Annotated in this window: 44 protein-coding genes (1 of these 44 running past the window's edge); 25 read left to right on the top strand and 19 right to left on the bottom strand. The window is 42.2% G+C overall.

Features of this window, described 5'->3' with window-relative positions:
* Together acnD and prpF are read left to right on the top strand one after the other, a co-directional pair.
* Positions 1-1,179, top strand: the 3' end of a protein-coding gene (gene acnD / locus ND16A_RS12065) for a Fe/S-dependent 2-methylisocitrate dehydratase AcnD (RefSeq protein ID WP_033077040.1). It extends 1,425 nt beyond the left edge of the window; the window shows 1,179 of its 2,604 coding nt (coding positions 1,426-2,604); its start codon lies beyond the left edge, outside the window; the stop codon is at positions 1,177-1,179.
* Between the two features lie 207 nt (positions 1,180-1,386).
* Positions 1,387-2,565 (top strand): 2-methylaconitate cis-trans isomerase PrpF, encoded by a 1,179-nt coding sequence (prpF, locus tag ND16A_RS12070; protein WP_033077038.1) that lies wholly within the window; start codon positions 1,387-1,389, stop codon positions 2,563-2,565.
* Positions 2,566-3,024: 459 nt separating this feature from the next.
* Here the strand turns inward: prpF and ND16A_RS12075 are convergent, their stop codons facing one another.
* Complete coding sequence (locus tag ND16A_RS12075) at positions 3,025-4,446, bottom strand: aminotransferase-like domain-containing protein (protein WP_033077037.1); 1,422 nt, start codon at positions 4,444-4,446, stop codon at positions 3,025-3,027.
* Between the two features lie 122 nt (positions 4,447-4,568).
* On the opposite strand from ND16A_RS12075, the gene ccoG reads away from it, so the two are divergent.
* From ccoG to pyrD, 15 genes are all read left to right on the top strand, one after another.
* On the top strand, positions 4,569-5,936 hold the full coding sequence (gene ccoG / locus ND16A_RS12080) for a cytochrome c oxidase accessory protein CcoG (protein WP_081945518.1): 1,368 nt from the start codon (positions 4,569-4,571) through the stop codon (positions 5,934-5,936).
* Between the two features lie 216 nt (positions 5,937-6,152).
* Positions 6,153-6,758: a YccT family protein gene (locus ND16A_RS12085; protein ID WP_033077036.1), complete on the top strand. Its 606-nt coding sequence runs from the start codon at positions 6,153-6,155 to the stop codon at positions 6,756-6,758.
* Between the two features lie 2 nt (positions 6,759-6,760).
* The gene (locus ND16A_RS12090; RefSeq protein ID WP_033077035.1) at positions 6,761-7,471 is read left to right on the top strand and encodes an SIMPL domain-containing protein; all 711 of its coding nucleotides are present in this window, start codon (positions 6,761-6,763) and stop codon (positions 7,469-7,471) included.
* Between the two features lie 146 nt (positions 7,472-7,617).
* Positions 7,618-8,082, top strand: a complete 465-nt coding sequence (locus tag ND16A_RS12095) for a GAF domain-containing protein (RefSeq protein WP_033077055.1) — start codon at positions 7,618-7,620, stop codon at positions 8,080-8,082.
* 52 nt (positions 8,083-8,134) lie between these two features.
* A complete protein-coding gene (locus ND16A_RS12100) occupies positions 8,135-8,422 on the top strand; it encodes a hypothetical protein (RefSeq protein WP_033077034.1) in 288 nt (95 codons plus the stop codon).
* A complete protein-coding gene (gene proQ, locus ND16A_RS12105; RefSeq protein ID WP_235282015.1) occupies positions 8,422-9,075 on the top strand; it encodes an RNA chaperone ProQ in 654 nt (217 codons plus the stop codon). The genes ND16A_RS12100 and proQ overlap by 1 nt, the downstream gene beginning before the upstream one ends.
* Positions 9,076-9,091: 16 nt before the next feature.
* On the top strand, positions 9,092-11,149 hold the full coding sequence (gene prc, locus ND16A_RS12110) for a carboxy terminal-processing peptidase (protein WP_033077033.1): 2,058 nt from the start codon (positions 9,092-9,094) through the stop codon (positions 11,147-11,149).
* A gap of 225 nt (positions 11,150-11,374) precedes the next feature.
* Positions 11,375-12,829: a Na+/H+ antiporter NhaC gene (gene nhaC, locus ND16A_RS12115; protein ID WP_033077032.1), complete on the top strand. Its 1,455-nt coding sequence runs from the start codon at positions 11,375-11,377 to the stop codon at positions 12,827-12,829.
* Between the two features lie 292 nt (positions 12,830-13,121).
* On the top strand, positions 13,122-15,692 hold the full coding sequence (gene pepN / locus ND16A_RS12120) for an aminopeptidase N (RefSeq protein ID WP_033077031.1): 2,571 nt from the start codon (positions 13,122-13,124) through the stop codon (positions 15,690-15,692).
* 398 nt (positions 15,693-16,090) lie between these two features.
* Complete coding sequence (locus ND16A_RS12125; protein WP_152593843.1) at positions 16,091-18,094, top strand: DUF1302 domain-containing protein; 2,004 nt, start codon at positions 16,091-16,093, stop codon at positions 18,092-18,094.
* Positions 18,095-18,104: 10 nt separating this feature from the next.
* Positions 18,105-19,469 (top strand): DUF1329 domain-containing protein, encoded by a 1,365-nt coding sequence (locus ND16A_RS12130; protein WP_033077030.1) that lies wholly within the window; start codon positions 18,105-18,107, stop codon positions 19,467-19,469.
* A gap of 255 nt (positions 19,470-19,724) precedes the next feature.
* On the top strand, positions 19,725-20,732 hold the full coding sequence (locus tag ND16A_RS12135) for a WD40/YVTN/BNR-like repeat-containing protein (protein WP_033077029.1): 1,008 nt from the start codon (positions 19,725-19,727) through the stop codon (positions 20,730-20,732).
* Positions 20,732-23,059, top strand: a complete 2,328-nt coding sequence (locus ND16A_RS12140; RefSeq protein ID WP_033077028.1) for an efflux RND transporter permease subunit — start codon at positions 20,732-20,734, stop codon at positions 23,057-23,059. Before ND16A_RS12135 ends, ND16A_RS12140 begins: the two co-directional genes overlap by 1 nt.
* Positions 23,060-23,368: 309 nt before the next feature.
* Positions 23,369-28,201 carry an NAD-glutamate dehydrogenase gene (locus ND16A_RS12145; protein WP_033077027.1) on the top strand — a complete coding sequence of 1,611 codons (4,833 nt, stop codon included), beginning with the start codon at positions 23,369-23,371 and terminating at the stop codon, positions 28,199-28,201.
* Between the two features lie 157 nt (positions 28,202-28,358).
* Complete coding sequence (gene pyrD / locus ND16A_RS12150) at positions 28,359-29,369, top strand: quinone-dependent dihydroorotate dehydrogenase (RefSeq protein ID WP_033077026.1); 1,011 nt, start codon at positions 28,359-28,361, stop codon at positions 29,367-29,369.
* Positions 29,370-29,696: 327 nt separating this feature from the next.
* On the opposite strand, the gene ND16A_RS12155 is transcribed toward pyrD, so the two are convergent.
* The 12 genes from ND16A_RS12155 to ND16A_RS12205 all read right to left on the bottom strand — a co-directional run bounded on the left by ND16A_RS12155 (position 29,697) and on the right by ND16A_RS12205 (position 39,860).
* On the bottom strand, positions 29,697-31,388 hold the full coding sequence (locus ND16A_RS12155) for a Na(+)/H(+) antiporter subunit D (protein WP_033077025.1): 1,692 nt from the start codon (positions 31,386-31,388) through the stop codon (positions 29,697-29,699).
* Positions 31,375-31,629, bottom strand: a complete 255-nt coding sequence (locus tag ND16A_RS12160; RefSeq protein WP_033077024.1) for a hypothetical protein — start codon at positions 31,627-31,629, stop codon at positions 31,375-31,377. The genes ND16A_RS12155 and ND16A_RS12160 overlap by 14 nt, the downstream gene beginning before the upstream one ends.
* The gene (locus ND16A_RS21255; RefSeq protein WP_160173494.1) at positions 31,626-31,787 is read right to left on the bottom strand and encodes a hypothetical protein; all 162 of its coding nucleotides are present in this window, start codon (positions 31,785-31,787) and stop codon (positions 31,626-31,628) included. The genes ND16A_RS12160 and ND16A_RS21255 overlap by 4 nt, the downstream gene beginning before the upstream one ends.
* A 3-nt stretch (positions 31,788-31,790) precedes the next feature.
* Positions 31,791-33,326, bottom strand: coding sequence for a monovalent cation/H+ antiporter subunit D family protein (locus ND16A_RS12165; RefSeq protein WP_033077023.1), 1,536 nt, complete (start codon positions 33,324-33,326; stop codon positions 31,791-31,793).
* Positions 33,323-34,801 carry a monovalent cation/H+ antiporter subunit D family protein gene (locus ND16A_RS12170; RefSeq protein ID WP_033077022.1) on the bottom strand — a complete coding sequence of 493 codons (1,479 nt, stop codon included), beginning with the start codon at positions 34,799-34,801 and terminating at the stop codon, positions 33,323-33,325. The genes ND16A_RS12165 and ND16A_RS12170 overlap by 4 nt, the downstream gene beginning before the upstream one ends.
* Positions 34,798-35,178: a cation:proton antiporter subunit C gene (locus tag ND16A_RS12175; protein ID WP_033077021.1), complete on the bottom strand. Its 381-nt coding sequence runs from the start codon at positions 35,176-35,178 to the stop codon at positions 34,798-34,800. The genes ND16A_RS12170 and ND16A_RS12175 overlap by 4 nt, the downstream gene beginning before the upstream one ends.
* A complete protein-coding gene (locus tag ND16A_RS12180; protein WP_327144163.1) occupies positions 35,178-36,191 on the bottom strand; it encodes a DUF4040 domain-containing protein in 1,014 nt (337 codons plus the stop codon). Before ND16A_RS12180 ends, ND16A_RS12175 begins: the two co-directional genes overlap by 1 nt.
* Complete coding sequence (gene mnhG / locus ND16A_RS12185) at positions 36,188-36,553, bottom strand: monovalent cation/H(+) antiporter subunit G (protein ID WP_052072975.1); 366 nt, start codon at positions 36,551-36,553, stop codon at positions 36,188-36,190. The genes ND16A_RS12180 and mnhG overlap by 4 nt, the downstream gene beginning before the upstream one ends.
* Positions 36,554-36,859 (bottom strand): monovalent cation/H+ antiporter complex subunit F, encoded by a 306-nt coding sequence (locus tag ND16A_RS12190; protein WP_052072974.1) that lies wholly within the window; start codon positions 36,857-36,859, stop codon positions 36,554-36,556. It abuts the gene before it with no gap.
* Positions 36,859-37,332, bottom strand: a complete 474-nt coding sequence (locus tag ND16A_RS12195) for a Na+/H+ antiporter subunit E (RefSeq protein WP_033077020.1) — start codon at positions 37,330-37,332, stop codon at positions 36,859-36,861. Before ND16A_RS12195 ends, ND16A_RS12190 begins: the two co-directional genes overlap by 1 nt.
* 137 nt (positions 37,333-37,469) lie before the next feature.
* Positions 37,470-38,330 carry a universal stress protein gene (locus ND16A_RS12200; protein WP_033077019.1) on the bottom strand — a complete coding sequence of 287 codons (861 nt, stop codon included), beginning with the start codon at positions 38,328-38,330 and terminating at the stop codon, positions 37,470-37,472.
* Between the two features lie 315 nt (positions 38,331-38,645).
* Positions 38,646-39,860, bottom strand: coding sequence for a dipeptidase (locus ND16A_RS12205; protein WP_033077049.1), 1,215 nt, complete (start codon positions 39,858-39,860; stop codon positions 38,646-38,648).
* A 172-nt stretch (positions 39,861-40,032) separates the two neighbouring features.
* Between ND16A_RS12205 and ND16A_RS12210 the strand changes: the two genes are divergently transcribed.
* The 3 genes from ND16A_RS12210 (at position 40,033) to fumC (ending at position 42,441) form a co-directional block, all read left to right on the top strand.
* Positions 40,033-40,350, top strand: a complete 318-nt coding sequence (locus ND16A_RS12210; RefSeq protein WP_033077018.1) for a carboxymuconolactone decarboxylase family protein — start codon at positions 40,033-40,035, stop codon at positions 40,348-40,350.
* A 122-nt stretch (positions 40,351-40,472) separates the two neighbouring features.
* On the top strand, positions 40,473-40,883 hold the full coding sequence (locus tag ND16A_RS12215) for a hypothetical protein (RefSeq protein ID WP_033077017.1): 411 nt from the start codon (positions 40,473-40,475) through the stop codon (positions 40,881-40,883).
* Between the two features lie 160 nt (positions 40,884-41,043).
* Positions 41,044-42,441 (top strand): class II fumarate hydratase, encoded by a 1,398-nt coding sequence (gene fumC, locus ND16A_RS12220; protein ID WP_033077016.1) that lies wholly within the window; start codon positions 41,044-41,046, stop codon positions 42,439-42,441.
* Between the two features lie 199 nt (positions 42,442-42,640).
* Here the strand turns inward: fumC and asnB are convergent, their stop codons facing one another.
* Positions 42,641-44,305, bottom strand: a complete 1,665-nt coding sequence (gene asnB / locus ND16A_RS12225) for an asparagine synthase B (RefSeq protein ID WP_033077015.1) — start codon at positions 44,303-44,305, stop codon at positions 42,641-42,643.
* 155 nt (positions 44,306-44,460) lie between these two features.
* Positions 44,461-46,089 carry a M28 family metallopeptidase gene (locus ND16A_RS12230; RefSeq protein ID WP_033077014.1) on the bottom strand — a complete coding sequence of 543 codons (1,629 nt, stop codon included), beginning with the start codon at positions 46,087-46,089 and terminating at the stop codon, positions 44,461-44,463.
* A 257-nt stretch (positions 46,090-46,346) separates the two neighbouring features.
* Here ND16A_RS12230 and ND16A_RS12235 point away from each other — a divergent pair, with 257 nt between their 5' ends.
* From ND16A_RS12235 to ihfA, 5 genes are all read left to right on the top strand, one after another.
* On the top strand, positions 46,347-47,129 hold the full coding sequence (locus tag ND16A_RS12235; RefSeq protein WP_033077013.1) for an ABC transporter ATP-binding protein: 783 nt from the start codon (positions 46,347-46,349) through the stop codon (positions 47,127-47,129).
* Position 47,130: 1 nt separating this feature from the next.
* On the top strand, positions 47,131-48,333 hold the full coding sequence (locus ND16A_RS12240) for an ABC transporter permease (protein WP_033077012.1): 1,203 nt from the start codon (positions 47,131-47,133) through the stop codon (positions 48,331-48,333).
* Positions 48,334-48,513: 180 nt separating this feature from the next.
* The gene (gene pheS / locus ND16A_RS12245) at positions 48,514-49,494 is read left to right on the top strand and encodes a phenylalanine--tRNA ligase subunit alpha (RefSeq protein ID WP_033077011.1); all 981 of its coding nucleotides are present in this window, start codon (positions 48,514-48,516) and stop codon (positions 49,492-49,494) included.
* Between the two features lie 11 nt (positions 49,495-49,505).
* Positions 49,506-51,890, top strand: coding sequence for a phenylalanine--tRNA ligase subunit beta (gene pheT / locus ND16A_RS12250; RefSeq protein ID WP_033077010.1), 2,385 nt, complete (start codon positions 49,506-49,508; stop codon positions 51,888-51,890).
* 4 nt (positions 51,891-51,894) lie between these two features.
* Positions 51,895-52,191 (top strand): integration host factor subunit alpha, encoded by a 297-nt coding sequence (gene ihfA / locus ND16A_RS12255; RefSeq protein WP_033077009.1) that lies wholly within the window; start codon positions 51,895-51,897, stop codon positions 52,189-52,191.
* An 85-nt stretch (positions 52,192-52,276) separates the two neighbouring features.
* On the opposite strand, the gene ND16A_RS12260 is transcribed toward ihfA, so the two are convergent.
* From ND16A_RS12260 to ND16A_RS12275, 4 genes are read right to left on the bottom strand one after another with little or no spacing between them, the layout of a single operon-like run.
* Entirely contained in the window at positions 52,277-53,329 is a 1,053-nt protein-coding gene (locus tag ND16A_RS12260; protein WP_033077008.1) for a 2-oxoacid:ferredoxin oxidoreductase subunit beta, read from the bottom strand.
* Positions 53,330-53,331: 2 nt separating this feature from the next.
* Entirely contained in the window at positions 53,332-55,203 is a 1,872-nt protein-coding gene (locus tag ND16A_RS12265; RefSeq protein ID WP_235282011.1) for a 2-oxoacid:acceptor oxidoreductase subunit alpha, read from the bottom strand.
* Complete coding sequence (locus tag ND16A_RS12270) at positions 55,200-56,990, bottom strand: FAD-dependent oxidoreductase (protein ID WP_033077007.1); 1,791 nt, start codon at positions 56,988-56,990, stop codon at positions 55,200-55,202. Before ND16A_RS12270 ends, ND16A_RS12265 begins: the two co-directional genes overlap by 4 nt.
* Positions 56,991-57,048: 58 nt before the next feature.
* A complete protein-coding gene (locus ND16A_RS12275) occupies positions 57,049-57,543 on the bottom strand; it encodes a DUF2937 family protein (protein ID WP_033077006.1) in 495 nt (164 codons plus the stop codon).
* Positions 57,544-57,671 lie beyond the last annotated feature (128 nt).

Below are 57,671 nucleotides of genomic sequence, written 5' to 3'. Positions count from 1 at the left end.
GCATGTACTACCTGTAACGGTATGAGTGGTGCGCTAGATCCGAAAATTCAGCAAGAAGTTATCGACCGTGATTTATACTCAACGGCAGTATTATCGGGTAACCGTAACTTTGATGGTCGTATTCACCCATACGCAAAACAAGCGTTCTTAGCATCTCCTCCATTAGTGGTAGCCTACGCTATTGCTGGTACGATGCGTTTTGATATTGAAAAAGACGTATTAGGGCAAGATCAAAACGGTAACGACATCATCTTGAAAGATATTTGGCCAAGCGATGAAGAAATCGATGCCATTGTCGCGGCAAGTGTTAAACCTGAGCAGTTCAAAAAAATCTACACGCCAATGTTCGATTTAGGTGCGTTTGAGCCAGCTGAAAGTCCATTATACGACTGGGATGAAAAAAGTACTTATATTCGTCGCCCTCCGTACTGGGAAGGTGCATTGGCGGGTGAACGTACAATGAAAGGTATGCGACCACTCGCCGTCCTTGGTGATAACATCACTACCGATCATTTATCGCCGTCTAACGCGATTCAATTAAACAGTGCTGCGGGTGCTTATTTAGATAAAATGGGCTTACCAGAAGCTGACTTTAATTCATACGCAACCCATCGTGGCGATCACTTAACTGCGCAACGTGCGACTTTTGCCAATCCGAAATTATTTAACGAAATGTGTAAAGATGATAACGGTGCAGTAAAACAAGGCTCTCTAGCTCGTATCGAGCCAGAAGGTACTGAATCACGTATGTGGGAAGCAATTGAAACCTATATGGAACGCAAGCAGCCATTGATCATTATCGCGGGTGCTGACTACGGTCAGGGCTCTTCACGTGACTGGGCGGCAAAAGGAGTCCGCCTAGCCGGTGTTGAAGTGATTGTTTCTGAAGGCTTTGAACGTATTCACCGTACTAACTTAGTAGGCATGGGGGTATTACCACTTGAATTTACTAACGATGAGACTCGTCATACTTACCACATTGATGGTACTGAAACTTACGATGTTACGGGTTCTACTGCACCAGGTGCAGCAATGACTGTGATAATGACTCGTCGTAATGGCGAAGTAATAGAAATTCCAGTGAAATGTCGTTTAGATACTGCTGAAGAAGTTTCTGTTTATGCCGCCGGCGGAGTTCTACAGAAATTCGCCAATGACTTCTTGGAATCCAACTCTTAAACGACTATTTGCGTCGATAGCGGCGTTGGGAGTGCTCATGTGTAAGTACACATTCCGCGCTCCCGCCTTGCTCTCAACGCAACTACCTCGTTTAATAATTGAATTCATGCGCATTGAATATAAGCAGCAAAAGAGCAATCTAATGCTGTTTTTTATTTTCGTAAGTGAAGCCTTTGTTTCACAAATAACTAATTTAAGGAGAGAGCAATGGCTCATGTTCCTCAAGTAAAGATCCCAGCTACGTACATTCGTGGTGGTACATCAAAAGGTGTATTTTTCAATTTAACCGATTTACCAGAGCGTTGTCAGGTTGCTGGTGAGCCTCGTGACAACATGTTATTGCGTGTTATTGGCAGTCCAGATCCGTATGGCAAACAAACCGATGGTATGGGCGGTGCAACATCAAGTACCAGTAAAACTGTTATTTTGGCCAAATCGGAACAAGCAGATCACGATGTTGACTATTTATTTGGTCAAGTCGCCATTGATAAAGCATTCGTAGATTGGTCGGGTAACTGCGGTAATTTAACGGCAGCAGTTGGCTCTTTTGCCATTATGTCGGGTTTAGTAAACCCTGAACGTATTCCTGATAATGGTGTATGTACGGTGCGCATTTGGCAGAAAAATATTTCTAAAACTATCATCGCGCAAGTTCCGATCACCAATGGTGAAGTACAAGAAACCGGTGTATTTGAATTGGATGGCGTAACGTTTCCAGCTGCCGAAGTGCCGGTTGAATTTATCGCCCCGGTAGATCCCTCAGAGGCAATGTTCCCTACCGGTAATGTGGTTGATGATTTAGAAGTACCTGGCATAGGTACGTTTAAAGCAACGATGATCACCGCTGGTATTCCAACCATTTTCTTAAATGCTGAAGACATAGGTTATCAAGGTACCGAACTACAAGAAGCGATTAATGGCAGTGATGAGATATTAAGCAGGTTTGAAACCATTCGTGCTCATGGCGCCATTAAAATGGGACTAATCACTAACATTGAAGAGGCAAAAGCTCGCCAACATACACCTAAAGTTGCCTTCGTATCACCAGCTAAAGCTTATACCTCATCAAGTGGTAAAAACATTACAGAAAATGACATCGACTTAAACGTTCGTGCCTTATCTATGGGTAAACTACATCATGCGATGATGGGCACTGCTGCCGTTGCTATTGGTACTGCCGTGGCGATACCTGGCACATTGGTGAATTTAGCTGCCGGTGGTGGTGATCGTAATTCGGTAACGTTTGGCCATCCTTCAGGTACTTTAAAAGTAGGTGCCGAGGCCAGCAACAATGACGGTACCTGGACCGTGAATAAAGCCATGATGAGCCGTAGCGCCCGCGTACTAATGGAAGGCTGGGTAAGAATTCCCGGTGATTGTTTTTAGGCTACTTGCTTTCTGTTTACACTATAATGTTGAACTTAGACAAGTAAATAAAGCGCTATATAATAAGAGCCGTAGCGCCCGCGTACTAATGGAAGGCTGGGTAAGAATTCCCGGTGATTGTTTTTAGGCTACTTGCTTTCTGTTTACACTATAATGTTGAACTTAGACAAGTAAATAAAGCGCTATATAATAAGAGCCGTAGCGCCCGCGTACTAATGGAAGGCTGGGTAAGAATTCCCGGTGATTGTTTTTAGGCTACTTGCTTTCTGTTTACACTATAATGTTGAACTTAGACAAGTAAATAAAGCGCTATATAATAAGAGCCGTAGCGCCCGCGTACTAATGGAAGGCTGGGTAAGAATTCCCGGTGATTGTTTTTAGGTTACTTGCTTTCTGTTTACACTGTAATGTTGAACTTAGACAAGTAAATAAAGCGCTACTTTAAAAACCATAAAAGCCCTAATCTTTGATGATCAGGGCTTTTATCGTTTTTAAAGCCGTTAGCCGCTCACCAACAAAAGGGTGGTTAAAACTCACCCGTAAACAGTTGTTATAATGGCCAGAGCACGAAAATAGTTGTCCAGGAGTGAGGGTGATGTTTTTTTCTAACGCGTTCGCATAAAGCTTGGTGGTATCAATGTGTTCACTAAATTCTACCCACAAAGCAAGCCCGCCTTGTGGCAGCGTATACTTTACCGAGTTAGGCCAATACTGCAAAATTGCCGCTAGCAATTGATTACGTTGATTGAGCAATGTGCTGGTAAAACTGGCGATATGTCGCTTGAAATGACCATTTAGCATAAATTCAGCAATGGCTTCTTGTTGCACTCTGCTACTGGCAAGTTGACTGCTTAATTTCAAGCGGATGATGTCTTTGTGCCAACGACCTCCGGCAACCCAGCCAATGCGTAAATCGCGAGATAAAGATTTCGAAAAAGAACTGCATAAAATAACCCGCTCTTGACTATCAAAGGCTTTCAGTGGCGGGGGATTATCGGAATGAGTACTGCTGTCGAATGCCAGTTCGCCATAAATATCGTCTTCGATCACCGCAAAGTCATGTTCATTCGCGATAGCGACTAACGCTTTTCTGTTGGCCACACTCATTACCGCCCCTGTAGGCGTTGAAAACGATGGCGTGACTACCACGGCGCTAATGTTCCATTTATTCACTGCTGATGTCAGTGCCTCGAGATCTAAGCCGGTAACCGGAGAGGCAGGAATTTCGATGATATTAAGCTGTAATTGCTCTAACAATTGTATCACTCCGTAAAAGCCCGGGCTTTCTACGGCAACGTTGTCTCCAGGCTTACACACGGTAAATAACGACAAAAATAACGCGTGTTGGCAGCCAGAAGTGATACATAAATCTTCTTCATCTATGATCAGCCCTCGGCTTCGGTACCTATCTTTTATCTGCACTCGTAATGACTGCAACCCCACTGGCGCATCATAATACGAGGCTTTTTTGAATGGGTTTTGTTTTGCTACCCGGCTCAGCTCACGATTCAGTTGCAATAGATGTTTTGATTGGTACTGTTCTGTAGCGCTGGGCAGAATGTCAAAGGCGGCACTATGACTCATGATCTCAAAGAACATTTGCGGAATACTGACTTCAACGGCTTGTAACGGGGCTGCAAGTTTTTGTGGTGGTTTACTTTCAGCTGGTTTAAAGGTAATAAAAAACCCTAAGCGAGGTTTGGCGCTAATGTAGCCTGATTTTTCTAATTCAATTAAGGCTCTGATCACCGTGTTTTTAGAAACTCCGTGTTCAGACGATAATGCCCTGATTGCCGGCAATTTTTCACCATGTTGAAACATTTTGTTTTCAATTTTCTGGATCAGAACTGACGCTAACTTTCCAAACTTACTGGTTTTCATCAATAATACCGCCTGTACCCTATATATTTAATTTTCTTGTACCTGTCCCCTAAGTTAGCACAAATTAAAATACGGCTCAATTTCCATAGACGCATTAGCCTTGAGTGGCTGGGAGTAGAGTGATGGTGCAAAAGACCTCAACAGATAAAGGCAGTATTATTTTTCAAACCAAAGCAATCGACGATAAAATTTATATCAAAGAACAAAAAGGCTTTTATCAAAGCATCCGCCGTTATTTAAGTGTTGCTTTAATGATGTTGTTTATTGTGACACCGTTTATTCAATATCAGGGCAAACAAGCGATTTTATTTGATGTTGAAGCGCAACACCTAAAAGTTTTCTCCTACTATTTTTATCCGCAAGATTTACTGATTTTTACCTTCGTGTTTATTATCGCGGCCTTTGCCTTGTTTTATGTCGCCAGCAAATACGGGCGTATTTGGTGCGGCTTTGCTTGCCCACAAACTGTTTGGACACTAATGTTTTTGTGGATTGAGAACCGAATTGAGGGCAATAGACAACAACGGATCAAATTAGATAAATCAAAAATAAGCATAGAAAAATGTGCTAAAAAGCTGGGAAAACATGGCATGTGGTTGACAGTTTCATTAATCACGGCGCTGGTATTTATGTCATATTTTGTGCCCGCAGAGCAAATTTACATCGAATTTTTCACATTAAATACGACTTCAATAGTCACTGGTTGGGTGTGGTTTTTTGCGCTTTGTACCTATGTAAATGCCAGTTGGGTACGTGAAAAAATGTGCCAGCATATGTGCCCATATGCGCGTTTTCAATCGGTAATGTTTAGTGATGCAACTTCCACTGTTACTTATGATATTGAGCGTGGTGAGAGTCGGGGGCCAAGAAAACTTAATCGAGAAAAACCGCAAGAGCTAGGTGATTGTGTTGACTGTAATTTGTGTGTGCAGGTGTGTCCGGTAGGCATAGATATTCGTGATGGCCTGCAATATGATTGCATCAACTGTGGGCTTTGTATCGATGCCTGTGATCAGACCATGAGCAAGTTTTCTTATGCTAAAGGCCTCATTCGCTTTGCTAGTGAAACCGAGCAACACAGTGATAGCAAAGCGAAATATGGATATATGGCACTGTTACTGATTTGTGTTGGTTTTATGGCAAACTGGCTAAATAATCGCAGTGAATTTGAGGTGTCGGTGCTTAAAGATAGGAATGCACTGTATCGGGTGAATGGGTTGGGGGAAGTTGAAAATTCCTATCAGTTAAAAATCTTAAACAAGTCTGACGCTAAGGGCCATTTTAAGTTGAGTTACCAGGGACTGGAAGGGTTTAGAATTGAATCGAAAAAAACGTTAATCGTTGCGCCACAGCAGATATCGAATTATACCGTGACCTTAATTGCGCCGCTCGGATTTAAGGGAAAATTTGAAACCTTTGATTTTGTTTTGCAGGATGAAAGCGAAGAAGACAAGCTTCTGGTTACCCAATCTACTTTTCATTCATTGTAGTAGTTCCGTTAAAATTTCACAGTGATAATTCAAGGATGAATTAACTGAGAGGCGCCATGGACGGCATAGAGCCGGTACATGCTTTATGCCGATCGTTGCGCTTTTCTAAATCCTACATGCTATTTATCTTACCGGCTCAAATCTTCATATAAATTTAATATAAATCCCTTATACTTCAGTTAATCATCTAATTTATATAAAGATTAAGAAGTAAATATGAAATCAACATTATTGCCGTTGCTTTTAGGGTTTAGCATGTTTTCAGTCACCGCTGCAGAGCTTATTGTGCCGGAAGACTTTATCGTTCAACGGTTAAATGGCGAAGAGTATTCTCGTTCGATATTTTCCTCAGAAACGACCCTAAATATCCCCGAAGGTCAGAACATACTGGTGCTACAATACTCATCAATATTTGACGACGACATGGAAGATCATCACATCACGGTAGCATCCAAGCCATTCATTTTATTATTTACGGTTGGTAAAGAAGCAACGTTAAGTTTTAGTTACCCGGAGCAATTAAATCAACAAGATGCAAAACGGTTCGCCAAATCACCTTTGGTGAAATTAGTTAAACCTGACGGCGATGCTGTAGCGGTGATGATTCAATCTTTGGCAAGCTATAATGATACTGCGCTGAAACAGTCTTTATTACGACGAGATGAAATTGCACAGCAACGTTCTACCCAGGGCGAAGACGGTATCATCAGCAAAACCAGCCCTGAAAATCTAGCAATGCTGAAATATTGGTGGCAGCAGGCAAGCGCAAAAGAGCAGCAAGAATTTTTAACATTCATTAAGGAACAACAAAAGAGGAATTAATTATGATGGCTAAATTAAGGGTTATGCTGAGCACTTTATTGATTGTTACGTTTTCAATGCAAGTTATGGCGCAACAAATAAAGCCAGAAGGCATAGAAGTCACCGGCAAAGGTGCCGTGTTTATTGACCCCGATATTTTTATTTTTTCAATATCGCTAGCCGATAGAGCAATGACCGCAGCGCAAGCCAAACAAGTTGTTGATGAGAAAACGACTGAGTTACTGACGATGGCAAAAGAAATGGATATCACTGATAAATCCATTGAAACGACGCAAATGAATATAAGACCGATATTTGATCGGAGTGCCCAACAATCAGCAAACCTATATCAACCTTCGCTTATTGAAGTGAGCAGAGAAATCACTTTTATCCTGGATGATTTTTCTCATTACGATCCTATTCTCGATAAAGCCATACACCTGGGCGTTAAATACATCTCAGCGTTGAAGTACCAAACCAGCAAAGCAGATACCTTTTATCGACAGGCATTAGACGCCGCCATTAAAGATGCACAAGCGAAAGCATTACGGATTGCAAATAAATTAGATTTAGATCTGGGAAAGGTTACTCATATGACTGAGATCCCTTTTAATGTGCCAAAATTAATCATGCAAGACAGTTTGATGGAGTCCAGCTCTATTGCCTTGAGTTCTACCCCGGGTAAATATGAAATCAGTGCTCAAGTCAGCTTAATTTATTCAATTACACGATAAAGTTGTATTTATCTGCATAAAATAATGAAAAACCCAAGGAAATACTTTAATTTAAGGCGCTGACAAGGTATGTTAACCGCTTTTGTGGCAGGGTTTCAGAAACCTTGGGTTTGGGCGTGAATTTGAACGCAACATTAGATGTTAATATGGACAGAGAAAAAGCGGACTTTTATCAGAGTTTGTTGGGCCAGGTAAAAGCCATTATTAGTGAGGAGCATGATGCCATTGCCAATATGGCAAACATTAGCGCCATACTATTTAATACTCTTGAAAACGTAAACTGGTCGGGCTTTTATCGCGTGATAGAAAATGAATTAGTGCTAGGGCCCTTTCAAGGGCAGGTTGCCTGTATCCGTATTCCGCTAGGCAAAGGTGTTTGTGGTACTGCGGTAAGCGAACAGAAAATCCAGCTGATTAGCGATGTACACCAGTTTTCAGGACATATCGCTTGTGATGCAAACAGTAACTCTGAAATTGTCTTGCCCGTTTATCAAAATGGTAAAGTCATAGCCGTGTTAGATATTGATAGCATCGCATTTGCCAATTTTGATCAAATAGATGCGCAAGGCTTGCAAGCAATAGTGCATGCATTTGAACAGACTTTAGCCTAATTGCTAGTCGTACAAATTAGCTCACGTAAACAAACTAAGTAATTTATAATCAATGAAAGAATTTGTCGTAATACATGATTTTTTGGTTTCTGAGGCCGTTGTCGGAGATTGGGAAGGTGAAGAAGAGTGTGTTGCTGAAAAAATAAATGAATTTTATCACACCATTTATCAAATGGCGGAAGATGATATCGACCCTGAAGAATTAACGCAACTGCTTGATTTGGTATGGGAAACCTGGATTGGGGAAGATAGCCTACCTGAACTGGAATTTGATGATATTTATGATTGGTGCAGGCATTTGCTTGAAAACCGAGAACAATATCTTGAACAACAAAATTAATGAATGAAGTAAATATTATGGAAACCAAACGTATCACCAGTAAAGAAATTATTGCCCATTTAGTGGAAAAATTCCCTGCATGTTTTTCCCTTGAAGGCAAAGTTAAACCTCTAAAAATAGGTATTTTTCAAGAACTTGCAACCGAACTTGCGGATGATGAAAAAGTAAGTAAAACGCAATTGCGTCAAGCCTTGCGTCATTACACTTCAAGCTGGCGTTACTTAAAGTCAATTAAGGTGGGTAGTCATCGGGTAAACCTTGTTGGTGAAGACGCTGAGCTTATCGATCAAGAGCAAGCGGATTACGCCGCGAAAACGTTAAAAGAAAGCCAGGACAAATTTGCTAACAAAAAAACACAAGACAAAACAGAAAATAAGTCTTATAAAGGAACTAAAGCAAATGAAAAGGGCTCTACAGTAAGTAGTAAGCCTAGACCTAAGGTTGGAAAAGCGAAGAAAGCCCCAGCCAAAGCAAAAGTTAAATTAACTCAAGCTGAAGCCAATTCATTATCTGCAGGGATGAAAGTGATGGTTCAGGTTGGGAATTCCCCATTAGATGCTACTATTACAGAAGTAGCCGGTAAAGATGTGAGTGTACAGTTAAGCTCAGGTATGGTGGTAAAAACACAAGCCGATAAAATCTTTACTAAATAACATTTGGAGCAGTTATATGCAGAATATTTGTCGATTAGCCCTTGCCATTTCTCTATCCTTTTCATCATGGTCGGTAGTTGCTGAGCCAACGAAAGTTATAGAACCAGCGAAAATTGTTGAGCAAGATTTGCCGCAATTAATACAAGAAATGCAACATAAAAAAGCAAGTCAGCGAATATCTGCAACGTTTTCTCGTCAGCATTACAAAAAATTTGCAATGAATGATGAATTATCTTCAGAAATATTTGATTTTTATCTGAAGCAACTCGATTATTCTCGTCAAGTATTTCTCGCTGAAGATATTGCCGATTTTGAAAAATATCGTAACAGTTTTGACGATATGGTGGCCAGTGGCAAACTGACTCCTGCTTATGCCATTTATAACTTAAACGTTAAGCGTCGTTTTCAGCGCTACCAGTTTGCGTTAAAACTGCTTGAAAACGAATTCGATTTTAATGTTAAAGAAGAATACGTATTTGATCGTGAAGAGGCCGCGTTTGCAAAAAATACTGTCGAACTCGATGAAATGTGGCGTAAAAGGGTTAAATACGACGCGTTAAATTTAAAGTTAGCCGGCAAAGACTGGAGTGAAATTCAAAAATTGCTGAGCAAACGTTATACCTTCGCGTTAAAGCGGTTGAGTCAGGGCGAAAGTGAAGACGTATTCCAGGTAGTGATGAATTCATTTTCTCGTACCGTTGAACCGCATACCTCTTATTTGTCGCCACGTAATGCTGAACGATTCCAAATGGAAATGAACCTGTCGTTAGAAGGCATAGGCGCAGTATTAAGGTCGGAAGACGACTTTACTGTGATCCAAAGCGTGGTAACCGGCGGTCCAGCCGATAAATCGAAAAAAATAAAGCCAAAAGATAAAATTATTGGTGTTGCTCAAGGGGATGAAAACTTTGTTGATGTGGTTGGCTGGCGTCTTGATGATGTGGTTGATTTGATCAAAGGGCCGAAAGGCACCACAGTTCGTTTGCAAGTGGAAAAAGGCGAAGACGATCCGACTCTGGAAATTATCTCAATTGTCCGCGATACCATCAAACTTGAAGACAGAGCTGCAAAATCTGAAGTCTATATCGATAAGTCACAACAAGGTGATAACCCAGAAGCTGCAAAAAAACTTGGCGTGGTTACCATCCCAAGTTTTTACAACAAACTTTCTCGTGACGTGGCGAAAGAAATTGCCATGTTAAAAGAAGAGAATGTACAAGGCATTATTATTGATTTACGTGGTAATGGTGGTGGTTCACTGGTAGAAGCGACTCTGCTAACTGGTTTATTTATTGATAAAGGCCCGGTAGTACAAGTTCGTGATGGTGCTAATCGCGTGGAAGTAAATAAAGATACCGATGGCTTAAGTTATTACGATGGCCCGCTTACGGTGATGGTAGATAGATACAGTGCCTCTGCATCTGAAATTTTTGCGGCGGCATTACAAGACTACGGCCGAGCCATCATCATTGGTGAAAACACCTTCGGTAAAGGTACGGTGCAACAACATCGAGGTCTGGGGCGTGTCTATGATTTATATGATAACCCACTGGGCAGTATTCAATTTACTATCGCTAAATTTTACCGGATTAATGGTGGCAGTACCCAGCATAAAGGGGTAACACCAGATATTCTGTTCCCATCGGCAATTGAGCCTGGCGAATGGGGAGAAAGCCGTGAAGAGAACGCGTTGGAATGGGATAAAATAAACAAAGCCTCATACAGCAAAATTCATGACTTTAGTAAAGACATTACCTATTTAGATTCTTTGCATCAACAACGCATTAAAGCCAATGACGAATTTAAATACCTTGATGAAGACATTGCTTATTATCGTGCCAATAAGGATAAAAAATCCACCTCGCTAAACTTTGCCGAACGTAAAGCCGAACGGGAAGAGAACAAAATGAAGCGTTTAAATAGAGCGAATATGCGGTTGTTGGCTATGGATAAAGCGAAGGTTGAATCTGTTGATGATATTCCGGAAGAGTTGGCTGAATTAGATCCGTTTTTGGATGAAACCGCCAGTATTACCTTTGATTTAGTCGAAGTTGGTCGACTTGCGAAAAAATAATTAAAAATTATTTTTAAATAAAAAACCGTCTTTTGACGGTTTTTTTTATACTTGCAATATGTTGAATAACTTAGGTTTTAATTGAATTTTACGGTTATTCATGATGTTAGTTATTCGATTAATGTGAATAATTTTTTATATACTCAACGATCTCTGAAAAAGAGCATTACATTTGGCTAATTTGATAATAGAATCAATATCACTCTTTTTCGACTGCAGTAAACTATGTCAGAAACAACAAAAATAAAAACACCCAACTTACGGGATGCACTGATACCTTTGATTGCCATGGTGGTTATGTTAACGACCGCGGTAATGTATTTTGGTGACGGCTCATCTTCTGGACCTAACCAAATTGCGTTATTGTTGGCCGCTGGTGTCGCAATTATCATCGGGTTAAAAAATGGTCACCGATGGGCCGGTATCGAAAAGGCCATCATCAAGGGCATTTCCATATCGCTGGGCGCGGTATTAATTCTTCTTGCCGTTGGTTCCTTAATTGGTACCTGGTTGCTATCTGGTACCGTGCCAACACTCATTTATTATGGCCTGGAAATATTAAACCCACAGTGGTTTTATGTGGCAACCTGTGCGATTTGTGGATTGGTAGCTATGTCTATTGGTAGCTCATGGACCACCGCGGCAACGATTGGTGTCGCTTTGCTTGCGGTTTCCAATGGTCTGGGATTAGACTCCGCCATCACCGCCGGCGCCATTATTTCTGGCGCGTATTTTGGCGATAAAATCTCTCCATTATCGGAAACCACAAACTTAGCGCCTGCGGTTGCAGGAACAGAGTTATTTAAGCACATACGCTATATGCTATGGACCACATTACCATCAATCGCTACCGCATTAGTGTTGTTCATGATTTTAGGTTTTAGCGCAGAGGTTAAACAAAGCACCGATGGTACATTGCAACTTAATCAGTTAATGCAGCAACATTTTAATATCAGTGTGTTTAACTTAATTCCATTAGTGGTGCTACTGGTGCTGGCGATTAAAAAAATGCCGGCGTTCCTTGCCGTTTCTATTGGTGCCATAACCGGTGCGGTGTGGGCGATATTGTTCCAGCAAGATTTCATCATGAGTTTGGCGGGTGAGGGGGTAGATGCTGTAACGGCGAACATTAAAGTGGTCTGGACCGCATTTTTTGATGGTGTGTCAGTGTCAACGGGCAATGAAAACCTGGACAGTTTATTAAGTCGTGGTGGTATGTCAGGCATGTTAAATACGGTTTGGTTAATTATTTGTGCCTTAACCTTTGGTGCCGTGCTAGAGCATTTAGGCCTACTGCGTAAGTTGATGGATTCAATACTAAAAGGCGTAAACTCTGTCGGCGGGTTAATTAGCAGTACTGTCGGTACCTGTATTGCGACTAACATTGTCACCGCCGACCAATATATGGCGATTGTAATGCCAGGTCGAATGTACAAGGAAGAATATGAAAGTAGAGACTTAGACCCGGTAGTATTAAGTCGAACCCTTGAAGATTCAGGTACATTAACGTCACCACTTATCCCATGGAACACCTGTGGTGCCTATATGTATGGTGTGTTGGCTGTTAATCCACTGGATTATATTTTCTACTGTTTCTTTAACTTAATTAATCCGGTACTGGCAGTGGCATATGCTTACATGGGCTTTAAGATCAAAAGATTGGTAAAAGCTACTTCATAAGTTTAGCTTAAACTAGTTATAAATTAGCCCGGTCCTCCGGGCTTTTTGTACATGGATGTACTTATACCCGGCAGGCAGGAAGCCTTTTGAGGGTGATTGTACTTCAGAGATGATGGAATACAAACCACCATAGACGATATTAGGGTTGGCGGGGTGTTAACCTCGCGAAATAGCTTATCCCCGGCAGGCAGAACGCCTTTTAAGGGGGATTAATTTAACGCTTCATTTCCCAATACCGTTTTTTTGGGTAGAATGAAGTTAACTTCCTTAGCTCTTAAAAAAGACAATTTCCATGACAGATTTCTCGCCACGATATTTAAAAGACTATCAAACTCCTGATTATTCAATCAGCACGGTAAACCTTCAAGTTGAACTCGATGATAACGCCACTAACATTACCAATGTGATGCAAGTTGTACGAAATGGCCAACATGACAGACCATTAATATTAGATGGTGAGCATTTAACCTTAATCAGTGTGGTTGTTGATGGGGTCGTGATTAGCGACAAGGATTTTGAATTATCCGATTCACAGTTATCGCTTGCAAATTTACCCGCCAAGTTTGAACTAACCATCAAGACCGAAACCAATCCAAGTGCCAATACGGCGCTTGAAGGCTTATATAAGTCGGCAGATATCTTCTGTACCCAATGTGAAGCCGAAGGCTTTAGACGGATCACCTACTTTCTTGACCGGCCTGATGTGATGGCAATTTATACCACAACAGTAATTGGCGATAAAAGCAAATACCCTTACCTGTTGGCGAACGGCAATAAAGTTGAGTGTGGTGACATGAGCGATGGCATGCACTTTGTTACCTGGCATGACCCATTTCCTAAACCTTGTTATTTATTTGCTCTGGTTGCCGGCGATTTTGATTTATTGGCCGATAGCTATACCACAGGGTCAGGCAGGGAAGTTGCTTTAGAGTTATTTGTTGATAAAGGCAATTTAGCGCAAGCCGAACACGCCATGACTTCGTTGAAAAAATCGATGTTATGGGATGAACAAGAATTCAATCTGGAATACGATTTAGACATTTATATGATCGTTGCCGTGGATTTTTTCAACATGGGAGCCATGGAAAATAAAGGCTTGAATGTATTTAATTCAAAATTTGTGTTGGCCGATGACTTATCTGCAACCGATGACGACTTCTTTAACGTTGAAGCGGTAATTGCCCATGAATATTTTCACAACTGGACCGGAAATCGAGTCACCTGTCGTGATTGGTTCCAATTAAGTTTAAAGGAAGGCTTAACCGTGTTTCGTGATCAGCAATTTAGCGCCGACATGCATTCAAAAGCCGTTACCCGGATAAAAAATGTGCGTTTGGTTCGCGCACAGCAATTTGCCGAAGACGCCGGCCCGATGGCGCATCCTATCCGACCAGAGAAAGTGGTGGAGATGAATAATTTTTACACCTTAACGGTTTACGAAAAAGGTTCGGAAGTGATCCGTATGATGCACACCATATTGGGCGAAGCCGGTTTTAAAGAAGGGCTTAAACTTTACTTTCAACGCCATGATGGACAGGCGGTTACCTGCGATGATTTTGTCAGTGCGATGAGTGATGCCAACGATACTTGTCTTGACCAATTTAAACTTTGGTACAGCCAGTCAGGTACGCCACTGCTGAAAGTCACGGACAGTTATGATGCTACCACTTGCAGCTACCAAGTCAGCATAGAGCAAGTGTTAGCCGAAACTGAACAGCAGCAAGACAAGCAATACCAGCACATTCCGGTAAATTTTGAATTGGTTGCTGCCAATACGACAAACTTTGCCACAGGTTTATTGCACGTTAAACAGCAAAAGCAAACTTGGACCTTCGACAATATTAACGAAAAGCCGGTACCGGCATTGCTGGGTAACTTTTCGGCTCCGGTTAAAGTCGATTATCAGTATGCGGATGATGAACTTCTTACCCTAATGGTCAATGCCAAAGACGAATTCAATCGCTGGGATGCCGGGCAAACCTTGTTTGCCAATTACATTAAGCAATTGCTGCTTACCCCCGGGCTGGAATTACCACAACAAATCACTCGCGCGATAGAACAAATATTGACCAGTGACAGTGATAACGCGTTGAAAGCAGAGCAACTTGCTTTGCCAAGTTTTGATCAAATGGCTGATACCATTGAGTTGGTTGAACCGGATAAACTGATCAATGCTATTTCAGCATTAAAGCATTTTATTGCCAAAGGGCTTGAAAACGTACTCACGGCAACATACCAGAGCTTGTGTACTCAAACATTTAGCAAAAGTGCCAAATCGATAGGCGACAGGGCATTGAAAAATGCGTGCTTAGACTATTTGTCTGTTTTACAACATTGCTCAGGTATTGCTGCACAACAATTTCATCAAGCGAATAATATGACCGATCAGTTAGCGGCGATTAAAGTTGCCGCGATAAATGATTTACCCTGTTTTGAAGAGGTTATGACTCGTTTTGCTCAGCAATGGCAGGGCAATGCCCTGGTGATGGATAAGTGGTTCACCGTAAACGCGTTGCACAATAACCCGAATGTATTGGCACGCATCACTGGCTTATTGAATCACCCTGAATTTAGTATTGAGAACCCGAACCGGGCGAGGGCTCTTATTGGTGCCTTTGCGTTTTATAACAGTAAATATTTTCATCAACTTGATGGCAGTGGCTATCAATTTTTATTTTCCCAATTGCAAAAATTAAATGTCATCAACCCACAAGTAGCATCTCGTTTAATTACACCATTAATTCAATTCAAATCGTTTAGTGTTGGCCAGCAAAAGTTAATGATTGAGCAACTTGAAAGGCTTAATCGTTTGGCTAACTTATCACGCGATTTACAAGAGAAACTCAACGCCGCTCTACAATAGTCACGATTAATTGTGCCATTATTTATGTCAGAAATAGTTTTCTGGCATAAATAAAAATTATTTTTTAAATAATTTTATTTACAAATAGAGCTTTTGCTTTAAACGCTGGTCGGACCATTGGGTTTTGCCATGAATTTAATAACTGTCGTAATCCCCCCGTTAATTTAGCTCGCCTCAGTGTGATTTGTATGTTTAAAACAGCCGTTTAAAACGGGGTGGGGTTTATTTGCCGAAAATCCGTACAAACCATTAGTTTAGCTACCATTTGCAACTGTTATTTTGTGTTGCGTAGATGGGTAAATAGTGTAATTATCGTTTGAGTCTAATAAATTAATAAAAATAACGAATAAAAAATCAAACGTTTTTTAATTTCTGGGGAAAACATGATGCCAAGTACAATGGTAAAATTTGGTAAAAATCCAATCGCTAAAAGTGTAGCGGCAGGGTTATTACTGTTATCTGCTGCACAAGCTAACGCCGTCACCTTTGATGTAGGTGATTTTGAAGTCAGTTTTGATTCCACATTTTCATACGGTGAAAGTTACCGAATTGAAGATAGGGATTGGAACAAAATTGGTAAGTCGAATAATTTAAACAATAACATTGATTGGGCCAATGGCGGGCTACCGCAAAATGATGTTTGGTTATTGCCAGGCTCTTACTCAACCAATGGTGACTTGGGCAATTTAAATTACGATTCCGGTGAAGCCTTTTCGAAAACCATAAAAGGTACCCATGATTTAGACATTCGTTATTCCGCCGATGCAGGTGATTTCGGTTTCTTTGGTCGAGGCATGTATTTTTACGATCTTGAAATGATGGATAATGACAGACCATACACTCACCCGGTAACGGGTGAAACGATGAGTCCTTGTGACGATGATGATGCTAAAGATGAAATTTGTCGTGATGTGCGTTTATTGGATGCGTTTGTTTATGCCGATTTCTATGTGGGTGATACGCCAATCAGTATTCGTGTTGGTGATCAGGTCATTGGTTGGGGTGAATCAACATTGATTTCCCACGGTATTAGCGAAATTAACCCGGTTGATTTAGCCCGCTTAAGAGCGCCAGGTGCAGAATTAAAAGAAGCATTTATTCCATTCGGTGCCGTGTGGGCATCAATCGGCGTTACTGAAAATTTTAACATTGAAGCGTTTTATCAATACCGTTGGGAAAAATCCGTATTACCCGCACCGGGCAGTTACTTTGCCACCAATGACTTTGCCGGCTCTGGCGGTCATTTAAATAATGTTCAGTTAGGGTTTGGTGGTCTGGTTGACCGTAACCTTGAACAATTGATTGGTGAATTAAATGATATCGGTGATCGAGTTCGTGCGGGTGATGCTACAGCTGTTGGTGATTATACCGCAATGCTTACCAATCAAGGCTTAAAAGGCGAGGGCAGTCGTGGTGAAAATACCCCAGATGATGGCGGCCAATATGGTTTGAAGTTCTCTTATTTCTTTCCTGAGCTGAATGATACCGAATTAGCGCTTTATTATATTAACTATCACTCTCGTCGACCTACATTTTCTGGTGTCGCTGCAAACCTAGACCCTGCCGCCGTTGGCGCTGATATTGGGATGATAGCTGGCGGTGCCGTTACCGAAGATAATTATCTAGACCTTAATTTGTTTGGTAAAGCATTTTTAAACTACAAAGAAGATATTAAACTTTACGGTTTAAGCTTTAATACTACCGTTGGCTTAACTTCGGTTGCTGGTGAAATATCGTACCGTCAAGATGAACCACTGCAAATTGATGATGTTGAATTACTTTTTGCCGCGATCCCTGATCAAGCGTTAAGAGCTGCGGGTGCACCTGAAGGTTCTAGATTGTCACAAATGCCATATCAAACAGGTAAAGAAGTTCAAGGACATGTTGAACTTGACACCGCTCAATACCAAGTAACACTTACCCACTTGTTTGGGCCATCACTGGGTGCAAGTCAATTTACCGGTTTATTTGAAATAGGTGGTATCAATATACTTGATATGCCTAGTCACGATGAACTAAGACTAAATGGTCCAGGTACCGACCGCTCTGGTTCAACAAATGGAGTCATGAAATTCGTTCAGGATGGGACAGAGTCGAATCCATTCCCGGATGACTTTGCTTGGGGTTATAAAGTATTAGCAAAACTTGATTATAACGACGTATTTTGGAGCATGAATGTATCGCCAAGAGTTGTGTTCTCGCATGATGTTAGTGGTATTACGCCAGATCCATTGTTTCTTTTTGTTGAAGAAAGAAAATCAGTGTCGGTGGGAGTCACTTTTGATTATCAAAGTAAGTTGTCAATCGACTTAAATTACAATTCATTCTTTGGCGGGGTAGGCACTACCAATGCATTAAAAGACCGTGATTTTGTATCATTTAACATCAAATATTCAATCTAGAGGAACAGAGATGAAAAAATTAACAGGAATTTCTCTAGCGGTTACCCTAGCATTAACGTCAGTTTCGTCGTTCGCTAAAATTACCCCTGAAGAAGCCGCTAAATTAGGCAAAGAGTTAACCCCGGTTGGTGCTGAAATGGCCGCCAATGCCGATGGTTCTATCCCGGCATGGACTGGCGGTATTACTACCGTACCCGAAGGCTATAAATCTGGCGATCACCACCCAGACCCTTACCCAACGGATAAAGTGCAATATACGGTAGATGCCAGTAATTACGAGCAATATAAAAACTTGTTATCTCCTGGCCAGCAAAAACTGTTTGCGACTTACCCGAAAACATTCAAAATGAATGTTTACCAAACCAGACGTAGTGCCTCGTACCCACAACATGTGTATGATGAAACGTTAAATAATGCCACTCGTTCAGAACTGATCCGTGACGGTAACGGTATTGCCAAAGCAGCAGTCGGTGTGCCATTCCCAATTCCGGCCAACGGCCTGGAAGCAATCTGGAACCATACGTTAAGATACCGTGGTGAAAGCCTTACTCGCGAAGGTGGACAAGCGGCGCCTACTGCCAGTGGTGACTTTACCTATATTGGTTTCAATGAAGCCTTGATGATCCCATACGGGGTAAAAGGCGCAAGCTATGCAGATTTAGAAGCGACCAACATCTTATTCAAGTTTAAACAACAAGTGTCAGAGCCAGCACGACTTGCCGGTACTGCCTTACTTGTTCATGAAACCATGGACCAAATCAAAACGCCTCGTCAGGCATGGACATACAATACCGGTCAACGTCGAGTACGTCGTGCGCCTAATGTTGCCTATGATGCCCCAGGCACAGCGTCTGATGGCTTACGTACTACAGATGATTTCGATATGTTTAACGGTGCTCCTGACAGATACACCTGGGAATTAAAAGGCAAACAAGAATTGCTGATCCCATACAACGATTATCGTCTGCATAGTGATAGCTTGAAATATGATGATATTTTGCAAGCAGGGCACATAAACCCGGATTTAGTTCGCTATGAAAAACACAGAGTCTGGGTGGTCGAAGCGAAATTAAAATCTGGTACCAGCCATATCTATAAGCAACGTACTTTCTACATTGACGAAGATAGCTGGCAAGTATCGGTTGCCGATATGTACGACAATCGCAATGAGTTATATCGTGTTGCCGTAGCACATGGTTTGAATTATTACGAGTTGCCAGCACAATGGTCTACACTTGAGGTTTACCATGACTTGCAATCTCGTCGTTATATTGCCATTGGCTTAGATAACGAACATGATATGTACGATTTCACTCCAAAACATAAAGATAGAGACTTCACCTCATCGGCACTGCGCAGACAAGGTCGTCGCTAATCGCGATTTGAAGTAATAAACGGTTGGATTTACCAACCGTTTTTTTGTACAAGGATGTACTTATACTCCCGAACCATGGATGGTAATAAGGGGGTGCTTGTACAAGGATGTACTTATACTCCCGAACCATGGATGGTAATAAGGGGGTGCTTGCACAGGAACGTGCTTATCTTCTCGAATCATGGATAGTCACAGAGAGTGATTGCACATGGATGGTGTTCGTCATTCATATTTTTAATTTACCAATGGGCATTTATGATACGCATTTTTAAATCATTACTTGTTTGTAGTGTATTCTCCCTTTTCAGCTTAGCGCACGCACAAACTGAACAATCCGAAATTCTCCCGCTTGCGAATAAATCATTAATGTTAGATGTCGCTAAAATTAATGACAATAGTCTTATTGCTGTTGGTGCGCGTGGCCATGTATTGTTATCTAATGATGGCGAACATTGGACCCAGCAAACCGTACCGACGAAATCCAATTTAACGAAAGTGTATTTTTTCAATGAAAATTTAGGTTGGGCAGTGGGTCACGATTCAGTGATTTTGCATACTAGAGATGGTGGCAAAAGTTGGGATGTGCAAAATTTCCAACCAGAAAAACAACGGCCATTTTTTGATATTTACTTTTTTAATCCCTCCCATGGTATTGCCGTAGGTGCTTATGGTTTGTTTTACCGAACCACAGACGGTGGCACAAGCTGGCAAGAAGAGTTTCATATTGAATTGCTGTTTGAAGATGATCAAAATTATTTACGTGATCTGATGATCGAAGATAAAGAGTTTTATCAAGAAGAAATTGCCAGTATTTTACCGCATTTTAATCGGTTGCTGGCCACCGAAGAAGGCTTATTTCTGGCGGGTGAAGTTGGCATGATCTCGAAAAGTGTTGATTCAGGAAAAAGCTGGCAACTACTCGATGAAATTTACATGGGCTCATTCTTTGATATCAGTACGATTGCCCCGCAACAATTATTGATTGTCGGCCTGCGCGGAAATATTTTTACCAGTCATAACAATGGCGGTCAATGGCAGCAGGTAAACACCAATACCACCGCATTGCTCAATGATATTGTCTCTACCGATACGCAAAAAGTATTTGTGCTGGCCAATTCAGGTGTGCTGCTGAGCAGTGATAATGGTAAAGATTTCACTTTAACTACACAACCAGATGGCAAGGCTCTTATGGCCGGAGTATGGTTTAACAATAAACTTGTTGTCGCTTCCGAAGTTGGCATGAAAGTCGTGGATGTACAATAATGGCGATTAAAAAATTCTTTAACCATCTTGAACGCAATCTATTCCGTTTTCGCTTTACCGTACTCGGCCTATTTCTGTTTGTTACCGGTTATTTGTTAGCGCAAGCTATGGATATCAAACTGGATGCTTCGTTTGAAAAAAACATCCCGTTGCAACACAGCTACATGCAAACTTATTTAAAGCATCAGGCGGATTTTGGTGGTGCCAATAACGTTCTTATCTCGGTCTGTAATAAAAATGATGACATTTTTACTGCAGATTTCTTCACCACTTTAAAAGGGGTACATGACCAGTTATTTTTCATTCCCGGGGTGAACCGGATATTGGTAAATTCGCTATTTTCACCGTCTACGCGTTTTGTTGAAGTGGTGGAGGATGGCTTTGCGGGCGGACCGGTGATCCCGGCAGATTTTAAAGCCGATGAAAACGGCCTGGCAATCGTCAAAGCTAACATAGAGAAAGCCGGCATTGTTGGCAGCATGGTATCGGATGATTACACTTGTTCGATGGTAAAAACCTCGTTGATGGCAATTGATCCGCAAACCGGTGATAAACTAGATACGTTAAAACTTGCCAATCAGCTTGAAAATGACATCCGTGCTGAGTTTGAAAATGAAACCATCAGTATTCATATCATTGGTTTTTCTAAAATGGTCGGTGACATTGCCGATGGTGCTAAGGGAGTTGTTACCTTTTTTGCCATCGCCATCTTAATTACCGCCATCATGGTATATCTGTTTTGTAATTCGATAACGTTAACGCTATTGCCTATCGCCTGTTCGTTAATTGCCGTTATTTGGCAACTTGGAATGCTAACGCAATTAGGTTTTGGTTTAGATCCAATGTCGATATTGGTGCCTTTTTTGGTATTTGCCATCGGGGTGAGCCATGGCGTGCAAATGATCAATGCCGTTTCAAAAGAAGTTGCTAAAGGTAACAATCCAAAAGCAGCAGCCCAGTTAAGTTTCCGTCGCTTATTGGTACCAGGTGGTATCGCTCTGCTATCGGATACCGTGGGTTTCTTAACCTTGCTAACGATTGATATCGGTATTATTCGCGAATTAGCGATTACTGCATCCCTTGGTGTTGCCCTGATCATTTTCACTAACCTGATATTGCTACCAATATTGGTATCTTTTGTTCGCTTCAATCAGCAAGAACAACAACATATCGTTGAAAATGCGGATCACAAGCTGATGAATCGCTTGTTATGGCGCAAAGCCGCGTTTGTTACTTCACCAAAACCCGCCGCATTCATTCTTGCTTGCACCGCTATTTTATTTATTTGGGGTTATCTGCAGAGTAATGAAATTAAAATTGGTGAATTGCATGCCGGCGCACCGGCATTGCATGAAACTTCACGTTATAACCAGGATACCTTTTTAATTACTGACAAATATGCGATCAGTGTCGATTATATGTCGGTAGTGGTGGAAACCTACCAAGATTCTTGTATCTATCATGAAGTGCTAGACACCATAGATACCATGCAGTGGCGCCTGGAAAACATTCCAGGGGTGCAATCGGCGGTGTCACTGGCCAGTGTCGCGAAAATAGTGAACACCGGTTACAACGAGGGCAATAAGCGTTGGCAGGTTTTATCGAGAAACCAGCAAAGCCTGGTACAGTCCATCGCCCGTATCCCATCCACCAGCGGTTTATTAAACACCGATTGCAGCGCCATGCCGATCATTTTATTTATGGAAGATCACAAGGCGGAGACCATTGAACGTGTGGTTAAAGCGGTCAAAGAAAATGCCGAATTGCTAAGTACTGATACCATTAAATTTAAACTGGCCTCGGGGCCGGTTGGCGTCATGGCGGCAACCAATGAAGCCGTAGCTGAGGCGCAAATACCGATGATGGCGTATGTGTATGGCGCAGTAACGCTATTATGTTTAATCAGTTTTCGTTCAATTCGTGCCACTATCGTGGTTATTGCCCCGCTTTATGTGGTGTCAACATTGGCACAAGCGTTAATGACCTATTTAGATATTGGTTTAACCGTATCTACGTTACCGGTGATTGCCTTAGGGGTTGGTATTGGTGTCGATTATGGTATTTATATTCTGTCGAACATGAGTGGTCGTTTAAGACAGGGGCAAAGTTTGGCGGATGCTTACCTTGCCGCATTAAAAGAGCGGGGTAGTGCGGTATTATTAACCGGCATTACGTTGGCCATAGGTGTTTCAACCTGGATTTTATCGGATCTGAAGTTTCAGGTTGACATGGGCATATTGCTTACCTTCATGTTTTTGGTGAATATGTTAGCGGCGTTAATTATTTTACCGGCGTTGTCCACTTTCTTGTGGCGCGAAAAAAAATAATTATGCAGTTCTAAACTTATTTTTGCATAAATAATCATAAAAATGGCCGAAAGGCCATTTTCTATTTATCCGTACTGAATAAACTCTTATTCATAACTAACCGCCTTGTAATAATTGGTATTTTTACTCTAATAAAGTAGTAGCTTTAGCTGAACTTTCTTACTAGAATTCGCGCAATAGACTATTCTAAATAGGTGGAAGATCAGGATTTTCTGGTTTTCTCGTTGAAAGTTTAGACAATAACTTCCAAAAGCCTTTAACTAAGCGTTTTTGGGAAAATATATTTCGCCTTAACCAGAGGGTACAAACATGGCGTTATTAGATAATAAATCTTCTGTCCTTTTTAAAAACGTTGCCAAACTTATCCACGATAAAGTGCCGGCATCAACAGCAGCTTTGTTAGAGCAATTTACCAGCTTACTTTACAGTAATATTTCCAAAGACGATCTAGCCGGGCGTAATGATAGTGATGTTTATGGCGCTACATTAAGCTTGTGGAAAGCGCTAAATACACAACAAGAAGAAAAGGCGTTTATTCGGGTATTAAACCCGGAAGTATCTAAACACGGGTGGAAGTCTAGCCATACCGTTATTGAAGTTATCACCAAAGATATGCCATTTTTAGTCGATTCTACCCGAATTGCACTGAATCGCATGGGCCTGTCTCCACATTTGATCCTAAATTGCCCAATGAAAATTGCGCGCGATTATAAAGGTGGGATTACTGCTTTAGCCGCAGGCAATGAAGAATTAAAAGACAGTAATTCGGAAACCATTTTTTTTATTGAAATCGACCGGTTAAGCCAACAGTCACAAATTGATGATTTAACTGAAGAATTACATTCGGTCTATCAAGATGTATTACTCACGGTGTCAGACTGGCAACCTATGTGTCAGAAATTTGAGCAAACCATTAAAGGCTTAGACAGCGCGAAAAAGCACGTTGAAAGCAATGAATTTAAAGAAGCGAGAGAGTTTTTAAAATGGGTCGCGAATAACAACTTCACCTTTATGGGCTACCGCTCATACTCAGTAAATGAGTTAAAAGGTGATATCGCTTTAGAAGCTAACTTAGACAGTAGTCTGGGGTTGTTGAAAAATTCGGAAGGTACCGCGCAACGGTTGATCTCAAAATACTCACAATCGGCTCGAGAGTTGGCGCTCGGTAAAAATTTACTGATTTTAACCAAAACCAATTCACGCTCGCGAGTACATCGACCTGCACATCTTGATTATATTGGGGTGAAACGATTTGATAGCAAAGGCAATATAATTTCGGAAGAGCGCTTTGTTGGTTTATTTGGCTCGGCCTTTTACAACGACAGTGCCTTAAATTTACCGATTATTCGCAACAAGGTGCAGCGTGTTTGTGACAATTCTGGCTTTGCTCCAGGTTCACATTCATACAAGTCTTTAATCAATATTCTGGAAACGTTCCCAAGAGATGAAATTTTACAATCGAATGAAGATGAATTAATTGCCACCGTAAAAGGTGTATTGCAAATGCAAGAGCGTGACGTTACCGGGTTATTCGTCCGTCGCGATGCCTTTAATCGTTTCTTTTCTTGTATGGTGTATGTTCCTCGTGAACGTTATAACACCAGGCTGAGAATTGAAACTCAGGCAATTTTACAAAAAGCGTTTGGCAGCGAAAGGGAAGTTGAATTTAATACCTTTTTCTCAGAATCTGTACAAGCAAGAACTCATTACATAGTCCGAGTTGACTCAACCAAAGCAGATATTGACGTGAAAGAAATTGAACGCAACTTAAACGAAGCCGCCCGCAGCTGGGATGACAAATTTGCCGATGCCTTAAGAATGAACAAAGGTGAAGTGTTAGGTAAAGCTTTAAGCCAAAAATACAGCAGTTTCCCGCAATCTTATAAAGATGAAGTGCTACCCGGGACAGCCATCGTAGATATTGAAAAACTGGAATCAGTGTCTGCCGAGACGCCGTTGGAAATGTTATTTTATCAACCGCTGGAAGAGAAAACTGATAGCCGTTTTGTTAAATTAAAATTATTCCATAAAGGTGAGCCGCTGCATTTATCAGACGTATTGCCGATGTTAGAGAATTTTGGCCTGCGTGTTATTGGTGAAAGCCCGTACATGGTGCGCGACTCAAAAGGTGAAATGTGTTGGATTTTAGATTTCTCCATGCTACTGACCAGCAACAAAGCCTTTAACTTAGAATTGGTACAAAATTTATTCCAGGATGCTTTTGCCCGTGTCTGGCATGGTGATCTTGAAGATGATGGTTTTAACCGGTTGATCTTAGGCGCAGGCCTTGCCGGTCGTGAAGTATCAATATTACGTGCTTATGCGAAATATCAACAGCAAATTGGCAGTACGTTCTCACAAAGTTATATCGAGTCTACCTTTACTCGCTACCCTAATTTTGCCGATTTATTAATCAAATTGTTTGAATATAAGTTTACCCCAAGTACCAAGTCGACAGCCAAAGCTGTGGCGAAAGTGATGGATAACATTGAGCACTCGTTAGATAACGTAGCAAGCCTGGATGATGACAGAATTATTCGTCGTTATGTTGAGCTGATTAATGCCACGGTACGGACGAACTATTTCCAAACCAATGAACAAGGCAAAGATAAAACCTATATTTCATTTAAAATGTTGCCTGAGCATATTTCTGATATGCCTAAGCCACTACCGAAATATGAAATTTTCGTTTACTCGCCACAACTTGAAGGCGTGCATTTGCGTGGCGGTAAAGTTGCTCGGGGTGGCTTACGTTGGTCTGACAGACGAGAAGATTTCAGAACTGAAGTGTTAGGTTTGGTAAAAGCGCAGCAAGTGAAAAACACGGTAATTGTGCCGGTAGGGGCAAAAGGTGGTTTCTATTGTAAGCAATTACCGGTTAACGGTTCGCGTAACGATATTTTTGAGGCCGGCCGCGAATGTTATAAAACCTTTATCCGGGCGTTATTAGACATTACCGACAATATCGTTGGTGGTGAAGTCGTACACCCGGAAAACGTAGTACGTTTAGATGAAGACGATACCTATTTAGTCGTTGCTGCCGATAAAGGCACTGCGACCTTCTCCGATACTGCTAACGGTATTGCCGATGACTACGGATTCTGGTTAGGTGATGCGTTCGCCTCTGGTGGTAGCGTTGGTTACGATCACAAAAAAATGGGCATTACTGCCAAAGGCGCCTGGGAATCGGTTAAACGTCACTTCCGTGAAATTGGTATTAACTGTCAAACCACAGATTTCACCTGTTTAGCTGTTGGTGATATGGGCGGTGACGTATTTGGTAACGGTATGTTGTTATCGAAGCATATTTGTTTGCAAGTGGCATTCAATCACATGCACATATTTATCGACCCTACACCTAATTCAAAAACCAGTTACCCGGAGCGTGATCGTTTATTCAATTTACCAGGCTCAAGCTGGGAAGATTACAATCAGAAGCTTATCTCTGAAGGTGGTGGTATTTTCTCGCGTGCGGCGAAATCGATTAAGTTAACGCCACAAATTAAAAAAATGCTTGGCACCAAAAAAGTCAGTATGTCGCCTAATGAGTTAATTCAGGCGGCGTTAATGATGAAAGTCGACTTATTCTGGAATGGCGGTATTGGTACCTACATTAAAGGGGGTACAGAAAGTCATCTGGAAGTTGGCGACAGGGCAAATGATGTTTTACGGGTAGACGGTAAAGACGTACAAGCACGAGTGATCGGCGAAGGCGGTAACTTAGGTTGTACACAACTTGGTCGTATTGAATATACTGCCAATGGCGGCCGAATGAATACCGACTTTGTTGATAATGTTGGTGGTGTCGATTGTTCGGATAACGAAGTTAACATTAAAATATTGTTAAACGGGTTAGTGGCTAATGGCGATTTAACTACCAAACAACGTAATCAGTTGCTGTACGACATGACGGATGAAGTGGAAGTCATCGTGTTAGAAGACTGTTACCGTCAAACTCATTCAATTTCGGTGTCAGAGTCACGTGGTGCGAGTAAGTTAAAAGAGCAATTACGTTTTATTCACCGTTTAGAGCGTGAAGACAAACTGGACCGGGCATTAGAGTTTATTCCTAATGACGAAGAAATTGCTGAACGTATGGCGAACGGCATAGGGTTAACTCGCCCTGAAATCTCGGTGTTGGTTGCTTACGGAAAAATGGTATTAAAAGAACAACTCGTCCTTGATGAGATAACCAATGACAGTTACCTGGGCAAACTACTGCCGAGTGCGTTCCCGGTTAAATTGCAGGAAAACTATGCGGAACAAATGCAGGAGCATCCGCTAAAAGCCGAAATTATTGCCACACGTTTAGCCAATGACTTATGTAATTACATGGGCGCCAACTTTGTTTACCGTATGCAGGAAGAAACCGGTGCATCGGCGGCAGAAATTGTGAAAAGCTGGGCAGTTAGTGCCGAAATCTTTGAACTGGATTCGATTTGGCGAGAAATTGCAGCACTGGACAATAAAATCTCTGCTGACATTCAAACGGATATGCTGCATGAAATGCGTCGTACCGTACGTCGGGCTACGCGTTGGTTCTTGCGTCATCGCAATAAAGCGTTAAGCATTGAAGAAAGTATTGAGTTCTATCTCCCTACGTTCAAAGTACTGTCGAACAAGCTAGACAGCTTCTTAGTCGATGCTGAAGCTCGTGAGCTGAGTGTGTTAAAAGATAAATTGTTGAAAGACAAGGTTCCGGCAAAAATTGCGGCAAGAATTTCACAACTTTCAACACTATTCTCGGCCATGGACATTGCCCAGGTGGCCTGTTCTGACAGTCGTTCAGTCGAGTTGGTTGCAGAGCTGTACTTTAGCGTTGGTGTGCGTCTGGATTTACACTGGTTCTTAGATCAAATCACTCAGCAACCGGTTGAAAACCACTGGCAAGCACTGGCTCGTGCCTCTTTCAGAGAAGAGTTAGATTGGCAACAGCGGGCATTAACCTCAGTTATTTTAAGTGGCAACCCAGAAAGCACCGATATTGATCAAATGTTTGAAAACTGGCGAGCGAAAAGTGAGCAACCATTAGAACGCTGGCAGCAAATATTGGTCGACTTTAGAACCACAAAAGCGCATGAGTTTGCTAAATTCTCAGTCGCGTTGCGTGAGTTAATGACGTTGTCACATCATAACGAATAAAAGCTAATACGGAATGGTATATGTTGTTGTCTCTACAGTTAACCGTTAATTAATGATAAACTCCCCGCTTAGGGGAGTTTTTTATTTCTAGCGACAAAAATCAGACAGCACAAGATAAAAACTCATTCACTGAACATCCAACTTTATTTAGGTCATCATGCTTTATTCAATCGCTCGTAACTTGCTATTTAAGCTAAGTGCTGAACAGGCACACGAATTCACTATCAACATGCTAAAACTTCCTGCCGCTTTCGCCTTAAAAGGCTTATATGGCGCACAAGTACAGGATAAGCCGGTGGAAGTGATGGGGATCAAATTTCCTAATCCGGTAGGATTAGCTGCGGGTCTTGATAAAAATGGTGAGTGTATTAATGGTTTTGCTGCCATGGGCTTTGGCTTTGTGGAAATTGGCACGGTAACACCACGTCCACAACCGGGCAACCCAAAGCCTCGTATTTTTCGTTTACCAGCAGCCGATGCCATTATAAATCGCATGGGCTTTAACAACCACGGCGTTGACTATTTGGTAAATCAGGTGAAAAAGGCCAACTTTAACGGTGTGCTTGGCATTAATATTGGCAAAAATAAAGATACTGCGGAAGAAAATGCCAAGGACGATTACATCCACTGTATGCAAAAGGTGTATCAGCACGCGTCCTACATTACCGTGAACATTTCATCACCGAATACCCCTGGTCTTCGGGATTTACAGTACGGTGACGCCCTCAACGAGCTGTTAAGTGCATTAAAAGCTGAACAGAAGGCCTTAGCGACTCAACACGGTAAATATGTTCCTATCACCGTTAAAATAGCGCCAGATTCAACCGAAGAAGAAATTAACGGTATCGCGGAGTGCTTATTGGCCAATGAAATTGATGGCGTCATTGCCACCAACACCACGTTAAGTCGTGAAGGCGTAGAAAACCTGGAGCATGGTAGCGAAATGGGCGGTTTAAGCGGTCAGCCGGTAAAAGACAAAAGCACTATCGTTATCAAGCAACTTGCCAAAGCACTTGACGGTAAAATGCCAATCATTGGTGTTGGTGGCATCAACAGTGTTGCTGCCGCACAAGAAAAGCTGGCGGCAGGTGCTAGCTTAGTACAAGTGTATACTGGCTTTATTTATGAAGGCCCGAAACTTATCAAAGATATTGTTGATAGCTTATAAGTGCTATTTAAGACAAAATACCAAATTAGGGATCTATATGATCCCTTTTTTATTCTGTATATTAGAAAAAATACGCCGTCATCCTCGAGGAGCTCAAGCGACATCGGGGACCTCCTCCAGTAATAGTGTGCTTGTAAAAATTTGATTTTATTCAATTTTAAACCACTGCATGCTGCAGGAGGTCCCGTGTCTCGCTTAAGCTCGCACAGGATGACGGTGTTTTTTTTCTTATATCGTTGAGGTCTCTGAATCGCTCGTTATAGTCAGTTAAACCCGAATGGAGCCATACTTCCTTACGGATAACTGCTAAGAAAGGCTACCGACTAATTATTGAACGAAGCTAAAAAATAAATACGTCGCGAGCACTACTGCCACCCACATCGCCATACTTCCTGACGGATAATTTCGTGAAAGTAAATTGCTCAGTCGATTATTCTTTGCTGCGATATACGTTAAGCACAGTGTTAATCTTAGCTTAACCTCTTGTCGTAATCTGCGATCTACTTGCCAAATGATGGTAAACATATTTTGCAATACTGTTGGCAATGCACGACGATAGAACCAGTCGAAGTCTAGGGTAATGGTCAGCGTTCGTTGCATCAAAGGCAACATGAGGAAAAAAGCAAAGCCCGAGAACAGCAAGAGCTGCAACATGTTGACCACGTGCGGTACCGTATAAGGCTGGTAGGCGACTGGATAGGGTAGCATAGCGTATAGGAACTCCGGCCATATCCCTATACCGATGCACAGCCCCGCGAAAAAGATCATTGCTAGTTTCATGTTCCAAGGCGGATCCGGGGGACGTAAGCCCGAGTCTTTTTGGAAAAAAACAAACCAAGGGAATTTTATTCCGGCATGAAGATAAACACCAGCCGATGCCGCCATCAGTAGGAACCAGGTGACAATCAGGGTCTCATCTGCGGCTGCTTGACTGATCATCGACTTGCTAATAAAACCAGAGGTCAATGGAAACGAGGAGATCGAAAGCGCACCAACTATGCCGCAAACGGTTGTGAGGGGCATACTCTGGAATAGCCCACCGAGATCAGTACACTTACGCTTTCCAGTCATATAAAGCACAGCCCCCGCCGACATCAGCAGCAGCGCCTTATAAATAATATGCGTGAAGGCGTGAGCGGCAACACCGTTTAGAGCCATTTCGGTGCCAATCCCAATACCAGTAACCATAAACCCCACTTGATTCACGATACTATAGGCGAGGATACGGCGGATGTCGTTTTCCAGCAGCGCGTAGATAATCCCGTAAAAAATCATGAATATCCCGATGAAGATGAGAATCTCCGCTCCAGGGAAACCACGTAACAGCACATATACCGCCGTCTTGGTGGTAAAAGCAGAAAGGAATACGGTGCCACTGTAGGAAGCTTCAGGGTAGGCATCGGACAACCACGCCGACAGGGGCGGCGCGGCAGCGTTAATAAGGAAGCCTACGAGGATTAAGATAGAGCCAAAGGAGTTGGGCTCCATGGCGGTGAATGCGGTGGATCCAGAATCGAGAATATGTGCCAATACTCCCACCAATAAAATTGTGCCGCCGAACATATGAACCAGTAAATAGCGCATTGAGACTTGGTAAGAGAGGTTACTGCCTACCGAGAGCACCACCACGGTGGAGGCTAAAGCCATTATTTCCCAAAATATAAACAGGCTTATCAGATCTCCAGAAAGGACGGCTCCAATCGCACTACCGGCGTAGACAAAGACCGCAACCAACTCCAATACACTTTTTTGGTTAAGCGCGTACAGCCCCCCCGCAAATGTCATGATGGAAAAAATGGTGGTGAAAAGACGACTTAGTGGATCACTACGCACAAAAACCAGTTGGTAGTCGAACATAGACAGGGTAACGAACGAGCCATTTGGCAAGCTCCATATCAGTCCTAGTGTCACCAAAGGCAGAGCAAGAATTAAAATAGATCTGACGTTTCGCCCTACGACTGGTAGGAGGAAAGCGCCAAAGAGCAAGATAAAGCCTGGCGGGAAGTCAATCATTGTCATAATAGGTGTCTTTGCGCTTAAAAAAAACGCCTAGTGCCTTCGCGAAAAGCACCATGGCCACACAGGTTACGAGCCCGAACCATGCGTAAAAACCGAAGGTGCCGTCAATTTGGAAACTGGGATGAGCGTGAACATAAAAATCAGCCATGACCAAAAGCGCCAACAGCACTAGACCTCCGCGGCGAAGCCAACGCACAGTCTTTGGTCTAACAAGCCAATGCTTCTCCTCAGTTTTGGTCATGACATACTCCAGCCGACATTTCCAGGATCACCTTCATATTCACGGCGATGAATAACAAAATCTAAAGCAAACAATAAAATATAGCAACCGTAAAGTAGGCGTAATATACGCTTTATGTTTTTAGGGTGATCAAAAAGGTATTTTTTCTCATCTTCCATTAATTATTCCCTAATGCTCAAAACAGCCGAGGCCAAATCAAATAAAGGTTGCGGATAAATAAATAAAGTTAAGCAACCTAAAGTGGTAATAACAATGGCAATCAGTGATGGCAGAGGCGCTTCTTTTATTTGTCTTCCGGTCAATATATTGCCAACAGGTGCAGCCTTGCTAGAATATTGATTTGGTGCTTTATTCGACTCTCTATTTGAAAGGAGAACGGGGAAAAATGCGTAAAAGGGGATCGGTAACAAGTAAGCAACGTTCACTAAAGAGCTAAACATTAAAACCACCATTAATAGCCATTGCTCGGTTTCTAGTGTCGCCATCATTAAAAACCACTTGCTCCATGTTCCCCCGGTAGGTGGAACACCGATGATACTGAGACTGGCAATAAAAAATGCCAACATGGTCAGTGGCATTTGTCGGCCAATACCGCGCATTTCACTTATTTTTGCTTTACCTAAGCTGACTAAAATAGCACCCGCGCAAAAAAACAAGGTGATTTTACCAAACGCATGCATGGCAATATGCATGGAGCTGCCAATAATGCCTGACGAAGTCGCCAACAATGCGCCAATAGTGATATAACCTAATTGGCTGACGGTTGAATACGCCAACCTTGCTTTTAAATTATCTTGTCTCATCGCAACAAGTGAAGCAAGCAACACTGAGGCTGCAGCTAAATAGAGTAAGAATTGGGTGGTTGGTAATACCGACAGCAAATCCAGGCCAAAAATAAACACACATATTTTTACAATGATAAAAACACCGGCCTTTACCACGGCAACCGCATGTAAAAGCGCACTCACAGGAGTTGGTGCAACCATAGCCGCGGGTAGCCAGCGATGAAAAGGCATAATCGCCGCTTTACCGATTCCAAAAATGAATAACACCAGCAGAGTACCTGCCATGACTTTATCAACATCAGCATAAAATATACCGCCGAGTTTAAAATCTAAGGTGCCAGCAACAAACCAGGTACTGACGATAGCTAACAGAAAAAACACGATTGACGTGCTAAGCAGAATGCCGAGATAAGTTCGGCCAGCCTGTTTGGCGTTTTCGGTGCCTGCATGAGTCACTAAAGGATAAGTCGATAAGGTCAATAATTCATAAAAAATAAACAAGGTAAACAGGTTCGCGGAAAAGGCAAGGCCGATCACTGCACCAATGGCAATGGCAAAATAACTATAAAAACGGGTTTGATTTTTTTCTTGATGACAGCGCATATAACCAATGGCATAACAGCTAGTGACTAGCCAGAGGAAACTGGCAATTAAAGCGAACAACATGCCGAGTGGCTCAATAGCAAAGCTCACGGTTAAACCGGGTAAAAGCTCCCACCAGAACACACTGATGGTTGCTCCCAGGGAGAGTCCTTGATATAGATTAACCACTAAATATATCAATATTAAACAGCTTGTGATTGTCACACCTTCCCGAAGGTTTGGTTTATCTCCAGTAGCAACAATAACTAAGGTCGCCGACAAGGGGACAATAATAGAGAGTTGCAACATTAGCTCTAAAGATAAGTTCATGGCGTTAGCCCAAACAAGCTTTGAGCTGCCGCCTGTGCTACCTGCACACTAAGGCGAGTATCGATACCAAAATAAATATTCGCGATGGTTAGTGTCCATATGGGGACGAGAAACAATATGGGCGCTTCTTTGACTGCGGCATTATCAACTAGTGGCTGTTTGAAGTAAGCGACTTCGATGATTCGCCAGAGATAAACAACAGTTAATATTGCTGCTAACAGAATAAGCACAGCAACGGGCCACCAACCTTGTTCAAGCAATGCACTAAGCAGGTACCATTTGCTGACAAACCCAACGGTTAACGGCATACCAATTAAACTCAAACCAGCGACCACGATCGCAGCCATTGTCAGTGGCATCTGCCGGCCTAAACCGTGAAAATTATTGAGTTGAACATCATCTAGCCGGTACATCACCGCAGCTAAGGCTAAAAAAATTGCACATTTCATCAACGCGTGATTAAACACATGTAATAAGGTTGCGGTTAAACCCGTTACTGTACTAATGCTAAAACCAACAATCATATAGCCAATTTGAGCAATACTCGAATAAGCAAACAGGTGCTTAATATTATTTTGATAGATTGCCGAAATTGAAGCGATAAAAATTCCGATCAGGCCAAGTGCCATAAACAAGCTTTGTAGAGGTATGGTGGTGAAAGAAAAAGACAAGCCAAAAACGGAGAAAGTAAGGCGAATAAGTAAATAAATAGCGACTTTTGTTGCTGTTGCGGCGAAGAAGGCGGTGACAATTGATGGCGCGTATGCATAGGCATTAGGTAACCAATGATGAAGCGGGAATAGGGCCAGCTTTAAACATACGCCGACAATAACAAAAGCAAAAGCAGTAAATACGGTACGTGTTTGTGCCACTTCAGGTAGGCGTTGCGAGAGATCTTGCATGTTCAGTGTGCCCGTCATTTGATACATCAAGCCAACACCAATTAAAATAAACGTTGCACCAATTGTCCCCATAATCAGGTATTGATACGAGGCCCAAAGCGCACGTTTGTTTTTACCCATAGCGATTAAAGCATACGAAGAAAGTGACGATATTTCTAAAAAGACAAAAACATTAAAGGCATCCCCTGTGGCGACAATACCCAACATACCGGTGAGTGATAACAAATATAAAACATAAAATAGCGTGTGTTTGTTTTTATCTATTTCTTTTTCTATGCTAGTTTGAGCGGCAAACAACACAATGGTACTTATTGCTGAAATAATCAGCAACAGAAAAGCATTAAGCTTATCAATTCGATATTCAATTCCCCAGGGGGCTTGCCAGCCACCTAATTCGTAACTGAGTACGCCTGAAGTCATTACTTGCTGTAATAACAAAATACTGATCAAAAATGTCAGGCCACTGACCAACAGAGAAAACAGCCAGACCAGCTGTGCACGCTTGAATATCAGGCAAATAGGTGCAGCCATCAGCGGGACAATCACTTGCAAAACCGGAAGGTGTGATATCACGCTTGTTTTCTCTCTTTTTTATCCGCCTGAATTTGATTATCTTGCCGTTGAATCTCTTCTTCTTCAATACTGCCATAAGCGGCTTTTATGCGGATCACTAATGACAGAGCTAAAGCGATGGTAGCAATGCCAACCACAATCGCAGTGAGAATTAACGCATGCGGTAAAGGGTTAGAGTATTGAATGATATCGTCAGCTAAGATAGGCGCTGTACCACCAACAACTTTTGCCATACTGATATAAAATATGAATACAGAGGTTTGGAAAAGAGTCAGGCCAACGATTTTTTTAATTAAGTTGCCATGAGCAATCACGATATATAGCCCAATCATCATCAGTATTACCACAATCCAGTTATTAAAAAGTCCGATTAACATTAAGGTGACTCCTGATTGTGTTGATTTTCATTACTGAGTTGCCGCTCTCTATAATCGGCAAAGTTGAAAAAGATAATGATCATCACTGAAGCAACCGTGCAACCAACGGCCCACTCGATTAAGAGAATCCCCAAATGCTGACCCGCAATGGCATCGTTGGATAAGAAATTATAGTCAAAGAAATTGCCGCCGTTGAGTAAAGAGACGAGGCCAACACAGCCATAAAGCAAAACGCCTGTAGCAGCAATCAACTGGATAAAAGCTTGATTAATGACGATGCGGGCTGTGCTTAAACCAAATAACATCGCATATAAAATAATCGCCGCAGCGAAGATCACGCCAGCCTGAAAACCACCCCCTGGGCCGAAATCACCATGAAATTGAACATAAAGTGCAAACAACAGAATAAAAGGCAGCAATATTTTAGTGACGATGCGGATAACAAGGTGCTGCTCATGCATCGAGTCATTAACCGCGGCAATTTTGTCACCTTTAATTGGGCGGCGAACGATGGATAACAGTGCCAACACCCCAACTCCAGCGGTAAAGATGACAACAAGTTCGCCGAACGTATCAAACGCTCTGTAGCTTGCAAGTATAGATGTTACGATATTGGGTATCCCAATTTCTTGCATGGAATCGTTAATATACCTAGGGGCAACATGGCTGTGAACCGGTGCATCGGCGGAGCCAAAATATGGCATATCCAAGGTGCCGTAGATCAGCAAGCCACCGGTTATGACGACAAGAAGCAGTGCCGGAAAGGGTTTATGCCGGGTGGTATTCTCACTACGTCCGGTCATTGTTATGACGACTAACATTAGCAAGGTTGATATACCTGCTCCCACTGCAGCTTCAGTAAAGGCCACATCGACTGCATCCATAGCAACAAAAAAACTCGCGGACAATAAACCGTAAATACCTGAGAGCATAATGACCGCAAACAGATCTTTCATCCGAATTATGGCAATAGCAACAACCAGCAATAAGGTTAATAATACGATATCAATCAAAATTTCGATGAGGCAGTCTCCTTGCTTTTTAAATCAAGAGAACTCTGCTCAAGCGTGTTCTGGCTAAGTTTTGGCATCAGCCCATTATGCAATGCTGCTTTGGCGAGTACATGGCTTGTCGTTGGGCTGAGCAACAAGGTCAATAATAGGATCATGACTAGCTTGGCAAACACTAAAAGATCGGTACTGTGTAGCATCAGGCCGATCAAAATCATAGCAGCGCCCAGGGTACCGGTGACGCCAACTGCGTGCATACGGGTATAAAAATCGGGAAAGCGTAATATGCCGATGCCGCCTGAGACACAAAGAAAGCTACCGATAAATAAACACAAGCCACTGCTAAAATTTATAACAATATCCATTTAGGGCTCCTTTTCTGTCGATTTACGGTTGCAAGGTTCTGCGCCAGGCGTATGCTTAAATTGATTAGTATCTGAGTAACGTAATACCGCAATGACACTGATAAAGTTGATCAGCGCATAGACAATCGCAATATCCAAAAATTCAGGCCGGCCCATGACAAAGCCTAATAAAGAAATCAGCAATACCGTTTTCGTGCCAAACATGTTGACTGCCAAAATACGATCATAAAATGTTGGCCCAGAAATCCCTCGGATGATTGCTAAAATCATGGCGACAAAAATGGCCAGTGTGGCAGCAACTAACATTAGCGTTCCAACACACTTACCCGGCGATCCATTTCACCGGCTGTTAATGATTCAATATCCTTATAGAGTAGGGCGTGCACGATAATTTCGTCGTCTACTAAATCGATGGTGACAGTTCCTGGGGTTAAGCTAATGGAATTTGCATAGATGACTTTTCCCATGTCAGTTTTTTGACTGATTTTAATTGTTTTTAGTGTTGGAGATATACTTTCATTACCAAGCCAAATGTGTTTTACCACGGTGATATTGGCTTTAATAATCTCTTTAACAAGCCACAGATAGTAAGCCAAGATATTAGGCGTTAAATATAACGGTTGAGATTCTTGATCAACAACATCCATTTGATGTGAAATAATTAGCACTAAGGTAATAGATGCAGCGCCAAGCAACAACATGAGTGTGCTATAGTGACCTGAATTGAGTAACCAAAATGCAGCTAAAGTCAAAAATAAACTGATGGTATGTCGTTTCATGATTCCTCACCTCTAAGTATTTATAAAAAAATTTTAATCATTACCATTGTGGCTAACAAAATCAGATATATTGAAGGTGGTGGAAGAGATATTCGATTCTATTTTGGTTGATTTTTGACAGTATTTCGTGAGATTAATTAATCTTGTGCGAGTTTTATTATCAAACAATCGGTGCGCAAATGATGCAGCACTTTTTCGGCGAGATTACCCAAAAAAAAGCCACTAACGCCTTCACGGCCAACGCAGCCGATAATCACCAAATCACTGTTTAATTCGTTAGCCTGATGGGGAATGGTTCGATCCGGTGGCCCTGCGGTGATATGACTGGTTACCGAACTCATCTCAGACTGAGCCAGCAGTTTCTGCATTTTTTCTTGCGCAGCTGCCCCTTTTTTCTGCTTGACTGAATGTTTATTCACCACGTCAAATTCCAGCAGTGCTTTTGCAATGGGAATACTATACATCGCGTGTAATTGGTTGTGGGTAACCCCGGACAAGGCTTCTCCCCAACGTAGTATTAAAGAATTTAGTTGTTGATGATGACTTTCGTCGGTTGATAAGTCCAAAGCTAATAAAATATTGGTTTTGCTTTTCCACTTAACGTGGCTGGCGATCAATATTGGACAGGGTAAATGTCGTGTTAATGTCCAGTCAGAAGGGGTGTGAAACAATGATTCACTACGGTGCCCCCCCTTGATCACTAGGTCTACAGGTTTTTGAATACAGCGATTCACCACCCAGTCGGCGATGTTATCACTAACAATCACTGCGCTAGTGATTTCTGTCTCATCATCAAAAATGCTATGAATATTGGAGGTAAGTGATTGTTTAGCCTGTTCTATATGCTGTTCGAGAGTAATGTCAGAGTCGTTGCTATGCTGGATAAATTTGATTATTTCCACCGTCGCGTTGATAGGCTGGGTAATATCGCGAGCCTTTTCTAACGAGAGTATATCGTCGTCTTCTATGTCAGCAATAACCAATACCTGTTTATTCATGGAATTCACTCCTCCTATATTAATATATAAGAGCATAACCTAGGCTTTGTCAATTATAGGCTGGTCCAACCTTGGGTGTTTGGGAGTAAAACCAAGCTCCATTACAATTCCATCAGAAATTCCTGTAATAAGTGCTGTAGTTGAAGTTGATATGTAAACTTTCTTCGTTTGTTAAAATTCAGAGGTAAAATGTTGAGTGCCGATAACGGCATAAGTACTGGTAATATAAAGGGATCTAAATGTTTAGATCCCTAATCGCGCATCTGCCTACTGTCAGCATCTTTTAGTGTTAATTAACGGTAAATCGAAACAGGGCTAATGAGCAGCCGCATAGTGTTCCACTTCACTCCACACGCGAAGCACGTTACCAGACAGTATTTTGCTTATATCTGCTTCACTGTAGCCACGTTCGAGTAGGCCATCGATTAAATTAGGGTAGCTGGCAACATCTTTTAAGCCGGTAGGTAAGCTATCTCCCACACCATCATAATCTGACCCTATGCCGACATGCTCAATACCGATGAGTTGAATAACATGATCAAAATGATCGAGTACATCATCTAAACTGGCATAAGGAAAAGGCGTTGATTGCAAGTAATCTTGCTCAAATTGTTTTGCTTCAGGGCTTGCTTTGGTTAGAGTGTTTGCCGTTAAAAATTTCGCCAGTTCAGCTTTGTAAGTATCTTTATGAGCTCGAGATTTCTTCGAGATAAAGGTCGAGCCAAAGTTTATCTGAATGACACCACCATTGTTGGCAAGTTTCATTAACATCTCGTCACTCATATTGCGCTCAAACTCTGGGGTAAAATGTCTTGCCGATGAATGTGATGCAATCACCGGAGCCTTTGATAATTCCATCACCTGATAAAACGAATCATCAGATATGTGTGATACATCGATCATCATGCCGATATTATTCATCTCGGCTACCAAAGCTTTACCAAAATCGGTTAATCCGCGGGCAGGGCGTAGCGGGTCATAGGAGGAATCGGAGATATGATTCGCTTTCGAATGCGATAAAGTAATGTAACGGACACCGCGGTGATAAAAGTGCGTTAAATTTTCAAGTTTACCTTCAATTGGACTGCCATTTTCCATCCCCATCGGCAATGAAATAAGTCCTTGTGCAAAGTGCTGCTGCACATCTTTCACGCTTGTGGCAACAGCAAATTTATCAGGAGCATTGGCAACGATTGTTTCAACACCATCAATCAGTTTATCGGCAAGCTCTTTACTGCCGCCGGTAAGTTGTAACACGGCAGGTATATAGATAGACATGAAAGGAGCATTTAAGCCGCCGGCTTTTGCTCTAGGATAGTCAAAATCGCCATCTGATGTGGCTTTGCTGACATCTTGCCAGTTCTTTTCTAAACGATAAGGAACATCAATGTGGCCATCTAAAATAATATATTTTTGCGCCAATTCAGCCCCTCTGGTTTTCTCATTTTTAACTTCCGCTTCGTTCTCGCAGCCGGTCAGAATAAAAGTTGTGGCCAATAAAAAAGTGCTGGCAATCATGGTTTTATTAATGATCATAATTGTTTCTTAGTTGAAATTTGCTTATAGCAATTTGGTATCAGCATACTTGTTTTCAGGCCCATTGTGAAATTGCGGATTACTATTTTGCTATATTTAACTAAGCTAATATTTGATAAGGCTATTATTTTGCAGAACGATATTTAAAATATCTAAGGTTAATTTTATGGAAACAACCCCGTCTAAACAATACTTAAAGATCAAAGCAAAACATCCGGACTTTATTAATGCAGTGGAAGTACTGGGAACAACGATAAAACAAGAAGGGCCGATAGATAATAAAACTGCGCAACTGGTTCAGCTCGCGGCGGCAGCATCGATTCGTTCTGAAGGCGCGGTACACAGCCATACCAAAAGAGCCATCAATGCAGGTGCACAAGCTGATGAAATTTATCACACCCTTATTTTGCTCACCAGCACTATTGGGTTTCCCAACGTTATGGCGGCATTGAGTTGGGCTGAGGATGTAATTGAAAACTCTTAAGCTCGGAATAGTACCTTCTGGCAATAGTTACAGCGATAAATAGTATGGGTATTTGATGGTTACCAGGTGCTTTTGTGATTTAATCATGTTTTAGTTTTCACTTTAAATACAGGTGAATTTTTGTGAGTTTGAATAAGAAAAGAGCCAGTTTAATTGCGCTCTCCATGGTAATCACACTTTTTTTGTTGCGGGTATATCTTCATTTATTTCCAGATACAAATTTTGACCTTGGTTCTTACAACATACATCATTTATTTAGCGGTTTGTTATTGATCACTTTTGCCGGGATCCCATTAGTAATATTTAGTGGTAATAATCGTCTACTCGATATCACCTCGATTGTATTTGGTATTGGTTTGAGTATGGCTTTGGACGAATGGGTTTATCTCATCGCAACGGATGGTAGTGATAACGCATACCTCTTACCAATATCCTTTTGGGGGGCTGTGTTGATGATAGGACTAGTCTTGGTCTACATATGGAGCATTATCTTTCTCTGGCAGAAGTTTACCAAAAATAAGCGACTCAAATAAGACTAACTTCAGCTTTAGCCGACAGTCCATTAAAATGAATCTTCAATATTAATTCAATGCCTGAGGCAGGCGTTACTGTGCTGTTGTGGTCATTGTCTATAATTAACTCAACCAAAATACGGATTGTAACCGTGATTGCATTTATTGATTGGGCAAAACTATGACCAAATACCGTATCGAAAGTGACTCATTTGGCGAGTTAAAAGTCCCACGTGATAAGTACTATGGCGCGCAATCGGCGCGGTCCTTAAAGAATTTTCCTATTGGCGTGGAAACAATGCCCAAGCCGTTAATTCGAGCCCTGGGCATTGTCAAACAGTCAGCCGCACAGGTGAATAAGGATTTTGGACTGCTAAAACCCTTAGTTGCTAAGGCGATCATTAAGGCCGCTGCAGAGGTCATGGCAGGTAAACTCGATGAGCACTTTCCGCTCTCTGTTTGGCAGACCGGCTCAGGGACGCAAAGTAATATGAATACTAATGAAGTGATTAGCAACCGGGCAATTGAACTTCTCGGTGGCATTAAAGGCAGCAAAACACCAGTTCACCCTAACGATCATTGCAATATGGGGCAGTCGTCAAATGATGTCTTTCCTACGGCGATGCATATTGCTGCGGTTGAAGAGATCAGCCATCGTTTATTACCGGCATTACATTACCTACATGATGAATTAAATGCTAAGTCTAAATCATTTACGCAATTGGTAAAAATTGGCAGAACGCATATGCAGGATGCAACCCCATTGACACTTGGACAGGAATTTTCGGGTTACAGCGCACAAATGAATAACGCCATCCGCAGAGTTGAAGCGATATTGCCGGCACTTTACCCGCTGGCTCAAGGTGGTACTGGTGTTGGCACTGGGCTCAATACGGTCAAAGGTTTTGATGGCAAGTTTGCCGAGCAAGTGGCAAAGGTGAGCAAACTTCCCTTTAGCACGGCAGACAATAAATTTGAAGCACTGGCTGCTCACGATGCTATGGTTGAGGCTAGTGGCGCGTTAAATACTATCGCGGTCAGTTTAATGAAAATTGCCAACGATATGCGCCTGCTAGGATCAGGGCCACGTTGTGGTATTGGTGAAATTCGCCTTCCTGAAAATGAACCCGGTTCGTCGATTATGCCCGGTAAGGTAAACCCAACACAATGTGAGGCGTTGACCATGATTGCTGCGCAGGTAATGGGAAATCATGTAACCATTTCAATTGCTGGTTCGAGTGGCCATTTTGAACTGAATGCGTTCAAACCCGTCATTATTTATAATTTGTTGCAATCCGTCCGTTTGCTTGCCGATGGGTGCCAGTGTTTTACCGAAAAATGTGTAACTGGTATCTGCGCTAATGAGGAGCATATAGCGGAACTAGTTAATAAATCATTAATGCTGGTTACGGCACTAAATCCACATATTGGCTATGATGATGCCAGTAGAATCGCCAAACGAGCTCATCGGGATGGCTGCACACTTATCGAAGCGGCTGTTGCCCTAAAATTAGTGACTGCAGAGCAGTTTAAACAATGGGTTGTGCCTGAGCAAATGACTGGCCCGAAAGGGAATTGATGGGTGAAATTACGCGAGGTTAAAACCCCGCCAACCAGCGGTTACGTTTCCAAGGTTGGCGGGACTTTAGTCTCGCGTTTTGGCGATAGCCACGTTACCTTGATTACGGCAAATTACGATGCGAGGTTAAAACCCCGCCAACCCTAATAAAAAAACCAGTGGAACACTGGCTTTTATCGTTTTTGCTAATCGCTACAAATTAGTAACTTTCATTATGCACGGCTTGCACCGCACGGCCTGAAGGATCGGCCATATTCTTAAAGCTTTCATCCCAAGCCAAGGCGGCTTCTGTTGAACAGGCAACTGATTTACCACCGGGTACACATTCTGCAGCCGAGGCAAGCGGGAAGTGTTGTTCAAATATAGTACGATAGAAATAGGCTTCTTTCGTATCTGGCGTATTGTGTGGAAATTTGAATTCTGCGTTGGCCAGTTGTTGATCGCTCACTTGCTCTTCAACGTGTTCTTTTAAACTGTCAATCCAGGAATAGCCAACACCATCAGAAAATTGCTCTTTTTGACGCCACAAGATTTCTTCTGGTAAATAACCTTCAAAGGCAGAACGTAACACATGTTTCTCAATTTTACCGTCTTTACACATCTTGTCTTCAGGGTTGATGCGCATGGCAACGTCCATAAATTCTTTATCTAAAAACGGAACACGAGCTTCAATGCCCCAGGCAGACATGGATTTATTTGCCCGCAAACAATCAAACATATGCAGTTTATCAAGCTTGCGTACTAACTCTTGATGAAATTCTTGCGCGTTAGGCGCTTTGTGGAAGTATAAGTAACCGCCAAAAATTTCATCCGCACCTTCACCTGAAAGTACCATTTTGATACCCATAGCTTTGATTTTACGGGCCATCAAATACATCGGGGTCGAAGCACGAATGGTAGTAACATCGTAGGTTTCGATGTGATAAATCACTTCTTTTAACGCATCAATACCATCTTGTACGGTAAAGGTAATACTGTGGTGAATGGTACCAATAGAATCTGCCACTTTTTGTGCGGCGATTAAGTCAGGTGAACCTTCTAAACCACAGGCAAATGAATGCACTTTTGGCCACCAGGCTTCACTAAGATCATTTTCTTCGATACGACGGGCGGCAAATTTTTGCGTAATTGACGATACTAACGACGAATCCAAACCACCAGAGAGTAAAACGCCATAAGGCACATCGGTCATCAAGTGACCTTTTACCGATTGCTCAAACGCAGTACGTAATTCAGCAATGTCGGTTTCATTATTTTTTATGGCTTCATAATCGGTCCAGTCGCGTTGATAGTAAGGCTTGATTTCGCCGTCATTACTATCTAAGAAATGTCCCGGAGGAAATTCGCTCACCGTGTTACAAATTGGCATTAACGCTTTCATTTCTGAAGCAACATAGAAGTTACCATGTTCATCATTACCCATGTATAACGGAATGATGCCCATATGATCACGAGCGACTAAATAGCTGTTGTCTGCCTGATTATATAAACAGAAGGCAAACATGCCTTGTAATTTATCGATAAAGTTAACGCCAAACTCTGCATACAAAGGTAAAATCACTTCACAGTCAGATTTGGTCTGAAACGCATAATCAACCGTTAAATTAGCTTCGAGTTGTTTGTGATTGTAGATCTCGCCATTAACAGCTAACACATTATTTCGATTTTGATTATATAAAGGTTGTGCGCCATTTTCGGTATCAACAATCGCCAAGCGCTCGTGCACTAATATTGCGTTGTCATTGGAATATACCCCAGACCAGTCGGGTCCACGGTGTCTTAGCAAGCGGGAGAACTCAATGGCTTGCTCCCTTAATTTACTGGCATCAGACTTGATGTCCAGAATACAAAAAATTGAACACATAATGCGTGTTTCCTTTATTAATCAAAATCGAAATTTATTCACCAGTGAGAATCTAATATTTACTGGTAAAAATCAATAGCAATTCGCTAAGAATTAGAATAATTACTTCAAAATACTGAAAAAAAATGGCATAAGTTATAATTTTTCTAATTTTTCTAGTTTTTCCGTTGAAATTCGCTTGATTTAGACCATTGTGGCCAATCTTCTGAATCAGCAACTTGATATAAAACATCGAAAGTCACTTGTAGATCTTGTATTGCACCGGAAAAGTCCCACTCTGGATTATATTCATCACAGGCCTGATGATAACATTTGCGCATTTTAGGTAACGTCGCCTTGCGATATGCGGCAGTTTCCGCATCAACAGGCTTACCGCCACCACCAGCGTATAATGCCGGCACGCCAACTTTGGCAAAATTGAAATGATCAGAGCGATAGTAACTACCAGCACCAGGGTTGGTTTCTTTTACCAATACTCTATTTTGTTTATTAGCAGCGACTTTCAGATAATTCTCCATTTCTGATTTACCTAAACCGTTAACCACCAAATCTTTAGTTTTGCCTAGAATATTCAAGCTGTCTAAATTCAATACGCCAACGGTTTTATTCAAAGCATATACCGGGTGTTGGGCGTAGTACTTTGAACCAAGCAAACCTTGCTCTTCTGCCGTCGTGGCAATAACCGTAACAGAACGCTTTGGCGCTTTATCCAGGCTGGATAAAGCATTGGCAATCTCAATGATACCGCCGATACCGGTAGCGTTATCGTGCGCGCCGTTATAAATTTTATCCCCGGGTAAATCATCATTTTTACCTATATGATCCCAATGACCAGTCAGTAGTACGTGTTCATCTGGAGTTTCACTGCCAGGCAAGGTGGCGATAAAGTTGTATGAGCTAGACTTTTTAACGGTACTTTTCACCGTTGCCGATGCCGTTAACCCTAATGGTTTACTGATAGGCCCTTGCATCGCTTTGTTTTTATACGTGGTGAAATCAAGTCCAGCTTGGGCAAACATCGCTTTGGTGCTGGCTAAAGACAACCAACCTTCAATTTGAACCCTGCCTTTATTACCATCTTCGCGATATAAGCTGTATTGTGGGCCAGTCCAACTATTGGTTACCACTGACCAGCCGTAAGACGCTGGCGCAGTTTCATGAACGATAATAGCAGCAGCAGCGCCTTGACGGCTTGCTTCTTCATACTTATATGTCCAACGGCCATAATAAGTCATCGCACTACCGGTAAACAGACTTGGGATTTCAGAAGCAAAGCCAGGATCGTTAACCAGCATTACCACTGTCTTGCCCTTAACATCTATGCCTTCATAATCATTCCATTTATACTCTGGAGCATTCACACCATAGCCAACAAAAACAATTTCTGAGTCTTTAATTTGCTCAAGTTCGCTGAATCTGGAAGTCCCTAACACCATGTCTTCAACATAGTTAAACTGCTCCGACTTGCCTTTACCTTTAATGGTTAATTTCATCTCGGCAAGGGCGGTGACTTCAGCCAGTTCAACCGGTTGTAAAAAACTGCCGTTGTTGCCTGGTTGCCATCCTGCTGTTTTAAATTCGCGGGTTAAACAATCGAGTACTTTCTTTTCTCCGGCAGAAGTTGGCAGACGACCTTCAAATTCATCAGAGGATATGGTTTTTACGTGCTGATGTAATTTGCTTGCCGAGATACCTTGATAGGCTTGTTCAAATGTTTTGGCACTGGCTGCACAGGTCACAGCCAAGGTACAACACATGCTGATAAGTTTTATGGATTTATTCATTGTATATTTTTCATTTTATCAATCGAGATCCGTTAATCTACCCCTTGTATTCTCACAAATAAAGCATTTGTTGCTAACTGTTGCAATTTGTAACACCTTTTGAGATTAATGGATTGCTTTGTCTAGTAACAAGGTTACAATTGAAAGCAATCTGGATAGCTGCATAATCAAACCGTTGGTTTTGCAGATTTTTATCCGCCACCAATTTCTTTTTTGCTTGCTGAGTAATAATAACATCATAATAATAAAGGATTTTAATGATTTCAGTTGAGAATTTAACGAAAACATTTGCAATGAAAGCAAATAAAAAAAACAGCCTGGCAACGACAAAAGATCCGCGCGAACAGGGTAACCAGTTTCACGCCTTAAAAGATGTCAGTTTTCATTGTAAAAAAGGTGAAGTGCTAGGATTGCTTGGCCCCAATGGCGCCGGCAAAACCACCACCTTAAGAATCTTATCGACCGCACTTAAGCCAGATTCCGGGGCAATCATTGTCAACGATGTTGATGTGGTAAAGAAACCGAAAGTCGCAAAACAAAAAATAGGCTTCTTATCGGGAAAAACCGGCCTTTATGGTCGACTCACGGCAAGGGAGAATATCGAGTTCTTTGCAAAATTACATGGCGTAAGTGATGAGTTTCTGAAAAATGATGCCGATGAAATTTATCAAGATTTAGATATTACCGCATATTTAGAGCGTCGGGTTGAGGACTTATCTACCGGTATGCAGCAGAAAGTATCAATAGCCCGTGCAGTGATCCACAAACCGGAAGTATTGGTATTGGATGAGCCAACTACCGGCCTGGATATCATGGCTACCGAAACCATTCTTGAATTTGTGCAGTTAATGCGAGAGCAGGGCACGGCAGTCATTTTTTCGACCCATCACTTAGATGAGATAGCGTTACTCGCCGATCGAGTATCGGTGATAAATCAAGGCAAAAGTTGCTTTGATGGTACGGTTAGCGATTTTAAACAACAAGCAAGCGATGAAGATTTACGTCGTGCCTTTATGAATGTACTACACGGAGTTAACTAATATGTGGCAAGTCTATATTAAAGAGTTAATTGAGCTGTTACGCGACAAAAAAACGTTATTTTTTATCGTTGCCTTACCTATGGTGATTTTCCCGGTATTGTTTGGTTTGATGGGGTTTCTCGGAGCAAAAGCCGCGGTTAGTGAACAAGAAAAAGTGATCCGTTATTTGTTAGTCAATGAAAGTGCGGCGCCAGAATTTGCCAGCAACTTGTTTTACCACAACGATTTTAAACCGGTAAAGTTAAAGTTGGAAACGGAAGCTGAGATCATTGAGGCGATAAAAGCCAATAAATTAGATTTGGTGATCGTACTTAATAAAGATTTTAAAACTCAATTTGATAATTCTGAAACTTCGGTTTGGAAAGCGTATTTTAATGGCGCGAATCTCATTGGCGGCATCAAATTTAAGATGCAAAATGCGTTGGCAAAGTTTAATGAAGATTTACAACTGCAAATCTTCACTAACATGGGCTTTGATCAGGCGCAGTTTGCCGCATTTAAAAAACCGGTAGACATTGAGCAATTTGATACCGCCGATGAAAGAGAAAGTTTTGGTGAAAAAATTGGTGGCCTCATTCCCTACATCCTGATCCCACTGTGTTTAACCGGAGCCATGTACCCGGCCATTGATTTAGGGGCGGGTGAAAAAGAGCGCGGTACCATAGAAACGCTACTATTGACGCCGATATCACGCTTTTCACTGGTGATAGGCAAATTTTTATGTATTACCACCACCGCCGTTATGACGGCATTAATCACCATATTTAGTATGGTGTTTTGGTCTTTTATTGTCGGCCAGCTGCTTGATGTGAAAGTGGTTTCTGAAATATTAGGGTCGGTAGGTATTCTCGATTACGGCTTGATTGTTTTGCTATTGATCCCGGTTTCCGCGATTTTTGCTGCGACATTATTGGCGATTTCCATTTATGCCAGTAGTTATAAAGAAGCACAAAATTATATGGGGCCGTTGTCGATATTGGTGATCTTTCCGGTTATCGTCGGCATGACACCTGGGGTTTCGCTGAACTTAACCTGGTCATTAGTACCCATTGCCAATGTTTCCCTGGCAATAAAAGAACTGTTAAAGGGCACCATAGATTATAGCCTGCTAATCCCAATATTTGCGTCAACCGGATTTTTTGCACTGATTTCGATATTATTTTGTGTGCACTGGTTTAACAAAGAGTCGGTTTTATTTCGGTAATTATCACATTGCTGCAGTAATTTCCCGATTTCATTAAAAAAAACAGAAAAATCACAGTGTTTTTCTGTTTTTCCTCTATATCAGCGATGATTTTCGTGTAAAATTATCGCTTTTCTAATTTAGGCGCGTTGCGCGCATAACTAACACTCAATAGCGATAGCAGCATCGCCAGAGGAAGACATGAATCTAGATGATATTATCTTGCAAGCCGAACAAGCGGTTGCAAGTGCACAAGAGCCAGCGGCACTTGACCAGGTTAGGGTTGAGTTTTTAGGCAAAAAAGGCAAGTTAACCGAGCAACTAAAAGGCTTAGGCAAACTCAGTAAAGAAGAGCGTCCAAAAGCAGGGCAGTTAATTAACGTTGCCAAACAACAAGTGCAAAAGCTCATTCATCTTCGCGGCGAATTGTTACGTGCAGAACAAATTAAAGCCAAGCTTGCCAGCGAATCTATTGATGTCACTTTACCGGGTAATACGTGCGAACAAGGTGGTTTGCATCCGGTAACTCGTACTATTGAACGGATCGAGAGCTTCTTTGGTGAATTAGGCTTTGAAGTGAAAGCCGGTCCTGAAATTGAAGATGACTTTCATAACTTTGATGCGTTAAACATTCCTGATCATCATCCGGCCCGTGCCGATCATGATACCTTCTATTTCAATCCGAAATTGGTGTTACGTACGCAAACCTCTGGTGTGCAAATTCGTACCATGGAAACTGAACAACCGCCACTGCGTATTATCTCTCCTGGTCGTGTATATCGAAACGATTACGATCAAACCCATACGCCAATGTTCCATCAGGTAGAAGGTTTAATGGTGGATAAAGACGTTAGTTTTACTCACTTAAAAGGCATTTTGCACGACTTTTTACACAATTTCTTCGAAGAAGATTTAGAGATTCGCTTCCGTCCATCTTACTTCCCATTCACAGAGCCTTCTGCAGAAGTGGATGTTATGGGCAAAAATGGTAAATGGTTAGAAGTATTAGGTTGCGGTATGGTACATCCAAACGTACTGCGTAGCGTTGGCATCGACCCTGAAGTTTATACCGGTTTTGCCTTTGGCATGGGGGTTGAGCGTTTAAGCATGTTGCGTTACGGCGTTACCGATTTACGTTCATTCTTTGAGAATGATCTTCGCTTATTAAAACAGTTCAAGTAGGAAGCCGATAAATGAAATTTAGTGAATCTTGGTTGCGTGAGTGGGTAAACCCGGCAATTTCTTCAGATGAGTTAGCTCATCAAATTACTATGGCTGGCCTTGAAGTGGATGGCGTTGATGCCGTTGCTGGCGAATTTAGCAAGGTTGTTGTTGGTGAAGTGATCGAATGTGGTCAACACCCCGATGCCGATAAGTTACAAGTTACCAAAGTAAACGTTGGCGATGAAGTTGTCGACATCGTTTGTGGTGCAAAAAACTGTCGCCTTGGCCTTAAAGTCGCCGTGGCAAAAGTTGGCGCGGTATTACCGGGCAACTTTAAAATTAAAAAAGCCAAATTACGTGGCGTGCCATCGCATGGCATGTTGTGTAGCGAATCTGAAATTGGCTTAGCAGATAGTGCTGACGGTATCATGGAATTACCCGTTGATGCGCCTATTGGCACCTGTGTACGAGAGTATCTTGATTTAAACGATGTCACTATCGATGTCGACTTAACCTCGAACCGTGGTGACTGTTTAGGCATTAAAGGCTTAGCTCGTGAAGTAGGGGTGTTAAATAGCCTTGCTGTCGATGAAGTTGAAATTAATGAGCAAGTTGCCACTATTAACGATGCATTAACGCTAAACATTGCGGCCGGTGCTGCCTGTCCTCGTTACTTAGCCCGGGTAATTAAAAACATTAATGCCACAGCAACTACGCCACTTTGGATGGTTGAGAAACTACGTCGTTGTGGCGTGCGTGCAATCGATCCTGTCGTTGATGTAACCAATTACGTGCTACTTGAACTTGGTCATCCAATGCATGCTTTTGATCTTGATAAGATTGATGGCGGTATTAATGTACGCTTTGCCGAGGCAGATGAAGAATTGACGTTATTAGATGGCAATGAAGTGAAACTGTCAGAACAGACTTTAGTGATTGCTGATGATAACAAAGCGTTAGCGATTGCCGGTATCTTTGGCGGTCAAGACTCAGGTGTTACTGCAACAACGACAGATATTTTATTAGAGAGTGCGTTTTTCGCACCGTTAGCCATTTTAGGTAAAGCCCGCCAATACGGTTTGCATACTGATGCATCACACCGCTATGAGCGTGGTGTTGACCCGCAAATGCAGCATCAGGCGATGCAACGCGCCACGACGTTATTATTAGACATTGTTGGTGGTGAAGCCGGTCCTGTGGTTGAAGCAGTTAGTGCCGAGCACATTCCTGCAGAACGTGTAGTGACGTTACGCCGTAGTAAATTAGATTCACTTATCGGCATTCATATTGAAACCGAAACGGTTACTGAAATCCTGACTCGCCTGGGCTTAACCGTAAAATTTAATGACGATGTATGGACCACAACCGTACCAGCGTATCGTTTTGATATCAAAATTGAAGAAGATTTAACCGAAGAAGTTGCCCGCGTATTTGGTTATAACAACATACCCAATGTGTCGCCAATGGCCAAACTTAGCATGCGTCAGCATAATGAAGCTAAGCTTACTATTGCTAAATTCCGCAACACTTTGGTTGCTCGCGGTTATCAAGAAGCGATCACTTATTCGTTTGTTGACCCGAAAGTACAAAGCTTATTACACCCGGAACAAGAAGTGATGACCTTACCTCATCCAATTTCTTCCGAAATGTCGGTAATGCGGCTAAGTTTATGGACCGGCTTAATTCAATCTGTGGTGTATAACCAAAACCGCCAACAAAGCCGTGTGCGCTTGTTTGAATGTGGATTACGCTTTTTACCCGATAATGATGCTGAAAATGGTGTGAGCCAACAAGCAATGATTTCAGGGATTATCACCGGACTTAAAAATGGTGAGCACTGGAATTTGGATAAAGCCGCGGTAGACTTCTTTGATGCAAAAGGTGATGTTGAAGCCTTATTAGCCTTAACTGCAGACAGCAATGCTTATGAGTTCAAGGCCGCTGATATACCGGCATTACACCCTGGCCAAACCGCAGCAATTTATCGTGGTGATGCATTGGTTGGTTATGTTGGTGCTGTGCACCCTGAACTTGAGCGTAAATTAGGATTAAATGGTCGCACTTTAGTGTTTGAACTGCTGCAAAGTGAGATTTTGACGCAAAAAATCCCACTAATGCAAGAGATTTCAAAGTTCCCAGCGAACCGTCGTGACATCGCAGTAGTGGTAAAAAATGAAGTAAATGCAAAAAAAGTGCTACAACTCATTGAAAAGGTTGGCACAAATCATTTAGTTAGCCTAGAATTGTTTGATGTATACCAAGGTAAAGGTATCGAACCAGGTTTTAAGAGCCTGGCAATCGCATTAACATTGCAAGACCATGAGAGAACTCTTGAAGAAAAGGACATCTCTGAAGTCGTTAATACTGTGGTCGATGCATTAAAAAGCGAACTTGACGCATCACTGAGAGACTAAGAATATGGCGCTAACCAAAGCAGAAGTATCAGAGCATTTATACGAAGAAGTCGGTTTAAGTAAACGGGATGCCAAATTATTGGTGGAAGAATTCTTCGAAGAAATTAGAGGCAGTTTAGAGAACGGTGAACAAGTAAAGTTATCAGGTTTTGGTAATTTTGATTTACGCACCAAAAATGAACGACCGGGAAGAAACCCTAAAACAGGTGAAGATATCCCAATTTCTGCCAGGAAGGTAGTTACCTTTAGACCGGGTCAAAAATTAAAAAACCGGGTAGAAGAAGCGAACAACGGAAAATAAAAATTTAACGTTTTCAACGTTAAATAATATTATAAAAGGCTGCGCAGCAGCCTTTTTTTATTCCGTTAATTCTTAAAGGAATTAATTAACGGAAACTGTCGTTAATCGTTCCCAACACTCTTTCGCCGGGACAAAGCAAATCTTGCTTAACCTGATTCAAAGGCATATCACTAGTATCATTGAGTTCATGATAGTTTCTGGCGGTAGGATCTAAATACAACAATCCGGTTAATATTTCGCCACGCTGTTTATGCTCTTCTACGTCATTCATTGCCTTTAAGCGATTGCTGGTATCATAATCTGGATCAAGCTTATGAAAGCGCATTATTGAACCGTCATGCAAACAAATGTCTTCAAAATCACCTTCGGGGATTGCTGATGTGATTTCTTCTCTGATCGGCACAAAATCCGTTACTGCACCTGTGGTGACGTGTTCTTGAACATAATCGTACGAGCGGGTTGAGCCGACGTGGTTATTGAAGGTGACACAAGGGGAAATGATATCAATAAAAGCGAAGCCCTGATGGGCGATAGCGGCTTTAATGATGGGCACGAGTTGTGCTTTATCACCCGAAAAACAGCGAGCGACGAAAGACGCACCGAGTTGTAGTGCCATGGTACATAAATCAATATCGTTAAACAGGCTCAAATCGCCAATTTTATTTTTCACCCCTTTATCCGACGTTGCTGCCAATTGACCTTTGGTCAAACCATATACCCCATTATTGGCCACCATATAGACCATATTCAGTTGTCGACGTACTACGTGGGCAAATTGACCTAATCCGATAGAAGCACTATCACCATCGCCAGACATGGCAAGATAGGTTAACTCTTTATTGGCTAAATTTGCTCCGGTGGTGACCGAAGGCATCCGGCCATGTACTGAGTTAAAGCCATGTGCATTTCTCAAAAAATAATTTGGCGCTTTTGACGAACAGCCAATGCCAGACATCTTGGCAATGCTATGTGGGGCAATAGACAGTTCATGGCAAGCATGCACAATTGCTGCTGATATTGAGTCATGGCCGCAGCCGGCACAAAGGGTAGAAATAGCACCTTCATATTCACGATAGGTTAAGCCCAAATCGTTTACCGGTAATGATTTATGTTTAAACTTTGATTTAGCAAAACTCATATTTACACAACCTCCTGGCTTTCGGTTAGGTTTTCGGTGCGACTATCGATGTCGGTCATAATATCATCGCAGATTTGTGTGGCGGTAATCGACAGGCCGTCAAAACACAAAATGGGCGCCAGTTTTAACGGATCCAAGTTTAACTCGCTAGATAATAAGGTACGCATTTGCGCATCTCTGTTTTGTTCAACAACGTAAATGTACTGGTGTTGCTCAATGAATTTTTTCACTTCATTACCAAACGGAAAGGCTTTAATGCGCATTAAATCGACCGGGATGCCCTGTTCTTGCAGTAACTGTTTTGTTTCCAGCATGGCTTGTGCGGTTGAGCCGTAATAAACCAGACCTAGCTGCGTATTCTTAAAACCAGAGCATATTTCAGGTTTCGGTACGATATTGGCGGCAGTGGCAAATTTCGCTTCTAAGCGTTGCATATTATGGACATAATCTGCCGATTGTTCTGAATACACCGCGTCCTGGTTTCGTGAAGTACCCCGAGTAAAATAGGCACCTTTATTCGGGTGAGTGCCGGGCAAAGTACGATAACAAATGCCATCACCATCAATATCTCGGTAGCGGCCATAAGACTCGATATTATCTAGCTCGCGAATGGATAACACCTTGCCCAAATCGTATTTCTGCTTATCATTCCAGATAAATGGCGCGGATAAATGGTCATTCATGCCTAAATCGAGATCACTCATAACAATCACGGCGGTTTGCAGACGATCGCTTAAATCAAAGGCCAGGGCAGTTAATTCGAAACACTCACAAGGCGATTCTGGGAAGAGTAACACATGTTTGGTATCGCCATGAGAGGCATAGGCACAGGCCAATACGTCGGATTGTTGTGTTCTGGTAGGCATGCCAGTCGATGGGCCAGCGCGCTGGATGTTCACCAGTACCACTGGAATTTCGGCGAAATATGATAAGCCTAAAAACTCAGCCATTAGAGATACACCTGGGCCACTGGTTGCGGTAAATGCACGGGCACCATTCCAACCACCGCCAATTGCCATGCCAATCGCCGCTAGCTCATCTTCGGCCTGTACTATGGCAAAGTTTTTCTTGCCGGTGGCGGGGTCGATACGTAATCTTTGACAATAACTGGCAAATTTTTCGATCACTGACGTTGATGGCGTAATGGGGTACCAACCGACCACAGTAGCACCACCATAAACCGCACCTAAACCACAGCCGGTATTGCCATCAACCATGATCCGGTTACCGATCAGATCTCGACGTTCAACGTTGTACGTTAACGGACAACTAAAATGTCTATTGGCATATCGATAGCCGAGCTCTAATGCATAAATGTTTGGCGTGATCAGCTTTTCTTTGCCCTTAAACTGGTCTGAGATTAAGGTTTTCAACACATTAAATTCAATATTGAGCAATGCCGCTAATGCACCAACGTAAATCACGTTTTTAAATAACTGTCGTTGCCTTGGGTTTTGAAACTCTTTTAAACAAATGGTCGATATGGGAATGCCCAAATAATGGATACCTTTTTTGATCAAATGCTCGGGTATCTGTTTTGAGGAGTCGTAGAGCAAGTAACCGCCATCGGCCACGTCTTCAATGTCGGCGACAAAACTTTGGGCATTCATTGCCACGATGATTTCTGTTTTACCGCCTCTACGGCCCAAAAAATTATGCTCGTTGATCCTGACTTCATACCAGGTCGGCGCCCCTTGAATATTCGAGGGAAAGATGTTTTTCGCACTCACCGGAATGCCCATGCGCATAATCGCCTTGGCAAACATATTATTGGCACTGGCTGAACCGGTACCATTGGTATTGGCAAATTTAACGACAAAATCGTTAATGATAGAGTTTTCCATATTGTTATGTTCGGCGCTGGAATTTCTCATTTTATCGTCGCCTCTATATTGCTTAGCGTTAATTTTTGCATATCCCAGGCCCCCGTGGGGCATCGTTCGGCACATAAACCGCAGTGCAGGCACATGTCTTCATCTTTCACCATAATATTGCCGGTGTTTAAATTATCTGAGATTAAATAGTCTTGCTCATCGGTGGCTTTATCGACTTTCAATTTACCTTTAAGCAATTGTTGTGGCGGGGTGATATTGTCTTTAATGTCGCCAATAAAGTTAATGCAGTCGGTAGGACAGATGTCCTCACAAGCAGAACATTCTATACAAGTACTTTCGGTGAATATGGTATGGACATCACAATTTAAACAGCGCCCAGCCTCTTCAAGGGCCAGTTGCTCATCAAAGCCAAGCTCGACTTCGGTCGCTAACTTTTTCACCGCTTCTTGCCAACTGATATGAGGCACTAAATTTCGTTCATCATGGTCAATAATATTGGTGTAACTCCACTCATGCATGCCCATTTTTTGGCTGATCAGATTAAAGTCACTTTTGGGCCGCTGTGTTGGTTCTTTGCCCTGGCAAAATAAATCAATGGAAATCGCCGCTTTATGACCGTGGGCTACTGCAGTGATGATATTCTCGGGACCATAGGCCGCATCGCCACCAAAAAATACTTTGTCGATGGAAGATTGTAGTGTTGTTTCATTTAAACAAGGTTGATCCCAATCGTTAAAGTCGAGTCCGATATCCCGTTCAATCCACACAAATGACGTATCCTGACCAATGGCTACCAGCACTAAATCACATTCCGCCAGCAAGGTTTTACCGGTATTTTTTAAAACACGGTTGCCGCCTCTGTCATAAAAAGATTCAACTTCGTCAAACATCACGCCTTTTAATTTTCCTTTCTCAACCACGAATTCGGTTGGGGTGTGGTTAACGATAATGTCGATATCTTCGGCTTTGGCATCTTCTTTTTCCCAGGGTGATGCTTTCATCGCTGCATAGCTGGAGCGCACGATCACTTTTACGTCTTCGGCACCAAGACGTTTCGCGGTACGGCAGCAGTCCATGGCAGTATTGCCGCCACCAAGGACAACAACACGTTTCGGTGCTTTATCATTATGACCAAAACTGACATTGGCTAACCAGTCAATGCCGATGGAAATTTGTTGCTTGGCAGCTTCATAACCCGGTAGGTTTAGCGCTCTGCCTTTTGGCGCACCAGTGCCGACAAAGATCGCATCATAATTTTCTTTCAGTAACTTATGCATGCTGGTGATGGCGGAACCAAAATGGCTTTCCACCCCCATATTCAAAATATAATCGATTTCTTCATCGAGCACAGTTTCCGGCAAACGGAACGCCGGTATTTGACTGCGCATCATACCACCACCTCGTTGGTCCCGATCAAACAGTGAAATGTGATAACCAAGTGGCAGTAGATCTCGAGCTACCGTTAATGAGGCCGGTCCAGCGCCAATGAGGGCAATACGTTTACCATTGCCTTCTTCGGGGGCTTTTGGCAAGCGATCCGTAATATCATCTTTGAAATCCGCCGTTACTCGCTTTAACCGGCATATGGCGACCGGCTCTTCTTCTACTCGTCCACGTCGGCATGCCGGTTCACAGGGTCGGTCACATACCCGACCTAATACCCCTGGAAATACATTGGAATGCCAGTTAAGCATATAGGCATCGCTGTAGCGCTTGTCAGCAATTAAACGTATATATTCAGGGACGGGAGTATGGGCAGGACAGGCTTGTTGGCAATCAACAACTTTTAGATAATGGTCGTAGTTTGAGACATCCGTTTTTTTCAAGGTAACACCAAAAAGTTAAAAACCGTTATCTACTAATGTACACAATTTATTGAGAAATTTAAGTACTTCTTTGAATTAATTTGAAAGAAAATGCTGAGACTAAACTTACCACTACAGCAAAAACGAAACCGATGAGCAGGGATGCCTTATCTAATGGGATACTCAGTTGATAATCTCGTAGTGTTGCCTGGGCAACGGCTAGATCGATTTCAATGATAAAATAATAAATTTTACTGAAAAAATTACGGTTAAATAAATGCTCGACTTGCGCCGTTAGCAGCGATATTCGCTCAATCAATTCAAATACCAAATCGCCAGCAGCATTGATACCCGGGTCGCTATTGGTTTGATAGCGTTTGACTAATAACTGGATGTCCCCCTGGTAATGTTGATCGGCGATATATTGATAATTGGCTAACTGATATTTTGCTTCATCGAGGTGGCCTGCCAGTCGCTGTCCATATTGTTGAATAAAACCGGGCAGTTGCATGGCGACAACCATATTTATCGCAAACAACACTCTATCTAAGGTATTGCCAATAAATTTCAACATTTGACATGGTTTAATGGATTCCACTACCCCAGATAAGAGATAATAGTCTTAACTGGAGATAGTAAAATGACACGTAAAAAATATTCAAAAGAATTTAAACAAGATGCAATAGCCTTAGTAAAAGAACA

The sequence above is a fragment of the Thalassotalea sp. ND16A genome (assembly GCF_000764205.1).
GTDB lineage: Bacteria > Pseudomonadota > Gammaproteobacteria > Enterobacterales > Alteromonadaceae > Thalassotalea_A.
The sequence above is the reverse complement of the archived record's forward strand: the minus strand, read 5'-3'. Positions and strand labels throughout refer to the sequence as shown.

Bases quoted from the DNA above. Each gene is read 5' to 3' on its own strand.
- prpF (WP_033077038.1), top strand. From the start codon at position 1,387: ATGGCTCATGTTCCTCAAGTAAAGATCCCAGCTACGTACATTCGTGGT.
- ND16A_RS12075 (WP_033077037.1), bottom strand. From the start codon at position 4,446: ATGAAAACCAGTAAGTTTGGAAAGTTAGCGTCAGTTCTGATCCAGAAA.
- ccoG (WP_081945518.1), top strand. From the start codon at position 4,569: ATGGTGCAAAAGACCTCAACAGATAAAGGCAGTATTATTTTTCAAACC.
- ND16A_RS12085 (WP_033077036.1), top strand. From the start codon at position 6,153: ATGAAATCAACATTATTGCCGTTGCTTTTAGGGTTTAGCATGTTTTCA.
- ND16A_RS12090 (WP_033077035.1), top strand. From the start codon at position 6,761: ATGATGGCTAAATTAAGGGTTATGCTGAGCACTTTATTGATTGTTACG.
- ND16A_RS12095 (WP_033077055.1), top strand. From the start codon at position 7,618: ATGGACAGAGAAAAAGCGGACTTTTATCAGAGTTTGTTGGGCCAGGTA.
- ND16A_RS12100 (WP_033077034.1), top strand. From the start codon at position 8,135: ATGAAAGAATTTGTCGTAATACATGATTTTTTGGTTTCTGAGGCCGTT.
- proQ (WP_235282015.1), top strand. From the start codon at position 8,422: ATGAATGAAGTAAATATTATGGAAACCAAACGTATCACCAGTAAAGAA.
- prc (WP_033077033.1), top strand. From the start codon at position 9,092: ATGCAGAATATTTGTCGATTAGCCCTTGCCATTTCTCTATCCTTTTCA.
- nhaC (WP_033077032.1), top strand. From the start codon at position 11,375: ATGTCAGAAACAACAAAAATAAAAACACCCAACTTACGGGATGCACTG.
- pepN (WP_033077031.1), top strand. From the start codon at position 13,122: ATGACAGATTTCTCGCCACGATATTTAAAAGACTATCAAACTCCTGAT.
- ND16A_RS12125 (WP_152593843.1), top strand. From the start codon at position 16,091: ATGGTAAAATTTGGTAAAAATCCAATCGCTAAAAGTGTAGCGGCAGGG.
- ND16A_RS12130 (WP_033077030.1), top strand. From the start codon at position 18,105: ATGAAAAAATTAACAGGAATTTCTCTAGCGGTTACCCTAGCATTAACG.
- ND16A_RS12135 (WP_033077029.1), top strand. From the start codon at position 19,725: ATGATACGCATTTTTAAATCATTACTTGTTTGTAGTGTATTCTCCCTT.
- ND16A_RS12140 (WP_033077028.1), top strand. From the start codon at position 20,732: ATGGCGATTAAAAAATTCTTTAACCATCTTGAACGCAATCTATTCCGT.
- ND16A_RS12145 (WP_033077027.1), top strand. From the start codon at position 23,369: ATGGCGTTATTAGATAATAAATCTTCTGTCCTTTTTAAAAACGTTGCC.
- pyrD (WP_033077026.1), top strand. From the start codon at position 28,359: ATGCTTTATTCAATCGCTCGTAACTTGCTATTTAAGCTAAGTGCTGAA.
- ND16A_RS12155 (WP_033077025.1), bottom strand. From the start codon at position 31,388: ATGACAATGATTGACTTCCCGCCAGGCTTTATCTTGCTCTTTGGCGCT.
- ND16A_RS12160 (WP_033077024.1), bottom strand. From the start codon at position 31,629: ATGACCAAAACTGAGGAGAAGCATTGGCTTGTTAGACCAAAGACTGTG.
- ND16A_RS21255 (WP_160173494.1), bottom strand. From the start codon at position 31,787: ATGGAAGATGAGAAAAAATACCTTTTTGATCACCCTAAAAACATAAAG.
- ND16A_RS12165 (WP_033077023.1), bottom strand. From the start codon at position 33,326: ATGAACTTATCTTTAGAGCTAATGTTGCAACTCTCTATTATTGTCCCC.
- ND16A_RS12175 (WP_033077021.1), bottom strand. From the start codon at position 35,178: ATGTTAATCGGACTTTTTAATAACTGGATTGTGGTAATACTGATGATG.
- mnhG (WP_052072975.1), bottom strand. From the start codon at position 36,553: ATGGATATTGTTATAAATTTTAGCAGTGGCTTGTGTTTATTTATCGGT.
- ND16A_RS12190 (WP_052072974.1), bottom strand. From the start codon at position 36,859: ATGTTAGTTGCTGCCACACTGGCCATTTTTGTCGCCATGATTTTAGCA.
- ND16A_RS12195 (WP_033077020.1), bottom strand. From the start codon at position 37,332: ATGAAACGACATACCATCAGTTTATTTTTGACTTTAGCTGCATTTTGG.
- ND16A_RS12200 (WP_033077019.1), bottom strand. From the start codon at position 38,330: ATGAATAAACAGGTATTGGTTATTGCTGACATAGAAGACGACGATATA.
- ND16A_RS12210 (WP_033077018.1), top strand. From the start codon at position 40,033: ATGGAAACAACCCCGTCTAAACAATACTTAAAGATCAAAGCAAAACAT.
- fumC (WP_033077016.1), top strand. From the start codon at position 41,044: ATGACCAAATACCGTATCGAAAGTGACTCATTTGGCGAGTTAAAAGTC.
- asnB (WP_033077015.1), bottom strand. From the start codon at position 44,305: ATGTGTTCAATTTTTTGTATTCTGGACATCAAGTCTGATGCCAGTAAA.
- ND16A_RS12230 (WP_033077014.1), bottom strand. From the start codon at position 46,089: ATGAATAAATCCATAAAACTTATCAGCATGTGTTGTACCTTGGCTGTG.
- ND16A_RS12235 (WP_033077013.1), top strand. From the start codon at position 46,347: ATGATTTCAGTTGAGAATTTAACGAAAACATTTGCAATGAAAGCAAAT.
- ND16A_RS12240 (WP_033077012.1), top strand. From the start codon at position 47,131: ATGTGGCAAGTCTATATTAAAGAGTTAATTGAGCTGTTACGCGACAAA.
- pheS (WP_033077011.1), top strand. From the start codon at position 48,514: ATGAATCTAGATGATATTATCTTGCAAGCCGAACAAGCGGTTGCAAGT.
- pheT (WP_033077010.1), top strand. From the start codon at position 49,506: ATGAAATTTAGTGAATCTTGGTTGCGTGAGTGGGTAAACCCGGCAATT.
- ihfA (WP_033077009.1), top strand. From the start codon at position 51,895: ATGGCGCTAACCAAAGCAGAAGTATCAGAGCATTTATACGAAGAAGTC.
- ND16A_RS12260 (WP_033077008.1), bottom strand. From the start codon at position 53,329: ATGAGTTTTGCTAAATCAAAGTTTAAACATAAATCATTACCGGTAAAC.
- ND16A_RS12265 (WP_235282011.1), bottom strand. From the start codon at position 55,203: ATGAGAAATTCCAGCGCCGAACATAACAATATGGAAAACTCTATCATT.
- ND16A_RS12275 (WP_033077006.1), bottom strand. From the start codon at position 57,543: ATGTTGAAATTTATTGGCAATACCTTAGATAGAGTGTTGTTTGCGATA.